Source organism: Streptomyces albiflavescens (assembly GCF_014645835.1).
Classification (GTDB): domain Bacteria; phylum Actinomycetota; class Actinomycetes; order Streptomycetales; family Streptomycetaceae; genus Streptomyces; species Streptomyces albiflavescens.
Window position 1 is genome coordinate 1 of the sequence record NZ_BMMM01000010.1, and the last position, 56,180, is coordinate 56,180.

Genomic DNA, 56,180 nt, shown 5'->3' on the forward strand with positions numbered 1-56,180 from the left:
CTTTTTCCGATCCGATTTCCTCGGTGCTTTCCAGGTTTCCGCTTTTCGCGTTTCCCTTTCCGGCGGGTCCGACTCTATCAGATCCTTTCGGGCCTGACTCCCAGTCAGCGGGTTTGTCTTCGCGGCTGTTGGGCCGTTCCGACGAGTGAGACTTTAGCGGATTCCTGGCTCCCGAGCTAATCGGGGTGGCGTCCTTTCGAACGCGGATTCCTCATTTCGCAAACACGCATGAAAACGAGCCCACGACGGATCGTCGTTCGTTGAGTGCTTGTTGCGGAATGGCTGTCCGGGGACCGACCGGAGTCGACGCTCACGTCGGACAACTCGGAGAACAGTACGTAGCGGGCAGGGGTGTGTCAACTTCGCTCCGGGAACCGTCCCGGAGGCGTACTCTCCTCCCCATGACTACGCATACGTGCACCCAGCAGTGGTGGGCCGCCTGACGGCGGCCGTGCTCACGTATGTACTCAACGGCCGCCGCCTCGGCGGCCGTTTTTGTGTCTCCCTCCTGGAGAGCCGGCCGGTGGGCGCGGCGGCCTCGACCAGGAGGTGGAGAGATGACGCGGGTCTTCAGTGGGGTCAAGCCGACCGGGCATCTGACGCTGGGGAACTACCTGGGGGCCGTGCGGCGGTGGGCCGACGTCGATCAGCACCGGGCCGACGCCCTGTTCTGCATCGTCGATCTGCACGCGTTGACGGTGGACCACGATCCCGGGCGGGTGCGCAGGCTCAGTAGGCAGGCGGCGACGCTGTTGCTTGCGTCGGGGCTCGATCCGGAGCTGTGCACCGTGTTCGTACAGAGTCATGTGGACGAGCACGCGCGGCTGTCGTACCTGCTGGAGTGCGTCGCGACCGACGGGGAGATGCGGCGGATGATCCAGTACAAGGAGAAGGCCGCCCGCGAGCGGGATCGGGGCGGGAGTGTGCGGCTGTCGCTGCTGACCTATCCGGTGCTGATGGCGGCGGACATCCTGGCGTACGGGACAGATGAGGTGCCCGTCGGTGACGATCAGGCGCAGCATGTCGAGCTGACCCGGGATCTGGCGGTGCGGTTCAACCAGCGTTATGGGCACACGTTCGTGGTGCCTCGGGTCACGCGTCCGGAGGTGGCTGCGCGGGTCATGAATCTGCAGGAGCCGACGTCGAAGATGGGGAAGAGCGACGACGTCGGACCAGGGGTCGTCTATCTGCTCGACGAGCCGGATGTCGTGCGGAAGAAGATCATGCGGGCCGTGACGGACAGCGGGCGCGATGTCGAGTACGACCGGGTGGGGCGACCGGGGGTCTCGAATCTGCTGGAGATTCTCGCTGCCTGCGAGGGTGGGAACCCCGAAGCCTTGAGCGGTGTATATGAGTCGTACGGCGCTTTGAAGAAGGACACCGCAGAGGCCGTGGTCGAGCTCCTCAGGCCCGTACAGGAAAGGCACAAGCAGTTGTGCGCGGATCCTGCGTACGTGGAGGGGGTGTTGCGAGACGGTGCGGAGAAAGCCAAAGAGATGGCCAGGCCAAGGGTGGATGCGGCGTACAGGGCAATCGGTTTGCTCCCCGCGGCGGAATAGCTGACCGCCGTCCCGCAGCTCCGGCTGGACCGCCGTCCCGCTGCTCCGGCTGCTCCGGCTGCTGGGCTTTCGCCGCAGTCGCCGCTGTGGGCAATCGTCCCGCAGGCCGATGGGGGGCCGGTGGGCACGGCCTGGAGCGCCGGGGGCCCTATCAGCGAGGCTCAGTCCCGGCGCCGGGGGCAGCGCACCCCCAGTGCCGGGCACGGGTCAGCTGTTGTTGCCGGAGGCGAGCTGGCGGCTGCGGTCACGGGCGGCTTCCAGCGCGGCGATGAGCGCGGCACGCACCCCGTGGTTCTCCAGTTCGCGGATCGCGTTGATCGTGGTGCCCGCGGGGGACGTGACGTTCTCGCGGAGCTTCACGGGGTGCTCCCCGCTGTCGCGGAGCATCACGGCGGCGCCGATGGCGGACTGGACGATCAGGTCGTGCGCCTTGTCGCGGGGCAGGCCGAGCAGGATGCCCGCGTCCGTCATGGCCTCGACCAAGTAGAAGAAGTACGCCGGTCCCGAGCCGGAGAGGGCGGTGCAGGCGTCCTGCTGGGACTCGGGGACGCGGAGCGTCTTGCCGACGGCGCCGAAGATCTCCTCTGCGTGCGCGAGGTGCTCGGCGGTGGCGTGGCTGCCGGCGGAGATGACGGACATGGCCTCGTCGACGAGGGCGGGGGTGTTCGTCATGACACGGACGACTGGGGTGCCTGTGGCCAGGCGCTCCTCGAAGAAGGAGGTGGGGATGCCTGCCGCGCCGCTGATGACCAGGCGGTCGGTGGGGATGTGCGGGGCGAGTTCGTCGAGGAGGGTGCCCATGTCCTGCGGCTTGACGGTGAGGATCAGGGTGTCGGCGGCTTTCGCTGCCTCCGGGTTGGTGACCGGGGTGACTCCGTAGCGATCGTGGAGTTCCTTGGCTCGCTCGGGGCGGCGGGCGGTGACCAGGAGGTCGGTGGGGGCCCAGCCGGCTCGGATCATTCCGCTGAGCAGCGCTTCGCCGATCTTGCCGGTGCCTAGGACTGCGACTTTCTGGGTCATGGTGCGGGTGCCCTCCGAGGGGTGCGTCGTCCGGGGGCCATCCTCGCACCGGGGGTGCCGGTCGGGTGGGGCTGTCCGTTGGGCGGGACGCCTGACGGGTGCCGTCCGGGCGACGCGACTGCCCGCAGCTGCAGCTACGGGCGTCGGCTGCGTCATGCCGTTCGGCGCCTCAGTGTGGCTGCGCCCAAGGTCAGTACGAGGAGAGCGCAGCCCGCCACGATCAGTGCGTCGCGGACGAAGTCGGCTGTCATGTCGGTGTGTTTGAGGACTTCGTTCATGCCGTCGACGGCGTAGGACATGGGGAGGACGTCGGAGACGGCTTCGAGGGCGGGGTGCATGTTGGGGCGGGGGGTGAAGAGGCCGCAGAGGAGGAGTTGGGGGAAGATCACGGCCGGCATGAACTGGACCGCCTGGTATTCGGAGGCCGCGAAGGCCGAGACGAAGAGGCCGAGGGCGGTGCCGAGGAGCGCGTCGAGCAGGGCGACGAGCAGGAGCAGCCAGGGGGAGCCGACCACGTCCAGGCCAAGGAACCAGACCGCCAGGCCGGTGGCCAGGGCCGACTGGACGATGGCCAGGGCGCCGAAGGCCAGGGCGTAGCCGGCGATCAGGTCGCCCTTGCCGAGGGGCATGGCGAGGAGGCGTTCGAGGGTGCCCGAGGTGCGCTCGCGGAGGGTGGCGATCGAGGTCACCAGGAACATCGTGATCAGCGGGAAGATCCCGAGGAGGGAGGCGCCGATGGAGTCGAAGGTGAGCGGGCTGCCGTCGAACACGTAGCGGAGCAGTACGAGCATCACGCACGGGATGAGGATCATCAGCGCGATGGTGCGCGGGTCATGGCGGAGTTGGCGCAGCACGCGCGTCGCGGTGGCGGTGGTGCGGGAGAGGTTGAGGGCGCTCGGGCGTGACATCGGGGTCGCGGGCTTGCCTGTGCTGACGCTCGTGGGTGCGGTGGTGCTCATCGGACGGTCTCCTTGCGGGGGTGCTCACCAGACGTTGAGCCGGTGCCGGCCGCGTCGCCCGTTGCGGTCCGGTTGCCCGCCGCGATCGCCTCGTCGACCAGGTGGAGGAAGGCGGCTTCGACGGTGTCGGAGCCGGTGCGGTCACGCAGGGCGTCGGGGGTGTCGTCGGCGAGGATCTCGCCCTCGCGCATCAGGAGCAGGCGATGGCAGCGCTCGGCCTCGTCCATGACGTGGGAGGAGATCAGGAGAGTCGCCTGGCGCTCCGCGGCGATGGCGTGGAAGAGGTTCCACAGGTCGCGGCGCAGGACCGGGTCGAGGCCGACGGTGGGTTCGTCGAGGACCAGGAGCTCCGGGGTGCCGAGCAGGGCGACCGCGAGGGAGACGCGGCTGCGCTGGCCGCCGGAGAGGTTGCCGGCGAGGGAGTCGGCGTGGGAGGTGAGGTCGACATCGGCGACGGCCTGGGTGACGTTGGCGCGGCGGCGTTCGGCGGCGGCGCGGCCCGGGTCGAGGATCGCGGCGAAGTAGTCGAGGTTCTGGCGGACGGTCAGGTCGTCGTAGACGGAGGGGGCTTGGGTGACGTAGCCGATGCGGGAGCGGAGGGCCGCGTGACCGGCGGGGTGACCGAGGACTTCGAGTGTGCCGGCGACCTTGGCCTGGGTACCGACCGTGGAGCGCATCAGGGTCGATTTGCCGCAGCCGGAGGGGCCGAGCAGACCGGTGATCTGGCCGCGCGGTACGGCGAAGTCGAGGCCGCGCAGGACGGTGCGTGTGCCCCGTACGACGGTGAGGCCTTCGGCGCGGACGGCGGGCGACTGCGCGGGGTCGGGTGAACCCGCGGGGTCGGGTGGGCGCGCGTTTATAATCATCACTCGATGAATATTCCTCCCGCGGGGCGGGATGGTCAAGCCCCGTCGCGCCAGACGGCGCAGGCGCGCGTCGGCGTGATCGGAACGGGACGCTCCGGCGCGTAGCGGGGTGGCGCACTCCCGTCTTCACGCGGCGGTTACACGGAAGGGCTGCGCGATCAACTTCCGTTACCGACAATGGATTTCAGTGCGCGGTCCAGCACCCAAGTGGGTGTGCGCGTCGCGTCGTACGTCCGCCGTGCCCTCCCCCGGCCCGGCACCCACGCATCTCCCGCTCCCCATCGGAGGTGCCGTTGTCATGCGTAAAGCGGATCTGTTCGCGTCCCTCGTCGTGTTTCTCGTCGCGCTGCCCCTGTGCGTGGGGGTCGCCATGGCCTCCGGTGTGCCCGCCGAGTTGGGCCTGGTGACCGGGATCGTCGGCGGGCTGGTCGCCGGAATACTGCCCGGCAGCAGCCTGCAGGTCAGCGGGCCCGCGGCCGGGCTGACCGTGCTCGTGTACGAGGCGGTGCAGTCGTACGGCGTGCGGGCGCTGGGTGTGCTGGTGCTCGCGGCCGGACTGGTGCAGCTCGGGCTCGGGGTACTGCGGCTCGGGCGGTGGTTCCGGGCCGTGTCCGTGTCCGTGGTGCAAGGAATGCTCGCCGGCATCGGGCTCGTGCTGATCGCGGGTCAGGTGTACGCGATGGGCGACGCGACCGCGCCCGCGAGCGGGCTCGGGAAGATCGCCGGGCTGGTGTCGCTGCCCGGCGCCGCCGACCCGGTGGCGCTGGCGATCGGCGGCGCCACCGTGGTCGTACTCCTGCTGTGGCCGCGATGGCGGCGGGGGGCGCTTGTGGTGCCCGCGCCGCTGCTGGCGGTGGGGCTCGCGTCGGCCGTGACCGGGGTGTTCGAGCTGTCCGTGCGGCGGGTCGAGGTGCGCGGGCTGCTCGATGCCGTACGGCTCCCGTCCCCGAGTGATGTGGGGCGGCTCACGGAAGTGGGCGTGATCGGGACGGTGCTGGCGTTCGCGCTGATCGCGTCGGCCGAGTCCTTGTTCAGTGCGGCGGCCGTGGACCGGCTGCACCGGGGGCCGCGGACCGACTACGACCGGGAGTTGATCGCGCAGGGCGCGGGGAATGCCGTGTGCGGGGTGCTCGGGGCGCTGCCGATGACCGCGGTGATCGTGCGGAGTGCGGCGAATGTGCAGGCCGGGGCGCGGACGAAGGTGTCGCGTGTGCTGCACGGGGTGTGGTTACTGCTCTTCACGGCCGTGGTGCCCGGCGTCCTCGGACTGATTCCCGTGGCGGCGCTGGCGGGGCTGCTCGTGCACGCGGGCTGCAAGCTGGTGCCGGTACGGGAGTTGAGGCCGCTGTGGCGGGCGCATCGAGGGGAACTGGTGGTGCTCACCGTGACGGCGGTGGCGATCGTGGCCGGAAACCTGTTCGAGGGCGTGCTGGTCGGGCTGGCGCTGGCCGTGGCCAAGACCGCGTGGGAGATCAGTCACGTGCACATCGAGACCGAGGACCGGGGGGCCTCCGGAATGGTCGTACGGGTGGTCGGCAATGCGACCTTCCTACGGCTGCCCAAACTGCTGGACGCCTTGGAGGCGTTGCCGCACGACCGGGACGTACGACTGGAGTTGGGCGGGTTGCGGCATGTGGACCACGCCTGTGCGGCGGCCCTGGAGGGATGGGCCGCCGGGCGGGATCACGAACAGGTCGCCACCAGCAGGTCCACGACGTAGGTCTCCTCCACGATTCCGTCCGGGAAGGTCTGGAGGAGGTGACCCCTCTCCTCGGCGAAGAATTCCGCGGTGCGTTCCTCGCCGAGGACCAGGAACGCCGAGTGGCTGCCGATGTTGGCGAGGTGCGTGTCCACGGGGACGCGGCGGCTCCAGCGGACCTGGCGGCGGTCGAAGGCGAGTCGGCCGCTCGGGTCGGCGGCGAGGGTCGACGCGGCCCTTGCCCCGCTGCCGCTCTTTTCGACCACCTGGTCGATGCCGAGATAGCGCTCGGCGCGGTCGGCGGCCTCGACGATCCACGGGACGTCCAGGGCCTCGGTGTTCCACCAGAGCGCGAGGGCGCCGCCCGGGCGCAGAACGCGCAAGGCCTCCGGCACGGAGCGGGCCGTGTCGGTCCAGTGCCAGGACTGGGCATAGGTGAGGAAGTCGGCGGAGGCGGTGGCGACGGGGAGGGCGTTGCCGTCGCCCCGGACGATCGGGATGTGGGGGTGAGCGCGACGGAATTCGGCGGTCATGCCGTCGCCGGGTTCGACGGCGAGGACATCCGCGCCCCTTTCGCGGAGGAGGGCGGTCGCGATGCCGGTGCCCGCACCTACGTCGATGACCTTCGCTCCGGTGAGGGGGCGGGCCGCGAGGGCTTCGATCGCGTCGAGGAGGGCGGGTGGGTACGAGGGGCGGTTTGCGGCGTATTGGGCTGCTGCGGAGTTGAAGGAGTGAGCTCGGGTGGGGGTGGCGGGCTGGGGTGGGGGTGTCGTCATGCCGTCATGGTGACGGGTGGGCCGGGGGCGGAGGTAGGGGGTTTTCGCCCCCTCCGCCCCTACCCGGCGCGTACCTGAGGGCCGCGCCCCGAGCCCCCGTTGTCGCGCCGACGCGCCCGTCCTCGAACGCCGGACGGGCCCTAGGTCCTGTCGTCAAATTCCCGTCGTCCGCCCGGAGGGCGGGCCCTGCGGCGTCAGGTGCGTGCTCTCGGCGTGCCGGGCACAGGCCCTCGTACTGGATGTACTTGGGTCTGTGCCCGGTGCGGCGAGAGTGCGTGCATGGCGTCGCGGGGCAGACGGGAATTTGACGACAGGGCCTAGGAGCGGCGGCCTCGCTTGCGGGACGGGTTGCCGGTGCGGCGCTTGGTGCGGCGCTCGTACTGCTCTCGTGCCGTCTGGTACTCCGCGCGGTGGAGTTTCTCGCCCGGGGCCTCGGTGAGGGAGCGGAAGAAGTAGGCGAGGAGTGAGCCGATGAACCCGATGGCCAGAAGTCCGCGCAGGGAGGCCTGGCGGTCGGGGTCGGGGCGCTTGCCGAACGCGTCCCAGGTGTGGCGGAACGCGAGGGCGCTGCAGACCGCGAACATCACCACGACCAGGACGGTCACGGGCTTGCCCACGTCCGCGATCGCCAGGCCCTGGTAGGCGAAGCGGAGGACGAAGCAGGCGGCCACCGCGGCCGCCAGGGCGCCCACGGCGACGCCGATACGGCGACCCGTGTAGCCGCCGTCGTGCTCCACCCAGGTCGTCCCGAAGAAACGCAGGGGTTCGGGCTGGGGCCCCGCGGGGGTACCGGTTGCGGTCTCGGTCTCGTCGCTCACTCGACGATTATCGCTCCGGTGGGTGTCGTGGGGCCTTCGCCGGGGCCTCGGTCAAGCGGAACACTTCGGGGCTACGTAGCCGTCGCTCCCCGTGTTCACGTACGCGTCCGCCACGAACTGCCCGTTGGAGATGTTGTCCCAGATGTTCGACGTACCGTACGGACCGGTGACCGTCTCCCCCGGGGCCTGGCAGTAGATGGGGACCCTTGAACCCGCCGGCAGGATGCGGACGATGCTGAAGTGCGCACCCGGGCCGCTCCGCACATTCAGGTTGACACCCGGTGCGATCGGGTACGTGCGCAGCGCGGCCGATGCCTGGGATCCGGCCCCCGCCACCATAAGGAGCGCAGCTGCGAGCCCTCCGACCAGCATGCCCCGTCTGCCCGACATCTTCTTCACGGCGCTTCCCCTCCCCTTGTCCTCACGAGCAGCGCGGCGCGACGTAGCCGTCGCTGCCCGTCTTCACGTACACGTCCGCCACGAACTGCGCGTTGGCGATGTTGTCCCAGATGTTCGACGTACCGTACGGACCGCTGACGGACTCCCCCGGGCACTGGCAGCGGATCGGGATGCTCGAGCCCGCCGGCAGAGTGCGGACGACCCGGTAGTGCGTGCCCGGGCCGCTGCGGACGTTGACGCTGTAACCCGGTGCGATCGGGTACGTGCGCGTCACTTCCGCGCTCAGCGGCTCCGCGCCGGCCGTCTCCCCCGCACCCGTGATCTCTACGTCTTCCATGGCCATCCTGGCCTCCCCCGTTGAATGGTTCACGCCAAATTCATGCTGAGCGCCGAGGCTAGCAAGCCATCGAGGTTTCGCACGAAGCATCGACTAGGCTCTGCGCGTCGCGCACGCGGACGAACCACACGGGGGTGAGTGATGCCGCCACAGCGCAGCACCGATACGGACCCGGAAGCGGAACATCCGCGCTACGCCGGGCAGTACCTGCTGGAGGCGGAACTCGGCTCCGGTGGCATGGGCATCGTGCATCTGGCACGGTCCGCCTCCGGGTTGCGGCTCGCCGTCAAAGTCGTGCACACCGAGTTTTCCCAAGACCCCGAGTTCCGGGGGCGGTTCAAGCAGGAAGTCGCGGCCGCCCGGCGCGTCAGCGGTGCCTTCACCGCGCCCGTCGTGGACGCCGATCCCGAGGCCGACCACCCATGGATGGCAACGCTGTTCATCCCCGGCCCGACCCTCGCCGAGCACGTGAAGCGGAATGGTGCGCTGGCGCCCGCTCGGCTGCGCCATCTCATGGCGGGTCTCGCCGAGGCCCTGCGGGACATTCATCGGGCCGGGGTCGTACATCGAGATCTCAAACCCAGCAACGTCCTGCTGGCCGGCGACGGGCCGAAAGTCATCGACTTCGGTATCTCGCGGCCTTCCGACAGTGAATTGCGGACGGAGACAGGGAAGTTGATCGGCACTCCGCCGTTCATGGCTCCCGAACAATTCCGCAGGCCACGGCAGGTCGGTCCGGCCGCCGATGTCTTCGCGCTGGGCTCGGTGATCGTGCACGCGGCCACCGGGAGCGGGCCCTTCGACTCCGACAGCCCCTATCTCGTCGCATATCAAGTCGTCCATGACGAGCCGGACTTGACAGGCGTACCGGAGGATTTGGTCGACCTGGTCTCCCGCTGTCTCGCCAAGGAGCCCGAGGACCGGCCCACGCCGGACGAGCTGATGACGGCGCTGCGGTCGGTTTCGGCCTCGTACGACACCCAGGCGTTCATACCCGAACAGCGCACCCCGAGTGGGGAGTCGGCACGGTCCGGGAAAGGGAATGCTCCGGAGCCGAAGCGCGAGCGCCCGGATCAGAAGGACGACCGCACTCATTCGGGTGCCAGGAAGCTTCCCGGTCGGCGGCGGTGGCTTCCCGCTGCCATCGCCACCGCCGTGCTCGCCGTCGCAGCCGGCGCCTTCGTCTTCCTCGGCGAGTCGGAGACACCGGCCCCGGAGAAACCGGCCGGACAGCGGACGCAAAGCAGCTTCCGGCCCTGGGAGGCCGAGCTGACTGCCGACGGTGTCAAGGCCGATGGCCAGCCGCAGTGCACATACGCGCCCCACGAGTTGTACTGCATCCGACCTGGCGTGCTGGCCGCCGCGGTCGATGCCACGCACGGCAAGGTGCTGTGGTCACGGGGCGACCCTGGGTGGCAGCCCACCGACGTGACCCAGCCGCCGGTGCTCTCCGGCGGGCTCCTGCACGTCCTCAGCCGGGGTGGAGAGCGGCTGACGGCGCTGGATCCCGCCACGGGCACGACCCGTTGGAGCCACAACGTCACTCGCTACCAGGGCCGCATCGCCTACGCCGGCGGCATCATCCTGCTCACCGGCCCCGACTCCAAGGTCACCGCACTGGACGCGGCAACCGGCGAAGAGAAATGGCAACACACCATCCCGGGGCAGTCGTTGCCGAACTTCTCCTCGTACGAGGACGGAGTCGCCTACGCGGTGACATCGGCCGGGCACGAGACCCGAGTGGCCGAGGTGGACCCGGTGACCGGTGCGATGCGCTGGCAGCGGGTCTTGGACGGGGCACTGACCCCCGTCGGGGCTCATGACGGCGTGGTCTGGTTCATGTCGACGGCCACCGACACCTACACGAGCGCCGTCGTGCGATACGACGTCGCCGACCGCAAGGTCAGCCGCATCGCGCTGCGCTATCCGCTGCCCGGGGCGCAGGCCGTCGTACAGGGGAACACGGCGTATCTGCTGGCCGACGGCGGCGCGCTGGTGGCCGTGAACACCAAGACGTCGGCCCAGCTCTGGCGGGTGGAGACATCCGTCAGCTGGGCCTCGGCCCCCGTCGTGGTCGGACACCGCCTCTACCTCACTGCCGTGGACGGACGGCTCCTCGCCATCGACACCGCCCACGGCACCCTGCTCGGCCAGACGAAGGCCCGCCTGGGTGACCAGCGGGGCTCGCTGGTCAACGTCCTCCCCGCTCCACTCCCCGCCAACGGCAAGATCTACTCAACCGCCCCCGACGGCTCCCTCTTCGCAGTGGACGCCCGCGACCCCTCGGCCTGGTGAGACGGAAGAACGGAAAGGGGGCCGCTCCCGAAGGAGCGGCCCCCGGCCCAAGGCGTCAGCCCAGCTTCGAGACGTCCCGCACCGCGCCCTTGTCCGCGCTCGTGGCCATCGCGGCGTAGGCACGCAGCGCGGCCGTGACCTTGCGCTCGCGGTTGGCCGGGGCGTAGACGCCGTTGAGGGCGTCCCGGCGTGCGGTCAGCTCCTCGTCCGACACGAGCAGTTCGATCGACCGGTTGGGGATGTCGATGCGGATGCGATCGCCGTCCTGGACCAGGGCGATGGTGCCGCCGGAGGCCGCCTCGGGGGAGGCGTGGCCGATGGACAGGCCGGAGGTGCCGCCGGAGAAGCGGCCGTCGGTGATCAGGGCGCAGGTCTTGCCGAGGCCGCGGCCCTTGAGGAAGGAGGTCGGGTAGAGCATCTCCTGCATACCCGGGCCGCCCTTGGGGCCCTCGTAGCGGATGACCACGACGTCGCCGTCCGTGACCTGCTTGTTGAGGATCTTCTCGACGGCTTCTTCCTGCGACTCGCAGACGACCGCCGGGCCCTCGAAGGTCCAGATCGACTCGTCGACGCCGGCCGTCTTCACGACGCAGCCGTCGACCGCCAGGTTGCCCTTCAGGACCGCCAGGCCGCCGTCCTTGGAGTACGCGTGCTCGGCGGAGCGGATGCAGCCGTTCTCGGCGTCCTCGTCGAGGGCCTCCCAGCGCTCGGACTGGGAGAAGGCCTCGGCGGAGCGGACGCAGCCGGGGGCGGCGTGCCACAGCTCGATCGCCTCGGGGGACGGGGAGCCGGCGCGCACGTCCCACGTCTTCAGCCAGTCGGAGAGGGACGGGCTGTGGACCGAGTGGACGTCCTCGTTGAGCAGGCCGGCGCGGTGCAGTTCGCCGAGCAGGGCCGGGATGCCGCCCGCGCGGTGCACGTCTTCCATGTAGTACGTGCGGTCCTTCGCGACGTTCGGGGCGACCTTGGCGAGGCACGGCACGCGGCGCGAGACCTCGTTGATCTCGTCCAGGCCGAAGGGGACGCCCGCCTCCTGGGCGGCGGCCAGCAGGTGAAGGATCGTGTTGGTGGAGCCGCCCATCGCGATGTCGAGGGCCATGGCGTTCTCGAACGCGGCGTGCGTGGCGATGTTGCGGGGCAGGACCGACTCGTCGTCCTGGTCGTAGTAGCGGCGCGTGATGTCGACGACCGTGCGGGCCGCGTCCTCGTACAGGCCCTTGCGGGCCGTGTGCGTGGCGAGGACCGAGCCGTTGCCGGGGAGGGACAGGCCGATCGCCTCGGTCAGGCAGTTCATCGAGTTGGCGGTGAACATGCCGGAGCAGGAGCCGCAGGTCGGACAGGCGTTCTCCTCGATACGGAGGATGTCCTCGTCCGAGATCTTGTCGTTCACGGCGTCGGAGATCGCGTCGACCAGGTCGAGGGTGCGGACCGTGCCGTCGACCAGGGTCGCGCGGCCGGACTCCATGGGGCCGCCGGAGACGAAGACCGTCGGGATGTTCAGGCGCAGGGCCGCCATCAGCATGCCGGGGGTGATCTTGTCGCAGTTCGAGATGCAGATCAGGGCGTCGGCGCAGTGGGCCTCGACCATGTACTCGACCGAGTCCGCGATCAGGTCACGGGAGGGCAGGGAGTACAGCATGCCGCCGTGGCCCATCGCGATGCCGTCGTCGACCGCGATCGTGTTGAACTCGCGCGCGATGCCCCCGGCCGCCGTGATCGCCTCGCTGACGATGCGGCCGACCGGCTGCAGGTGGGTGTGGCCCGGCACGAACTCCGTGAAGGAGTTGGCGACCGCGATGATCGGCTTCCGTCCGATGTCCGCGCCCGGTACACCGGAGGCGCGCATAAGGGCGCGTGCGCCCGCCATGTTGCGGCCGTGGGTGACTGTGCGGGACCTCAGCTCGGGCATCGTCGCTCGCTCCTTCGGGGAGGCATGAGGAGAGTTATGGCTGATGTCGAGCGTACGCCCGTGCTCCACGATCCGGACAGGCCGTCCGGAATACGGGACGGACGTCTCGGTCAGCGGCCACCGTCACACGGCATACGCCCTTGTCAGCGGCTTTCCGGTGAAACCGCTGTCCGCTGCAGGTGTGCCCGGTCGCTCACGGGTTCGTCAGGTGTCCCTGTACGACCGGGGCGACCCGCCCGATGATCCGCTCCGGCTCCGCCGAAGCCAGCGGTTCCACCTTGATCACATACCGCAGCATCGCGACCCCGACGAGCTGGGCGGCGGCCAGCTCCGCGCGCAGTTCGGCGTCCGGAAGGTCGAGCCGGCCGGCGATGCGGCGCAGCAGCTGGGTGGCGATGAGACGGCGGAAGACGGCGGCAGCGGTCTCGTTGTTCACGGCGGAGCGGACGATCGCCAGGAGCGGCGTACGGGTCGCCGGGTTCTCCCAGATGCCGAAGATGAAGCGGGTCAGGCGCTCGCCGACACCGTCGAGGGGACCCTCCTCGACCGCGGCCGGGGCGGCCAGGGCGGGGGCGAAGGCCACCTCGATGGCCGCCTCGAAGACCTGCTCCTTGGTGCCGAAGTAGTGGTGCACGAGCGCGGAGTCCACTCCGGCGGCCTTGGCGATGCCGCGGACCGACGTCTTCTCGTAGCCGCGCTCGGAGAACTCCTCGCGGGCCGCCTCCAGGATGCGGTCACGGGTGGCGGGGGCCGCCTCCGTCTCCGTACGGGAAGGGCGTCCCCGGCCTCGGCGAGGGGCGGCGTCCGTCACCGGCGCGGCACCTTCACCGCGGAGGCGAGGTGGAGCCGGGTGAAGGCCAGCGCCTCCGCCAGGTCGGCCTCGCGCTCGGCGCTCGACATCGCGCGGCGGGTGTTGACCTCGATGACGACGTGGCCGTCGAAGCCGGAGAGCGCGAGGCGCTCCAGGAGCTCGGCGCAGGGCTGGGTGCCGCGGCCCGGGACCAGGTGCTCGTCCTTGTTGGAGCCGTTGCCGTCGGCGAGGTGGACGTGGCCGAGGCGGTCGCCCATGCGGTCGATCATGTGCAGGGCGTCGGTGCGGGCGGTCGAGGTGTGGCTGAGGTCGACGGTGAAGTGACGGTAGTCGTCCTTCGTCACGTCCCAGTCGGGGGCGTACGCGAGCATCTCGCGGTCGCGGTAGCGCCAGGGGTACATGTTCTCGACGGCGAACCGTACGTCCGTCTCGTTCGCCATCCGCCAGATCCCGCTGACGAAGTCGCGGGCGTACTGGCGCTGCCAGCGGAACGGGGGGTGGACGACCACGGTCGACGCGCCGAGCTTCTCCGCCGCCGCCCGGGCGCGCTGGAGCTTGACCCACGGGTCGGTGGACCAGACGCGCTGGGTGATCAGCAGACAGGGGGCGTGGACGGCGAGGATCGGGACCTCGTGATAGTCGCTGAGTCTGCGCAGTGCCTCGATGTCCTGGCTGACCGGGTCGGTCCACACCATGACCTCGACACCGTCGTAGCCGAGGCGCGCGGCGATCTCGAAGGCCGTCGCCGTCGACTCCGGGTACACGGAGGCCGTGGACAGCGCGACCTTCGCATCCGGGATGCGCACCACTGGTTCTGCCACGAGGGACAGAGTACGGGTTGCGTCCGGCGGTTGGCCGTGGGTGGCGGGCGTTGGCCGGGGGTTGTCGGTGGCCCCCGGCCTGGGAGGGACGGGTCGGCTTTCCGCAGGCCTGGAGCGGGCCGGCCCACGGCCGGGCGCCTCTTCGCCGTTGCGAGGTTTCCCTGTGCGCGAGTGCGGGTGGTGTGGGGATGGTCACGCCCGCCCGCGCGGTGGAGCCGCGTGATGTGGCAGCCCCGCCCCCCGGCGGAGCCGCGTTGATCTCACAGACCCGCGCCCTCGGCGGGGCGCGGGTCTGACCCCCTGCCTTAGGGGGTTTCTGATGGGTCTCCGTGGAAGAAGGAGCGGCGTTCGGTGCGTGCTCGCGGCGTGCCGGGTGTCGCGACGCCGCGGAGATCCATCAGAAGCCCCCTAGTCCGATGCCATGTGGTCCAGGCGCCGCAGGATGACGCCCTCCCGCAGCGCCCACGGGCAGATCTCCACGCTCTCCACGCCGAAGAGGTCCATCGCGCCCTCGGCCACGAGGGCACCGGCCAGGAGCTGGCCCGAGCGGCTCGGGGAGACACCGGGGAGTGCGGCGCGCTCCTCGGCGGTCATCGAAGTGAGGCGGGGGACCCAGTCCTCGAGGGAGCGGCGCTTGAGCTCGCGCTGGACGTACAGGCCATCCGTGGAGCGCGCGGCGCCGGCGATGCGGGCGAGCGCCTTGAAGGTCTTGGAGGTGGCGACCACGTGGTCGGGGGCGCCGAAGCGGCTGAACTCGCCGACCGTCCGTGCGATCTGCGCCCGCACATGGCGGCGCAGCGCCTTGACGTCGGCGGGGTCGGACGGATCGCTGGGGAGCCAGCCCGCGGTCAGCCGTCCGGCGCCGAGCGGCAGCGACACGGCCGCGTCCGGCTCCTCGTCTATGCCGTACGCGATCTCCAGGGAGCCGCCGCCGATGTCGAGGACGAGTAGCTTGCCCGCGGACCAGCCGAACCAGCGGCGGGCGGCCAGGAAGGTGAGCCGGGCCTCCTCCTCACCGGTGAGGACCTGGAGCTCGACACCGGTCTCGGCGTGCACCCGGGCCAGTACGTCATCGGCGTTGCTGGCCTCGCGCACGGCGGAGGTCGCGAACGGCAGCAGGGCCTCGACGCCCTTGTCCTCGGCGGCCTCCAGCGCGTCCTGGACCGTTTCGGCCAGTTTCTCGACGCCTTCGGGGCCGATCGCCCCCGTACCGTCGAGGAGTTGGGCAAGCCGCAATTCGGCCTTGTGCGAATGCGCGGGAAGCGGGCGTGCGCCGGGGTGAGCGTCCACCACCAGCAGATGCACCGTGTTCGAACCCACGTCGAGGACACCGAGTCTCATATACGGAACGCTACTGCGCTTACGGCGATCGACCGTCCCCGGAGCGGGCTGAAGCGACTTACCCTGGACGGGTGCCAAAGACGAAAAAGGCGAAGCCCGACAAATCGGCCAAGGGTTCCGCGCAGGCGACGGCCACCAAGTCCAAGAAGTCCCCGAAGAAGACGTCCGTGTCCGACGAGAAGGGGCTCGACTTCGCTCGCGCATGGGTGGAATTTCCGGATCCGGCCGATGACGAGCAGGTCTTCCGGTGCGATCTGACATGGCTGACCTCTCGCTGGAACTGCATCTTCGGAAGCGGCTGCCAGGGCATCCAGGCGGGCCGCGCCGACGACGGCTGCTGCACGCTGGGCGCCCATTTCTCGGACGAGGACGACGAGAAGCGGGTGGCCGAGCACGTGGCGAGGCTCACGCCGGAGATCTGGCAGCACCATGACGTGGGCGTGGCGACCGGCTGGGTCTCCGAAGACGAGGACGGCGACCGCCAGACCCGCCCCTACCAGGGCTCGTGCATCTTTCAGAACCGTCCCGGCTTCGCGGGCGGCGCGGGCTGCTCCCTGCACATCCTGGCGTTGCGTGAAGGCCGCGAGCCCCTTGAGACCAAGCCGGACGTCTGCTGGCAGCTGCCCGTGCGCCGGACGTACGAGTGGATCGACCGGCCCGACGACACCCGGGTGCTCCAGGTCTCCATCGGCGAGTACGACCGCCGCGGCTGGGGTCCCGGGGGCCACGACCTGCACTGGTGGTGCACGTCGGCGACCTCCGCGCACGGCGCGGGCGACCCGGTGTACGTCTCGTACCGCCCGGAGCTGATCGAGTTGATGGGCAAGAAGGGGTACGACCGCCTGGTCGAGCTCTGCGAGGAACGGCTGGCCTCGCAGCTGCCGCTGCTGGCACCGCATCCGGCGGATCCGGTGGCCTGACCTCTCCTGGTCCCACATCTTCCGGCCGACACGGTCCACCCTTTTCCGGCCGACACGGTCCACCGGCCGACACGGTCCCTGCCGGCGCTGCCCGGTCCACCGCTCTGCGACGCTTTGTCGGCGCTACGAGGACGGGCTCGGGTCGCCGCTGCCGCTGGGCGGTGGCGTCGAACCGCCCGGCTCGGAGGGGGCCGAGTCCGTGGGGGTGGGCTGGGGGTCGGACGGGGTCGGATCGCTGGGCGTCGGTGTCGGGTCGCTGGGCGTCGGTGTCGGGTCGCTCGGGGTGGGGTCGGGGTCGGAGGGGGTCGGGTCGGGGCCGTGGCCGCCGGGGTCGTGGCTGCCCGGGTCGGACGGGCCCGCGTTCCCGTACCCGTCGATCGTGACGACGGCGCCCGCCGGTGCGATCGAGAGTCGTGCGCTCCAGGGGCCCACCGGCTCGCGAAGATGATCGACGTACACCTTGATCGTCAACGACTCGCCGGGTTCGAGGGTTCCCGAGGACTGGCTCAGGTAGAGCCAGGAGGCTCCGGTGTGCGCGTCCCAGTGCACGGGTGAACTGCCGGACGCGGTCAGCCTGACGAGGGTCGTGTCGCCGCTGTTGCCCGCCGCCACGGAGAGGTGTCCGGCGCCCGGTTCCGAGGTGCTTCCGGGGGTGCTGACGACCTCCACGGAGACGTCGGGCGAGCGGCTGCCCTTGGTGAAGCGGGCATCGGGTTTCGTGCTGGCGTTGCCGGCGTTCTCGTAGCCGCCCGCCTGCTCGCTGTTGATGCCGTCGGGGCTGTGCGCCTCGCTCGCGGTGACCGGGCGGTCGTCGGTGCCCTCGCCGGTGAGGGGTGCGCCGCGGTAGGCCGCCCAGAGGGCGAGCACGGGTGCGGCGATGACGGTGGCGACGACGGTTGTCGTGACGGCACGTGCGCGGAACCGGTCCCTGCGCGCGGCGTGGTCCTTGGGGTCCATCGGGAAACCGCGCCGGTCGAAGCGCGGAGCACTGCCCCGCGCGCGGGGGGCATGCGTCATCGCGACGTGCAGGGCGGTGCGCGGGGCCTCCAGGACGGGGAGCGCGGCGGGCGTGACGCTGGTGCCGGGCCAGGCTCCGGGGACCGCGCGCTCGGCGGTGCGGCGGCAGCGCGGGCAGTCGTCGACGTGCCGGACCAGCTCACGGCGCAGGGCGGAGCTCAGGACGAGCTGGTTGTCGCCGGTGAGGCGGGCGACGCTCGGGCAGCTGCCGGTCTCTACGACGGCGAGCGCGGCGCGGGTGCGTTCGACCTCGCAGGCGGCGGAGGCGAGCAGCTCGCGCGCGAGGACCAGGTCCATGCCGAGGACGGCGGCGACCTCGTGACCGGCGAGCTGGTGGCGCACGGCGAGTTCGAGCGCCTCGCGCTGCTCGGGGGTGGTGCCGGCGGCCTCCGGCCAGGCCAGCAGGGCGAGTTCGCGTCGGCGTTGCGCCTGGGTTTCTTCGGAGACGGAGGCGCTCAGCGCCTCCGCCGCACGCCGGTCGGCGGCGCCGTTGTGAGCGTGTTTGGAGGCACCTTTGGAGGCGCCTTTGGAGGCACCTTTGGAGGCGCCTTTGGAGGCACCTTTGGGGTCGCTCTTGCGGGTCGCACGCCTGCCGGAGGCGTGCGCCGCCTGGTGCCTGCGCCGGGCCTCGGTGAGTTTGCGCAGACAGGACCAGCGGGCCAGCGCGTACAGCCAGGCCCTGCGGTCGTCCGCGGACTCGGGGCCGCGCGGGCTCCGTCGCTCGGCCAGCGCGAGGGCGTCCCCGAGGGCGGCGGTGGCCGCGTCGTGGTCGCACAGCACGGACAGGCAGTAGGTGAACAAGCCGTCCAGATAGGGCTCGTAGCGCGCGGGAGGGCGCTGAGCCATGGTGCGGGTGTGCGCGCCACGGGGCGCGGTGGCCCGCTTGCGCGCGTCTCCGTGCGCCCGGTGTGCGCCGGTGGTGTGCGTGGAGGTCTCCGTACTGCTGCTCATCACCTGTGCGACCGTAGGCGCCCAGGGGTGGCCCCTTCTTCCCCCTTGAGCACATTTAATCCGTACGGGTGAAACGATCCCTCATAAGGGGACACGAACCTCCGATTCCGTGGCCCAGACCATTACGGGCGGCGATGGCAGGCCATGGCAGATGGCCTGCCGGACACGATCGCGCGGGGCTTGCCGAGGGCCCGGCCGCCGCGATGAGTTCCGCCCCCACCGGAGCCTCCAGGGCATGGCCCCGCGACCCGACGTCGTCCGCCTCGTCGCCGACGGGATCGAGTCGCCCGGGGTCGCACCACTGTGGCCGCCGTGTCCATGCGTGCCGCTCCTGGCTGCACGCATGGACACAGCCGCTGGACACAGCCGCGACAGCCCCGGGCCCTGCACTTCCGGAGCGGCTCCCCCGGAGCGGCTCCCCCGGAGCGACCCTCGAAGAGCGGCCTCACAGGCGTGGCTCCGCACTGTCAGTGCCCTCGGCTACGGTTCCGTGCATGGCTGCCCGTACGAAAACCGCGAAGGACCGACCGTCCTACCGCTGCACGGAGTGCGGCTGGCAGACGGCCAAGTGGCTCGGCCGCTGCCCCGAGTGCCAGGCATGGGGCACGGTCGAGGAGTACGGCGCCCCCGCGGTGCGGACCACGACGCCCGGCCGCGTCACCACGTCCGCGGTGCCCATCGGCCAGGTCGACGGCCGCCAGGCCACGGCGCGCACGACCGGCGTGCCCGAGCTGGACCGCGTCCTGGGCGGCGGGCTGGTCCCCGGCGCGGTCGTCCTGCTCGCGGGCGAGCCCGGCGTCGGCAAGTCCACGCTCCTCCTCGACGTGGCGGCGAAAGCGGCGAGCGACGAGCACCGCACGTTGTACGTGACGGGTGAGGAGTCGGCGAGCCAGGTCCGGCTCCGAGCCGACCGCATCAAGGCGATCGACGACCACCTCTATCTTGCCGCGGAGACCGATCTGGCCGCCGTCCTCGGCCACCTGGACGCGGTGAAGCCGTCTCTGCTGATCCTGGACTCGGTCCAGACGGTGGCCTCCCCGGAGATCGACGGCGCACCCGGTGGCATGGCGCAGGTCCGCGAAGTGGCGGGCGCACTGATCCGCGCGTCCAAGGAGCGCGGCATGTCCACGCTCCTCGTGGGCCATGTCACAAAGGACGGCGCGATCGCGGGCCCACGGCTCCTCGAACACCTGGTGGACGTCGTTCTGCACTTCGAGGGCGACCGGCACGCACGCCTCAGGCTCGTACGAGGGGTCAAGAACCGGTACGGGACGACGGACGAGGTCGGCTGCTTCGAGCTGCACGACGAGGGCATCACAGGCCTGGCCGACCCGAGCGGCCTGTTCCTGACCCGCCGTGCCGAGCCGGTCCCCGGCACCTGCCTGACCGTGACGCTGGAAGGCCGCCGCCCACTGGTCGCCGAAGTCCAGGCCCTCACCGTCGACTCGCAGATCCCCTCCCCCCGCCGCACCACATCCGGCCTGGAGACCTCCCGCGTCTCGATGATGCTCGCCGTCCTGGAGCAGCGGGGCCGGATCAGCGCCCTCGGAAAGCGGGACATCTATTCCGCGACGGTCGGCGGCGTGAAGCTCTCCGAGCCCGCGGCGGACCTCGCGATCGCGCTCGCCCTCGCGTCCGCGGCGAGTGACACCCCACTCCCCAAGAACCTCGTCGCGATCGGCGAAGTGGGGCTCGCGGGCGAGGTCAGACGGGTCACGGGCGTCCAGCGCAGGCTGGCCGAGGCGCACCGTCTGGGCTTCACGCACGCCCTCGTACCGACCGACCCGGGCAAGATCCCGCCCGGTATGAAGGTCCTGGAAGTCGCCGACATGGGCGACGCGCTGCGAGTCCTTCCGCGCTCCCGTCGGAGAGAGGCCCCACGGGAGGACGAGGACCGCCGGTAGACTTTGCCCTGGTCTCGCCCGTCCGTACGAACCGAGGGCGACCGGAAACCTGCGACCGGAGGAGTGCAGTGGCAGCCAACGACCGGGCAGCAGCTCCCGGAAAGTCCGGTGGGAGCCCCGGTGCCGATGGCCTGATGCGCGCCTCACTGAGCGCCGTGGCACCCGGCACGGCGCTGCGCGACGGGCTTGAGCGGATTCTCCGCGGCAACACGGGCGGACTCATCGTGCTCGGCTCCGACAAGACCGTCGAAGCGATGTGTACGGGCGGATTCGTCCTGGACGTCGAGTTCACCGCGACCCGCCTGCGTGAGCTGTGCAAGCTCGACGGCGGCATCGTGCTCGACAAGGACATCACCAAGATCCTGCGGGCGGGCGTGCAGCTGGTGCCCGACCCGACGATCCCGACGGAGGAGACGGGCACGCGGCACCGCACCGCGGACCGGGTGAGCAAGCAGGTCGGCTTCCCGGTGGTGTCCGTGTCCCAGTCGATGCGCCTGATCGCCCTGTACGTGGACGGTCAGCGCCGCGTCCTGGAGGACTCCGCCGCGATCCTCTCCCGTGCCAACCAGGCCCTCGCGACCCTGGAGCGCTACAAGCTCCGCCTCGACGAGGTCGCGGGGACGCTGTCGGCGCTGGAGATCGAGGACCTGGTCACCGTCCGGGACGTCTCGGCGGTCGCCCAGCGCCTGGAGATGGTGCGGCGCATCGCCACCGAGATCGCCGAGTATGTGGTCGAACTGGGCACCGACGGGCGCCTTCTCGCCCTCCAGCTGGACGAGTTGATCGCAGGCGTCGAGCCCGAGCGGGAACTCGTGGTCCGTGACTATGTGCCCGAGCCGACCGCCAAGCGCTCCCGCACGGTCGACGAGGCACTGTCCGAGCTGGACGCGCTCAGCCACGCGGAGCTCCTCGAACTCCCCACCGTGGCAAGGGCGTTGGGTTACACGGGCTCCCCCGAGGCCCTCGACTCGGCCGTCTCCCCGCGCGGGTTCCGCCTGCTCGCCAAGGTGCCCCGACTGCCCGGGGCGATCATCGACCGGCTCGTGGAGCACTTCGGCGGGCTGCAGAAGCTGCTCGCCGCGAGCGTGGACGACCTGCAGACGGTCGACGGGGTGGGCGAGGCGCGGGCGCGCAGTGTCCGCGAGGGGCTGTCGCGGCTGGCGGAGTCGTCGATTCTGGAGCGGTACGTCTGAGCCGGTGACGGGGCGGCCGGGGGCGCGAGCCCTCGCCGCCCTTCAGCGCCCCCCTCAGCGCCCGCGGCCCTGCGGCACCCAACCCTTTGCCCGGCGCCCTCGGCCCTACGGCACTCAACCCTTTGCCCGGCGCCCTCGGCCCTACGGCGCTCAACCCCTTGCTCAGCGCCCGCGGTCCTACGGCGCTCAGCCCCTTAACTCGGCGCTCTCGGCCCCGCAGCCCTCAGCCCCTTAACTCGGCGCCCCCAGCCCCGCAGCCCTCAGTCCTTGGACAGTACGAACGACGTCTGGGCCTTCGTCAGCCCCGGCGCCTTCGCCTCCACCAAGTACGTACCGGCGGACGCCGAACCGGCCGGAGGCGTGGCGCACTCGGGGGCACTGCCCTTGCGGTCCCACTCCACCGTGTAGGTCACCTGCCCCTCGGCCGGTACGCGGAAGAGGAGGCTGCCGACGCTCTTCGGGCAGTCGTCCGAGGACCAGATGTCGCTGTCGCTGCCCGCCTGAGTGATCGTCAGCACGGTGTTCTTCGGGCCGAGATCGACCTTGCAGGCGCTGCCGGAGGAGTTCTTGGCGATGAGCTCGAACGTGGGCTTCGCGTCGGGGGCGTACGTGTTGTGCACGCTGCGCAGGGTCAACTTGACCGCGTCGGCAGCGCAGTTGGGGAGACTGGACCCGGCGGGAACCTGCTCCCCCGCCGCTCCACCGCCGTTGGCCCCGTCGTCGGACCCACCACTGGACGCGCCGCCGCTGCCGCTGGAACCCCCGGAATCGGATCCCGACCCGTCCCCGGTTCCGCTTCCGCCGCTTCCGCCGCTGCTGTCGCTGCCGCTCGACTCGTCGCGGCCGCCCGGGTGTTGGCTGATCGCGGGGCCGGAGCCGGAAGGGCCCGGAGTGATCGAGGGCGCGGGATTCTTGCCCTTGGAGTCATCGGCGTTGTTCTTGCCGCCCCCTCCGCCGGAGCCGACCACCCACACGACGAGCAGCGCCAACAGGGCGACCACAGACAGCAGAACGGCCCTCCGACGCCAGTAGATGGTGGAGGGAAGCGGCCCGACCGGATTGCGCAGAGATCCCACGGCGCAAACTGTACGAGAGATCCGCCCCGGCGCTTGCCCCACCCGCCGCCCCGACTTCAACTTTTCCGGATCATCATCCCGACGCCAGGGGGTTGTTCGCCCCCTCCGCCCCTACCCGTGCCTTCACCGGGGCCGCGCCGCAGGGCCCCCTCGGTTGTTCTTCGGGCGCGGGTGGGTGGGGGCTTGTCACGCAGTTCCCCGCGCCCCTGACGGGGCGCTCCTGGAACCCCAGGGCCTTGGTCACGGGACGGATGCGGAGGAAGAGGGCGAAAAACCACCCCGCCCGTACCCGGCGTCGAGCGCGCACCCCCAACCCCCGCATGGCAGGATCGACTACGCCATGACTGCACCCACCAAGCCCACCCAAAACGCCCCCGGCGAGCCCCTGCACACCCCCGTCATCGCCTGGTTCGAGGAGCATGCCCGCGACCTTCCGTGGCGGCGCCCGGACGCCGGCCCCTGGGGAGTGATGGTCAGCGAGTTCATGCTGCAGCAGACCCCGGTGAACCGCGTCCTGCCCGTGTACGAGCAGTGGCTGGCCCGCTGGCCCCGCCCCGCCGACCTGGCGAAGGAAGCGCCGGGCGAGGCCGTCCGCGCCTGGGGCCGGCTCGGCTACCCCCGGCGCGCGCTGCGCCTGCACGGCGCGGCGGTGGCCATAACGGAGCGGCACGGCGGCGACGTACCCACGGCGCACGCCCAGCTGCTCGCGCTGCCCGGGATCGGGGAGTACACGGCCGCGGCGGTGGCGTCGTTCGCGTACGGACAGCGGCACGCCGTGCTCGACACGAATGTCAGAAGGGTCTTCGCGCGCGCCGTCACCGGCGTGCAGTACCCGCCGAACGCCACCACCGCCGCCGAACGCAAGCTCGCCCGCGCGCTGCTCCCCGAGAGCGAGCGCACGGCCTCCCGCTGGGCCGCCGCGTCCATGGAACTCGGCGCGCTCGTCTGCACGGCGAAGAACGAGACCTGCGACCGCTGCCCGATCGCCGCGCAGTGCGCGTGGCGGCTGGCGGGCAAGCCGGAGCACAAGGGTCCGCCGAGGCGCGGACAGACGTACGCGGGCACGGACCGACAGGTTCGCGGGAAGCTCCTCGCCGTCCTCAGGGAGGCGGTCACGCCCGTTCCGCAGACCGCCCTGGATCGCGTATGGCACGAACCGGTACAACGGGCCCGCGCGCTCGACGGTCTCGTCGCCGACGGACTCGTGGAACCGCTCCAGGGCGGTCTGTATCGGCTGCCGTTGACATAGCAGTGGAGACGATCCGCGGAGCAAAAGCGGATCAAACAGGACGTACAACCGCCTCGCCTTACCCCGCACCTACATCCGTTACACAACCGACGGACAGCCGATTGCTTGCCGCAGGCTGGCTCGGACAACCCCGTGACAACGCCTCCGTAGCTTCATCTCCGTACCGCACACAGTGCGGCACAGAGGCAACGGACAACCGGCAGCAGGCGGGTCGGAAACGGGGATGGAGGCGGTTGATCATGGCGCACGGCGAGGTGCTCGAATTCGAAGAGTACGTCCGCACTCGGCAGGACGCGCTGCTGCGCAGTGCCCGCCGCCTGGTCCCCGACCCGGTCGACGCCCAGGACCTGCTGCAGACCGCGCTCGTACGGACGTACGGCCGCTGGGACGGCATCGCGGACAAGCGGCTGGCCGACGCGTACCTGCGCCGCGTGATGATCAATACGCGCACCGAGTGGTGGCGGGCCCGGAAGCTGGAGGAGGTCCCGACGGAGCAGCTTCCGGACGCGTCCGTCGACGACTCCACCGAGCAGCACGCGGACCGCGCGCTGCTGATGGACATCATGAAGGTGCTGGCTCCGAAACAGCGCAGTGTCGTGGTGCTGCGACACTGGGAGCAGATGTCCACGGAGGAGACGGCCGCCGCGCTTGGCATGTCGGCCGGAACGGTCAAGAGCACGCTGCACCGGGCGCTGGCCCGGCTCCGCGAGGAGCTGGAGAGCCGGGACTACCAGGAGCGCGGCGTCCGCGCGCTCGAACCGAGTGAGGAGCGGGAGCGTTGCGCGGCCTAGGAACTCGGGCCAGGGAGGTCCTGACGGCGGGGAGTACGGCAGCGGCCGGGCTCACCGCCCTCGGCCTTTTCTTGACCGCCTGCGCCACGGGCGGTACGGGCGCCCGCGACGAGGGTCCGGCGGGCAGTGAGGCGGTGGCCAAGGGCGCCGCCACGCCCACCGCCTCCGCCTCCGCCTCCGCCTCGACCGGCAGGGTGGCCAAGCGGGTGGACGCGGTCCAGCTCGTCAAGGACGACCCGCAGGTCAGCGCGTCGGTCAAGCGCGATCTGAAGCCGTGCGTCGGCGATGAGTATCCGGTCGACGTGTCCTACGGGAATCTGACCGGCGGCACTTTGGACGATGTCGTGGTCAACGTGATGACCTGCGGCGATGCGGTCGGCGTCGGCTCCTATGTGTATCGCGAGGAAGGCAACAAATACGAGAATGTCTTCGCGGCCGAGGAGCCTCCGGTCTACGCCGAGATCGACCGGGGCGATCTGGTGGTCACCCAGCAGCTGTACAAGAAGGGCGACCCGGTGTCGTATCCCTCCAGCGAAGAAGTGATCACCTACGGCTGGTCCGCGACCCGCTTCGTCGAACATTCCCGGATCCACAACGACTACAGCAACGCGGTGGGCGGCACCGACACCCCCGCCCCCGCGAACTGAGAGCACACGGAGCAGCCGGATGGCAGAGCAGACCCATGTCCTGTTCGTCGAGGACGACGACGTCATCCGCGAGGCCACGCAGCTCGCCCTGGAGCGCGACGGCTTCGCGGTCACCGCGATGCCCGACGGACTGTCCGGCCTGGAGGCGTTCCGCGCCGACCGCCCCGACATCGCCCTGCTGGATGTCATGGTGCCCGGACTCGACGGTGTCTCGCTGTGCCGCCGTATCCGCGACGAGTCGACCGTCCCCGTGATCATGCTGTCCGCGCGCGCCGACTCGATCGATGTCGTGCTCGGCCTGGAGGCGGGCGCCGACGACTACGTGACCAAGCCCTTCGACGGCGCCGTCCTGGTCGCCCGCATCCGTGCCGTGCTGCGCCGCTTCGGACACGCCAACGGCGGCGCCCAGGCCACCGAGGGCTCCGCGTCCGTCGACGGCGGGGTGCTCGCCTTCGGCGACCTGGAGATCGACACCGAGGGCATGGAGGTGCTCAAGGGCGGTGTGCCGGTGGCACTCACGCCCACCGAGATGCGGCTGCTCCTGGAGTTCTCGTCCGCGCCGGGCACGGTGCTCAGCCGTGACAAGCTGCTCGAACGTGTGTGGGACTACGGCTGGGGCGGAGACACCCGGGTCGTCGACGTCCATGTGCAGCGGCTGCGCACGAAGATCGGCCAGGACCGGATCGAGACGGTCCGCGGCTTCGGCTACAAGTTGAAGGCCTGAGCGGGAGTATGCGGGGGATTTTTCAGCGTCCGGGTGGCGGCGGTGCGGGCATCGGCCTGAACAGGGACACCAGTGACGGCGTGAGCATCCGCACCGGCATCCGGTGGAAGCTCAGCACGGCCATCGCCCTGGTCGGCGCCCTGGTCGCGATCGCACTGAGCCTGGTCGTGCACAACGCGGCGCGCGTGTCGATGCTCGACAACTCGCGCGACCTGGCGGACGAGCGCATCCAGCTCGCCCAGCGCATGTACGGGCCCGGCCGGCCGCCGCCCTTCGGGGCCAAGATCGACGACCCCGCCATACCGGCGGACCTGCTGGCGAAGGTCACGGAGGGGCGGCGGGCCACCTATGTGTCCGACGGCCCGCACGGGGTGCCCGACATCTGGGCCGCCGTACCGCTCAGGGACGGCAGGGTGCTGTCCTGGCACGAGCGGTTCACGGACCGCAACGCGGACGTCATGAAGGACCTCGACCAGGCGCTCATCATCGGCTCCATCGCGGTCGTCTTCGGCGGGAGCGCGCTGGGCGTGCTCATCGGCGGCCAGCTGTCGCGCCGGCTGCGCAAGGCCGCGTCCGCCGCGAACCAGGTCGCCAAGGGCGAGACCGACGTACGGGTACGGGAGGCGATCGGCGGTGTCGTGCGTGACGAGACCGACGACCTCGCGCGCGCCGTGGACGCCATGGCGGACGCACTCCAGCAGCGCATCGAGGCGGAGCGCCGGGTGACCGCGGACATCGCGCACGAGCTGCGTACGCCGGTGACCGGGTTGCTGACGGCGGCCGAGCTCCTGCCGCCCGGCCGTCCCACCGAGCTCGTCCGGGACCGGGCGCAGGCCATGCGCACCCTCGTCGAGGACGTCCTGGAGGTCGCCCGGCTCGACGGTGCGTCCGAGCGGGCCGAACTGCAGGACATCATGCTCGGCGAGTTCGTGTCGCGCCGCGTGGCCGTCAAGGACGCGGACGTCGATGTGCGCGTGGTGCACGAGTCGGAGGTCACGACGGACCCGAGGCGTCTGGAGCGCGTTCTGTTCAACCTCCTCGCGAACGCCTCCCGGCACGGCAAGCCGCCGATCGAGGTCACCGTCGAGGGCCGCGTCATCCGCGTCCGCGACCACGGTCCCGGCTTCCCCGAGGCGCTCCTCGCCGAGGGCCCGAGCCGCTTCCGCACGGGCAGCAGCGACCGCGCGGGCCACGGCCACGGCCTGGGCCTGACCATCGCCGCGGGCCAGGCCCGGGTGCTGGGTGCCCGGCTGACCTTCCGCAACGTACGCCCGGCGGGCGCACCGGACGACGTACCCGCCGAGGGCGCGGTCGCGGTGCTGTGGCTGCCGGAGCACGCGCCGACGAACACGGGTAGCTATCCGATGCTGCCGGCGTCCGGGAAGTAGCGCGCTGACGCGTAACGCGCTGACGCGTAAGGGGCGTGGCCGGAGAATTCCGGCCACGCCCCTTACGCATGCGAGCCCGATCAGGAGGCCCGGTCAGGAGGACTCGGGAGCCCGAGGGGCCCGGAGGCCCGGAGGCCCGGAGGCCCGACGCTGCGCCACGTGCCGGTACTGGGAGCGGTGGATCGCCCTCCGTCCCCGGTACCCGTCCCAGTACTACTGGGAGCGGTGGATCGCCGTCCGTCCCAGTACTACGGGGAGCGGTGGATCGCCGTCGTCCTCGTACCACTTGGTGCAGCGAACCGCCGCCGTCCTAGTACCACTTGGTGCAGTGGATCGTCGTGTTGTAGCCCGAGTCGCCGCAGGCCCGCATCAGCTGGCCGTTGCGGTCGCGCCAGGCCTCGGTCCAGACGCTGCCGCCGCTCTCGATCTCCCGCCAGCCCAGCTGCGGCTCCCAGGTGCGCCCGCCGTCGCTGCTGCGGTCGACCCAGACGTGCATCCCGACGGCGCCGACGACGATCCGGCCCCAGGCGCAGGTGCCGTCCCCGGCCCCGTTCACCCGCAGCTCGATGCCCTGGCCGCGCGCCCCGATCACTTCCTGGACGGTCCTGCCGTTGTTGTTGTTGCAGCCGTCCGCGGCGCTGGCGGTGCTGGAGCCGGCCATGGCCAGCAGTCCGGTGGTCATCATCAATGCCGAAGCCGTGGCCGCGACCTTCTTGTTCACGCGCATGTGCTGTTCCCCCTGGAAGCCCTGAGGCACTTTCTTGTGGTCGATGCCTGAATTCTGGGCGGCCAGAGGGGGGCGGACCATCCTGGACAACAGAGGTTGACGGGCGCGCGACCTGCGTGTTAGCACCCGCCCGCAGATCGGAAGGGGGTCAGCAGCCCCAGTCCTTCTCCAGATCGAGCCCACCCTCTCGCGGCTGGTTGAACGAGAACCAGTTCCCGGAATCGTCGCGGAACACCGCTTCCGTCCCGTACGGGCGCTCCTGCGGCTCCTGCAGGAACTCCACACCACGGTCCTTGAGCTTCTTGTAGTCCCCCTGGATGTCGTCGGTGGTCAGCGCGCCCGCGCCGAGCACACCCTTGGCCACGAGCTTCTTCATCATCTCGGCGGACTCGGGGTCCATCGCGGGCGGTCCGGGCACCATGAGCGTCAGCTCGACGTCGGGCTGGTTCGCGGCACCGACGGTGATCCAGCGCATGCCGCCGTCGCCCATCGTCATGTCCGTACGGACTTCGAGGCCGAGCTTCTCGGTGTAGAACTCCTTGGCCCGGTCCTGGTCGAGGACCCAGACGGTCGAAATGGCGAGTCCCTTGATCATGGTGTGCTCCCAGCGGTGCGGGTGGTCGTCCTTGACTTGCCCTGCCACGGTAGGCAGCGACGGGCTCAGGGTGCTTCTTCGGAATTGCGCTCTCGCGCACCGGGCCCCGGCCGGAAGCCGCCGGCCCAGAGCATCGCGTAGCACCCCGGTATGAGTGCGGTCCCCCGCCCCACGTGCTGTGCCCGGTACTCGCTCGGAGTCAGCCCGGTCCATGCCTTGAAGCGCGCCGAGAACGTACCGAGGCTGCTGAAGCCGACCAGGTTGCAGATCTCGGTCACCGAGAGGTTCGCGGTGCGCAGCAGGTCTTCGGCCCGGTCGATACGACGGTGGGTCAGATACTGGCCCGGCGTCTCGCCGTACGCCGCCTTGAAGGCCCGTATGAAGTGATAGCGCGAGTAACCGGCATGCGCGGCCACCGCGTCGAGATCGAGCCCGGGCTCCGCCCAGTCGCGGTCCATCGCGTCCTTGGCGAGCCGCAGCTGCCGCATTTTGTCCACGGTTCAGATGGTGGCACGAGGGACTGACAGTCGGCCTCGACCGGAGATCTCTGAGCTCGTCCGGCCTTCGAGGACGAGCGCGAAGGGAGATTCGGGAGGTCCGGAGGCAGAGCCCCCGGATACGGGCCGGGCAGCGGGCGGAGGGAGCGAAGCCTGTCCGCCCCCAGCCCCATACACCCGCCCATGAATCCGCCCCCAGCCCCGTACACCCGCCCATGAAGAAGGCCCCCGGGGCGGACAACGCCGGGGGCCTTCGGAGCAAGAGCGGTCAGACCGCCTCAGCCACGGTTTCCATGGACGCCACATCGCCCGCAGGCTTCGGCGCGGCCGGCCCCGCCCCCTTCAGCGGAACCTCCTTCACGAACACCGCCGCGACCAGCGCGACCACAGCCACCACGGACCCGAGCAGGAACGCGGAGTGCGTACCGGAGGACACCGCGTGCTGGTAGGCCTCCCGGGCCGCGGCCGGCAGCTTCGCCAGGCTGGCCGCGTCGAGCTGCGCGGACTGCTCGGTCACCTTGGACCCGAGCGCCCCGGCCCGCTCGGCCATGACGTCCTGCACCCGGTGGTTGAACAGCGCGCCCATGATGGCGACACCGAAGGAGGACCCCAGCGTCCGGAACAGGGTGGTCGACGAGGACGCGACGCCCATGTCCTTCATCTCGACGCTGTTCTGCGCGACCAGCATGGTGATCTGCATCAGGCAGCCCATGCCCGCACCGAGCACCGCCATGTACAGCCCGGACATCAGCCGCGTCGTCTCGGTGTCCATCTGCGCGAGCAGGAACAGCCCCACGATCATCAGCACACTGCCGACGAGCGGAAAGACCTTGTAGCGGCCGCTGTTGGTGGTGACCCGCCCCGCGACCATCGAGACGGCGAGCATCGCGCCGAGCATCGGCAGGAGCAGCAGCCCGGAGTTGGTGGCGGACGCGCCCTGCACGGACTGCTGGTACAGCGGCAGGAAGAGCACCGCGCCGAACATCACGAAGCCGGTGATGAAGCCGATGATCGACATCAGGGTGAAGTTGCGGCTCTTGAAGATGTGCAGCGGCACGACCGGCGCGGCGGCCTTGGTCTGCCAGAAGACGAATCCCACGAGCGCGGCGACGCCGATCCCGATCAGCTCCATGATGCGGGCGGAGCCCCAGGCGTACTCGGAACCGCCCCAGGTGGTGACCAGCACGATGGCCGAGATACCGAGAGCCAGCAGTCCCGCGCCGAGGTAGTCGATCTTCGCCTCGACCCGCTTCTTCGGCAGGTGCAGTACGGCGCTGACCGCGAGGAGCGCTACGACGCCGAGGGGCAGGTTGATGTAGAAGGACCAGCGCCAGCCCCAGTGGTCGGTGATCGTGCCGCCGACCAGCGGGCCGAGGATCATGGCGAACGCCATCACGCCGGCCATCATGCCCTGGTACTTGCCTCGCTCCCGCGGCGGAATCAGGTCGCCGATGATCGCCATGACGCCGACCATCAGACCACCGGCGCCCAGGCCCTGAATGGCGCGGAACCCGATGAGCTGGCCCATGTCCTGGGCCATGCCGCTCAGCGCTGAGCCGATCAGGAAGAGCACGATCGAGGTCATGAAGGCGCCCTTGCGCCCGTACATGTCGCCGAGCTTGCCCCAGATCGGGGTGGAGGCGGCGGTGGCGAGCGTATACGCCGTGACCACCCAGGACAGGTGTTCGAGGCCGCCCAGTTCGCCGACGATCGTCGGCATCGCCGTGCCTACGATCATGTTGTCGAGCATCGCCAGGAGCATCGCGATCATGAGCGCGAGCAGCACGACGCGTACGCTGCGTGGCTGTTGGTCGGTCTGCTCCGTTGGCTGTTTGTCGGTCTGTGCGACCGTTTCGGTGTTGTCCGCCATCGTTCCCACTCCCCTAGGTACTGCCGCCGGGCCGACTACTTACTTGCCGACCGGCAAGTTGACTACACTCAGGGAAACTAGCCTCGCAACTAGCCGGGCGTCAAGTAAGTTTAAGTAGTTTTACTAGCCGGGCGACAGGTAAGTTTTCAGGGAGCGCAAGGAGTACGAGGATGGGCGGCACCATGGACGGCACCAAGCGACAGCGCCGCGGGGACACCCGCCAGCGCATCCAGGACGTGGCCCTCGAACTCTTCTCCGAGCAGGGCTACGAGAAGACCTCGCTGCGCGAGATCGCCGAGCACCTCGACGTGACCAAGGCGGCGCTCTACTACCACTTCAAGACCAAGGAAGAGATCCTCATCAGCCTCTTCGAGGATCTGACGAGGCCCCTCGACGAGCTGATCGAGTGGGGCAAGCAGCAGCCGCACACCCTGGAGACCAAACATGAGGTGCTGCGCCGCTACAGCGACGCCCTCACCGGCGCGGCCCCGCTCTTCCGCTTCATGCAGGAGAACCAGGCGACGGTACGAGAGCTGAGCATCGGCGAGACCTTCAAGGACCGCATGCTCAGCATGCTCGACATCATCAAGGAGCCGGGTGCGCCGCTGACCGACCAGGTCCGCTGCATCAGCGCGCTCTTCACGATGCACGCCGGGATGTTCGTCCTCAAAGACGTCGAAGGCGACCCCGAGGACAAGCGCAAGGCGGTCCTGGAGGTCGCGATCGATCTGGTGACGCAGGCGCAGGGAGGCGCGACGCCGTCTTAGACGGTCACACCCTTGGCGCGCAGGAAGGCGACGGGGTCGATGGCGGACCCGTAGTTGGGCGTCGTACGGATCTCGAAGTGCAGGTGCGGCCCGCTGGAGTTTCCGGTGTTGCCGGACAGCGCTATGTGCTGGCCGGTGGCGACGACCTGGCCGATCCGTACATCGATACGCGACAGGTGGGCGTACTGCGAGTAGGTCCCGTTGCCGTGCTTGATGACGATGGCGTTGCCGTAGGCGGGACCGTCGCCGGCACCATTGCCGCCGGCCTTCACCACGGTGCCGCCGTGCGCGGCGAGGACCTCGGTGCCCTGCGGCACCGCGTAGTCCTGGCCGGAGTGCTTGTGGGCCCACATGCCGCCGGCCTGGTTGAAGGTGGCGGACAGGGTGTACTTCTGCACCGGGTCGACCCAGGCGGCGGCATTCTTGGCGGCGGCGGCCTTGGTCTGAGCGGCGACCTGCGTCTGCACGGCGTTCGCCGCGGTGACGGTTCCGCCGGCGGCGAGGGTGTCGGCGGTCGCGACTCCGGCACCCAGCACGACCGAGGCGCCGAGACCGACGGCCAGGACGGCCGCCCGTGAGCGGATGGACGTACGGGAGAGACGGAACGTGACGCGCTTCGACATGGAGACCTCGCGGGGAAGGAGACGGGGGTCAAACACCACCCGGCGCACAGCCGGCGACCGAGTGGGCCATCCCTTGGTAACCCGGGGCCCCACAAACCCCCAAAACGCCCATCTACGACTTCAGGTCGTACTTCGCCCCAAAATTTAACGAACCTTGACAGCTCCGACATCCCTATAAGGGATCTTCCGGATTTATCACGCGAACCAAGGTTTAGCCCCTCTTCAAGGCTTCACTCCCCTTGGGAAACACCCCGTGGACCTTCGCGCCCCTGCGATACAGAAACCACGTTCGGGACACCGGGGCAAAGGTCCCTTTTGTCCGTTCTGGTCTGTCCACTATTCGACCTAGTAAGGGACAAAACGCCTGTGCGTCATGTCACCGACGGGACGGATCCGGGCGCCCGGGAATGTGACGTGGGCTACGGGAAACCAGGGCCTCTCCCCACCCAGAACGGCACGGCCTCTCCCTACTCGAACGGGGCTGCCCCAGACCCAAAAGGGGCTGCCCCAGGACCGAAGTCCTGGGGCAGCCCCTGTTCGGGCGCCGTGGCGCCTACGCGTCCTTGCTCAGGTTGGGACCGGCCCCACCCGCGGCCTGCTCGATCGGCGGGACGTCGGGGAGTGCCGACTTCTCCTCACCTCGGAAGGTGAAGGTCTTGGCCTCGCCCTCGCCCTCCGTGTCGACGACCACGATGTGGCCGGGACGCAGCTCGCTGAAGAGGATCTTCTCCGAGAGCGCGTCCTCGATCTCGCGCTGGATGGTCCGGCGCAGCGGCCGGGCGCCCAGGACGGGGTCGTACCCCTTCTTCGCGAGCAGCGACTTGGCGCTCGGGCTGAGCTCCAGGCCCATGTCGCGGTCCTTCAGGCGCTCATCCACCTTGGCGATCATGAGGTCGACGATCTGGATGATGTCTTCCTCGGTGAGCTGGTGGAAGACCACCGTGTCGTCGACACGGTTCAGGAACTCCGGGCGGAAGTGCTGCTTCAGCTCGTCGTTGACCTTGTTCTTCATCCGCTCGTAGCTGGACTTCGTGTCACCCGCGGCGGCGAAGCCGAGGTTGAAGCCCTTGGAGATGTCCCGGGTGCCGAGGTTGGTCGTCATGATGATGACCGTGTTCTTGAAGTCCACGACCCGGCCCTGGGAGTCGGTCAGGCGACCGTCCTCCAGGATCTGCAGCAGCGAGTTGAAGATGTCCGGGTGGGCCTTCTCCACCTCGTCGAAGAGGACGACGGAGAACGGCTTGCGGCGGACCTTCTCGGTCAGCTGGCCGCCCTCTTCGTAGCCCACGTATCCGGGGGGCGAACCGAAGAGACGCGACACCGTGTGCTTCTCGCTGAACTCCGACATGTCGAGGGCGATCAGCGCGTCCTCGTCACCGAAGAGGAACTCGGCGAGGGTCTTCGACAGCTCGGTCTTACCGACACCCGACGGGCCCGCGAAGATGAACGAACCACCGGGGCGCTTCGGGTCCTTCAGACCCGCTCGCGTGCGACGGATCGCCTGCGAGAGCGCCTTGATGGCGTCCTTCTGGCCGATGACCCGCTTGTGGAGCTCGTCCTCCATGCGGAGCAGACGCGAGGACTCCTCCTCGGTCAGCTTGAAGACCGGGATGCCCGTGGCCGTGGCCAGGACCTCGGCGATCAGCTCGCCGTCGACCTCGGCGACGACGTCCATGTCGCCGGCCTTCCACTCCTTCTCCCGCTTGGCCTTCGCGGCCAGGAGCTGCTTCTCCTTGTCGCGGAGGGAGGCGGCCTTCTCGAAGTCCTGCGAGTCGATCGCGGACTCCTTGTCGCGGCGCACACCCGCGATCTTCTCGTCGAACTCGCGGAGGTCCGGCGGAGCGGTCATCCGACGGATGCGCATCCGGGAGCCCGCCTCGTCGATCAGGTCGATCGCCTTGTCGGGGAGGAACCGGTCCGAGATGTACCGGTCCGCGAGCGTCGCGGCCTGGACCAGAGCCTCGTCCGTGATGGAGACACGGTGGTGCGCCTCGTAACGGTCGCGCAGGCCCTTGAGGATCTCGATCGTGTGCGGAAGGGAAGGCTCCGCCACCTGGATCGGCTGGAAGCGGCGCTCGAGGGCCGCGTCCTTCTCGAGGTGCTTGCGGTACTCGTCGAGCGTCGTCGCACCGATGGTCTGCAGCTCGCCACGGGCCAGCATCGGCTTCAGGATCGAAGCCGCGTCGATGGCGCCCTCGGCGGCACCCGCACCGACCAGCGTGTGAAGCTCGTCGATGAACAGGATGATGTCGCCGCGGGTGCGGATCTCCTTGAGCACCTTCTTCAGGCGCTCCTCGAAGTCACCGCGGTAGCGGGAGCCGGCGACCAGTGCGCCGAGGTCCAGGGTGTAGAGGTGCTTGTCCTTCAGGGTCTCGGGCACCTCGCCCTTGACGATGGCCTGGGCGAGGCCCTCGACGACGGCGGTCTTGCCGACGCCGGGCTCACCGATCAGGACCGGGTTGTTCTTCGTACGGCGGGACAGCACCTGCATGACCCGCTCGATCTCCTTCTCGCGCCCGATGACCGGGTCGAGCTTGGACTCACGAGCGGCCTGGGTGAGGTTCCGGCCGAACTGATCGAGGACCAGGGACGTGGAGGGGGTGCCCTCCGCAGGACCGCCGGCGGCGGCGGTCTCCTTGCCCTGGTAGCCGGAGAGCAGCTGGATGACCTGCTGCCGCACCCGGTTGAGGTCTGCGCCCAGCTTGACCAGGACCTGGGCGGCGACGCCCTCGCCCTCACGGATCAGGCCGAGCAGGATGTGCTCCGTGCCGATGTAGTTGTGGCCCAGCTGAAGAGCCTCACGGAGCGACAGCTCCAGGACCTTCTTGGCACGGGGGGTGAAGGGAATGTGGCCCGAGGGCGCCTGCTGGCCCTGGCCGATGATCTCCTCCACCTGCTGGCGGACCGCCTCGAGCGAAATCCCGAGGCTCTCCAGGGCCTTAGCGGCGACACCCTCACCCTCGTGGATCAGGCCCAGGAGAATGTGCTCGGTGCCGATGTAGTTGTGGTTGAGCATCCGGGCTTCTTCCTGAGCCAGGACGACAACCCGCCGCGCGCGGTCGGTGAACCTCTCGAACATCGTTAATCGCTCCTCAGAGCGGTCAGGCAGTGAGGGGACGCTCCCCTCGCTGTCCTTCCGCAGCTTAGTCCCGCAAGCGGGGACCGCTCATTCCAACTGCCGACACCGTCCTTGGCCTCCTGACCCCGAACGCCGACATATGCTCCAACCTGATGGTGCGAGACGATGTTCCCGCAGGCCAGGCAGATACCCTCACCATCTGTACGCCGATGGCGAACGTGAGATGCCCGATCCATGCGTGTCGCCCCTCCCACTAGGGATGTCTTACCCGTACGCACTGACACTCCATGCGGCGCACACCGGTTCCCTCCGCTATGGGCGAACATCCTTGCGCCGCCGAACACCTCCGCACGCCCCCTTTTCCGGCACTCTGTGCATTCACCGGAATACTCAGCGTAACTCTGGAGCTCTTCCGGCTGTTGCTCCTGGCATGGTTCCCACAGTTCCCATCGTCCCTCTCCCTCGGCGACCGCTCGACTCGAGCGATCCAGTACTGCGGTGGTACGAGAACGAACTGGGCTGGGCGGCAGTGCCCGGGCCGCCGGTACGGCTTGTCACGGGGCTGCGCTTCGACGTGCTGGAGGTGCCGGCGGAGGCGGGGCGCGCGGCGCTGCGGCATCTGGGCCCGGCGTCTCCGGTGACCTTGCAGGGGAACCGGATGCGGGTCCTGGTGGCCGCGGGCAGCGCGGACGAACTGCCGGGGCTGCTCGACTGGCTGGAGTGGGGCGCCCTCGCACTGGATCTCACGGCGATCGGCGCGGGCGGGAGCATCGAGGCTCCGCCGCCACCGGGAACGGCCGGGGCTCCCCACCCTTCGGGAATGCCCGCACTGCCGGCGGCTCCGGAAAACTCACAGGGGGCCGCCGTGTGGCTGCGGCCCCCCGAATTCGGGCGCGAGGTCGAACCCTCGCTGCCGACACTGTCGGCTGTGGGGGGCGGTGGGGGCGCCCCCGATCTCGTACGACTCGTGGACACGATGGCAACGCATTGCCATCGCGTAAGGCTGCGGCGTACGTGTGCTCAGCCGTTGGCCTTCTCGTAGGCCTCACGAATGGACGCGGGAACTCGACCACGGTCGTTGACCTCGTAGCCGTTCTCCTTCGCCCACGCGCGGATCTGCGCGGTGTCCTGGCTGCCACCGGAAGCGACACGTGCCTTTCCGCGTCCGCCCGAAGCGCGGCCTCCGGTACGACGACCACCCTTCACGTAGGGCTCGAGAAGGCCACGGAGCTTGTCCGCATTGGCGGTCGTGAGATCGATTTCGTACGTCTTGCCGTCCAGCGCGAACGTCACGGTCTCGTCCGCCTCGCCACCGTCGAGGTCGTCGACAAGAAGGACCTGAACCTTCTGTGCCACCGGATTTCCTTTCATCGATAACTTCAGGGCCGGGGGTCTGCGGCGTCCGCCGTTTCGCCGTCCCCTGTTATATGCAGTACTGCAGTACGTCGGAAAGCAAACCGCTTTTGCTGGAAAAACACAAACCCCTGGGGGAGACTCACAGGGCACTGGCAGACCGGAAACGTACGCGTTTCGGACATAGGGAACCTGGGCAAGCCGGTCCGCCGGAATAGTCGTCGGCGATCACAGATGCAGAAGCATCCGGCTGTTGCCCAAGGTGTTCGGTTTCACTCGTTCGAGACCGAGGAACTCCGCCACGCCCTCGTCATAGGAACGCAGGAGCTCAGCGTAGACATCGGTGTCGACGGGTGTCTCGCCGATCTCCACGAAGCCGTGCTTCGCGAAGAACTCGACTTCGAAGGTCAGACAGAAAACGCGTCGAACACCGAGCCAACGGGCGGTCTGCAGCAACTTCTCCAGCAACTGATGACCGACGCCGAAGCCCTTGACCGCCGGGTTCACGGCGAGAGTGCGGACTTCCGCGAGGTCTTCCCACATCACGTGCAGCGCACCGCAGCCGACCACCTCAGTACTTGAGCCGGCGCCGCGTTCCGCGACCCAGAACTCCTGGATGTCCTCGTAAAGCGTCACCGTCGCTTTGTCGAGCAGGATGCGGCGCCGGACGTTCGCATCAAGCAGGCGGCGTACGGCCGGGACATCGCTGGTCCTGGCCCGGCGGACGGTGATGGCTTTTGCGGCGACTTCGGGATGCTCTGCGGGATGCTCAGCTGGCATGGGCGGACGCTATCGCCCGGCGTCGCCCTCGGCCGCGGCGGGGTTCTCGTCCACCGGGTTCCCGGTGGGGTTCTCCGACGTTGGCGTTTCGGTGGTGGGGGTTTCCGGTCCCTGGACCATACGCACGGCATCGCGCAGGGCTTCGCGCTGTTCCGGGGACATCATGCCGAAGAAGGCGACGAGAGCGGCGGCGGGGTTGTCACTCTGCGACCAGGCATCGTTCATCAGTGCGGCCGCGTAGGCGGCACGTGTGGAGACCGCCTCATATCGATAGGCCCGGCCTTCGGCCTCACGGCGCACCCAGCCCTTCTGATGGAGATTGTCCAAAACGGTCATCACCGTGGTGTACGCGATGGACCGTTCCCGCTGAAGGTCTTCCAGGACTTCTCGAACGGTCACCGGGCGGTTCCACTTCCACACCCGCGTCATGACCGCGTCTTCGAGTTCTCCCAATGGGCGAGGCACAGCTCAGAACAATAGTGGGAGATCACCAACAAAAAGGGCGTACGACTCGAAAAACGTATGAGTCGTACGCCGTCTTACGTGGATGTGGGCGCGGAGGGTGCGATACAGCTCAGCGCGGCCGTCCTCCGCAGTCCCGGTCGGCTTGCCCGCGGCTCGCCCGCCCGCGGCCGGTCTGTCGGCCCGCGGGTCTGCCGGCCGGGCTCAGACCTCGGTGTCGCGGGAGGCCTGGCGGGCGCTCTCCGCGCGCGCCAGGGTGGCGTCGACGACCGCGTCCTCCTTGGCCTTGTTGGCCCCGCCCTGGGTCTTCACGATCGTCACGATCAGCCCGATGAAGAACACGGCCATCACTACGGGGGGCACGAGCGCGGAGACATAGTCCATGCCCTCCAGAGTAGCTAGCCCGCCGCGAGCTGCTGAGGGGGGTTCGCCGGCGGCGGCGCGGCCTTGCGCTTCGGCGGGAACACCTCGCCGGGCGTGGGGATGGGCCGGTCCGGGCGCGGGGTCTTGACCGGAGGCTGTGGCTTCGGTTCGACGGCGGGCTTGTCCGCCGGTTTCTTGGCGGGTTCCTCGGAGGCCAGGCCCCCGGGGAGGGCCAGCAGCCGGGCGCGGGACGGAGGGACCAGCTGGGTCGTGCGGCCCGCCAGGCGGGCGCGTACGTCCGCTTCGGCGAGGGCCCTGCAGCGGTCCAGGAGGGTGGTCGCGGTGGGGTTGTCACGCAGGGCCCGGAGCGCGGCGAGGTCGTCGGGGTCCGGCCGGTAACCGGCGCCGAGCGCCTCCTCCAGAAGCGCGAGGTAACCGCCGGTGGCACCCGGCAGGGCGGCGCGGTAGCGGGCGAGGTCGGCCAGCAGGAAGGCCCGGAGCCTGGCTCCCTCGCGGGTCGCCTCGTCGACGGACTGGGCGAGACGGAGGCATTCCTGGACGTCCTCGGCCGAGGCGTGGCTGGGGTGCAGGGCGAGGGCGAGAGCGCGACGGAGCACACGCAGCTCCTCCGCACCGAACGCCATGCCGCCGCGGGATCCGTATGGCGTGGGCATGCGCCGACGATACGCGCTAATCAGACAAAATCCGCATAGCAGGAGAGCGCGGCGCGTCTCCCTCCGGGTGCCGCGGGAGGGGTTCTCGCCCCGCCGCCGCTGCCCGTCCCGTCACTGGGGCGGCCGCCCCCAGCCCCCGCTTCGACCCTGGCGGCCTCGTACGCGAACGCCGGAGGGGCTGAACATCAGCCCCTCCGGCGTTCGAGGAGTGGGAGTGTGCGGGCGGAGGGGGCGAAAGCCCTACGTACGCGACACGTTCCGCTCATAGACCAGCCGCAGTCCGATCAGTGTCAGCCATGGCTCGTGTTCGTCGATGACCGAGGCCTCGCCGAGGACCATCGGGGCCAGGCCGCCCGTGGCGATGACGGTGACGTCGTCGGGATCGTCGGCGAGTTCACGGGCCATCCGGTTGACGACCCCGTCGACCTGCCCGGCGAACCCGTACACGATGCCTGCCTGCATCGCCTCGACGGTGTTCTTCCCGATCACCGCCCGCGGCCGGGCCAGCTCGATCTTGCGAAGCTGAGCGCCCCGTACACCGAGCGCCTCCACGGAGATCTCGATACCGGGCGCGATGACACCACCCGCGTACTCCCCGCGCGCGGACACCGCGTCGAACGTCGTCGCCGTACCGAAGTCGACGACGATGGCGGGCCCCCCGTAGAGCTCGACGGCGGCCACCGCGTTGATGATGCGGTCGGCGCCGACCTCCTTGGGGTTGTCCATCAGGATCGGTACGCCCGTCTTGATGCCGGGTTCGACCAGAACGGCGGGGACGTCGCCGTAGTAGCGCCGCGTGACCTCTCGCAGCTCGTGCAGGACGGACGGGACCGTGGAGCAGATGGCGATGCCGTCGATGCCGTCGCCGAGCTCCTCGCCGAGCAGCGGGTGCATGCCCATGAGGCCCTGGAGGAGCACGGCGAGCTCGTCGGCCGTGCGGCGGGCGTCCGTGGAGATGCGCCAGTGCTCGACGATCTCCTCCCCGTCGAAGAGGCCGAGGACGGTGTGGGTGTTGCCGACGTCGATCGTGAGGAGCATCTGCCCTACTCCGCCTCGCTCGTCGAGGCCGCGTCCGCCGATCCGTCGTGCGCCGACGCGTCATGCGCCGCTACCTCGTCCGGCGCGGCCTCGCGCAGGTCGAGGCCGATGTCCAGGATCGGCGAGGAGTGCGTGAGGGCACCCACGGCCAGGTAGTCGACACCCGTCGCGGCGTAGGCCGCCGCGTTGCCCAGGGTGAGCCGGCCCGAGGCCTCCAGGAGGGCGCGGCCGTCGACGAGGGCGACGGCCTCCTCGCACTCGACGGGTGTGAAGTTGTCCAGAAGGATCAGGTCGGCGCCCGCGTCCACGACCTCGCGCAGCTGGTGCAGGGTGTCGACCTCGACCTCGATCGGAACCTCCGGGAAGGACTCCCGTACGGCCTTGAAGGCCTGCGCCACGCCGCCCGCAGCGACCACGTGGTTGTCCTTCACCAGCGCGGCGTCCGAGAGGGACATGCGGTGGTTGACGCCACCGCCGCAGCGCACCGCGAACTTCTCCAGCGAGCGCAGGCCCGGCGTCGTCTTGCGGGTGTCACGCACGCGGGCCTTGGTGCCCTCCAGAGCGTCCGCCCACGCGCGCGTGGCCGTCGCGATGCCGGACAGGCGGCAGAGCAGGTTCAGCGCGCTGCGCTCGGCCGTCAGCAGGTCACGGGTGCGGGTGGTGACGCTGAGGAGCTTCTGGCCCTCCTCGACGCGATCGCCGTCGTCGACGTGCCGCTCGACCGCGAACTCGTCGGTGCAGACCACGGAGATGACCGCCTCGGCCACCCGCAGCCCCGCGACGACGCCCGCGTCGCGAGCGGTGAAGTCGGCGGTGGAGATGGCGTCCTCGGGGATGGTCGCGACGGTCGTCACGTCCACGCCGTGGTCGAGGTCCTCCTGGATGGCCACGTTGGCGATGTCCTCGACCTCGAGGGGGTCGAGACCGGCGTCGGCGAGGAGCTGGGCGAGCGCGGGGTCGAGGCCGCACTCCATGTACTCCTCGTCCATGTCGGCGCCGCAGCCGCAGCCGTCGCCGCAGCCGCCGCTCTGGGCGAGGGGAAGGTCGGGGGTGCTCACTGCTCTCACTGCTCCTGGGGACGGGACGCCGGCTGGGGCATGGGGGTCCCCCCTGCTCGGGCGAAGCCGAGGGCTTGGGGGACGGTCGGGGGGAAGTCTGCTGTGTCGGTGGTGTGTACGGCGAGCGTCCGGTCGGGATTCAGCCGTACGACGATGTGGCGGCGCCAGTCGGTGTCGTCGCGGTCGGCGTGGTCCTCGCGCCAGTGGCAGCCGCGGGTCTCCTTACGCCGGAGGGCGGCGGCGACCAGGACCCGGGCCACGCACAGGAGGTTGGTGGCCTCCCAGGTGTCGACGCCGGGCTCGGAGGTCTTTCCGTTCTCGTCGAGGGCGTCGCGCGCGTCGGTGTGCAGCCGCTGGAGGCGGTCGGCCGCCTGAGCGAGGGAGTCGGCCGACCTCAGCACACCCGCGCCGTCGGTCATGATCCGCTGGATCGCGAAACGGGACTCGGGGGCGAGCAACGGGTGCGCGGGTTTCTCGGGGTGCGGGACCGGTACCGGCACGCGCGCGTGGAGGCCGTTCTCCGCCTGGCTCCGCGCGATGTCGACGACGATGCGCTCGGCGTAGACGAGGCCTTCCAGGAGCGAGTTCGAAGCGAGCCGGTTCGCGCCGTGCACGCCGGTGCAGGCGACCTCGCCGCACGCGTACAGGCCCGGGACGGTCGTACGGCCCCGGGCGTCGGTGCGCACGCCGCCGGAGGCGTAGTGGGCGGCCGGGGCGATCGGGATCGGCTCGGTGACCGGGTCGATGCCGTGGGTGCGGCAGGCGGCCAGGATCGTCGGAAAGCGGTGCTCCCACATGTCGGCGCCGAAGTGCCGGGCGTCGAGGAACATGTGCTCGGCGTCCTGCTCCTGCATACGGCGCGTGATGCCCTTGGCGACGATGTCCCGGGGCGCCAGCTCGGCCAGCTCGTGCTGCCCGACCATGAAGCGCACGCCGTCCGCGTCGACCAGGTGGGCGCCCTCGCCGCGTACCGCCTCGGAGACCAGCGGCTGCTGGCCCTCGGCGTCCGGGCCCAGGAACAGGACCGTCGGATGGAACTGCACGAATTCGAGGTCGGACACCTCGGCGCCCGCGCGCAGGGCGAGCGCCACTCCGTCGCCCGTGGAGACCGACGGGTTGGTGGTCGCCGAGAAGACCTGGCCCATGCCGCCGGTCGCGAGGACCACGGCGGGGGCGTGTACGGCTCCCACGCCGTCGTGCTGACCCTCTCCCATGACGTGCAGGGTCACGCCTGCGGTGCGGCCGTCGGCGTCCGTGAGGAGGTCCAGGACCAGCGCGTTCTCCACCGTGCGCAAGCCACGCGCGCGTACCGCTTCGACCAGGGCGCGGGAGATCTCGGCGCCGGTCGCGTCGCCGCCCGCGTGCGCGATGCGGCGGCGGTGGTGGCCGCCCTCGCGGGTGAGTGCCAGCTCGCCTTCGGTGGACTCGTCGAAGTGGGCGCCGGTCGCGATCAGGCGGCGCACGGCGTCGGGGCCCTCGGTGACGAGGATGCGTACGGCCTCCTCGTCGCACAGGCCCGCGCCCGCCACCAGCGTGTCGTCGAGGTGCTGCTCGGGGGTGTCGCCGTCGCCGAGGGCCGCGGCGACGCCGCCCTGCGCCCAGCGCGTGGAGCCGTCGTCGAGGCGCGCCTTGGTGACCACCACGGTCTTCAGGCCCGCGGCCTGGCAGCGCAGCGCCGCGGTGAGTCCCGCGACCCCGGAGCCGACGACCACGACGTCCGCGGTGAGGGCCCAGCCGGGGGCGGGCGCGTGCAGTCGTATGCCAGTACCTGTACCTGTGCCATTGCCGGTCACGAGGCGGCTCCGAAGGTGAGGGGGATGTTGTCGATCAGCCGGGTCGTGCCGACCCGGGCGGCCACGGCGAGAACCGTCTCGCCGGTGAAGTCGTCCTCGACCTCCGTGAAGTCGGACGGGTCGACCAGAGCCAGGTAGTCCAGGACCAGCGGCGGCTGCATACGGGCCGCCTCGTCGAGGATCATCCGGGCAGCCGCGCGTACGCCCGAGGGGCCGCCGGGGACTGCCTTGGCGACGGCGTGCGCGTCGGCCGCCGCGCGGGACTCGCCTATGGCGCTGAGGGCCTCGGCACGCGCGCGGGTGGCGGGCACTTCGCGGGCACGCGCGCGCAGGGCCTCCTGCGCGGCATGCCGGTCACGGCCGGCGAACAGGGCCTGCGAGAGGGCCAGCGCGGTGCGCCGCTCCGTCGTCGAGAGGTAGCGGTTGCGGCTGGAGAGGGCGAGCCCGTCCTCCTCGCGCACGGTGGGCACGCCGAGGATCTCCACGCCGAAGTTCAGGTCGCGCACCATGCGGCGGATCAGCGCCAGCTGCTGGGCGTCCTTCTGCCCGAACAGCGCGATGTCGGGCCGGGTGAGATGCAGGAACTTGGCGACGACCGTGAGCATGCCGTCGAAGTGGCCGGGGCGCACGGCCCCCTCCAGGCGCTCGCCCATGGGGCCCGCGCTGATGCGGACCTGGGGCTCGCCGCCGGGATAGACCTCGTCCACGGCGGGGGCGAACACGACGTCCGCGCCTGCCTGTTCGGCGATCTTGACGTCGGCGTCGAGGGTGCGCGGATAGCGGTCGAGGTCCTCGCCCTGGCCGAACTGGAGCGGGTTCACAAAGACCGTGACGACCACTTCGCCCTGGTCCCCGGCGATTTCGCGGGCTGTGCGGATCAGCGTGGCGTGGCCCTCGTGGAGGGCGCCCATGGTCATCACGACGGCTCGGCGGCCCGCACGCGTGCGTGCGTGCAGTTCGTCGGCGGTGCGCAGCAGGGCGGTGGTCATCCGGCATCTCCCTCGGTGCCGTTGGCGAGTACCCCGAGAAGGTCCTCGGCGAGTTCCGGCTTGAGCAGTCCGTGGGCGAGCGCGCGATCGGCGGTCGCCCGGGCCATCGCGAGATAGCCGGCGACGGTCCCCGGGGCGTGCCTGCGCAACTCGGCGACGTGCGCGGCGACCGTGCCCGCGTCTCCGCGCGCGACGGGCCCGGTGAGCGCCGCGTCGCCCGACCTGAGGGCGTTGTCCAGGGCGGCGCCGAGCAGCGGGCCGAGCATCCGGTCGGGGGCCTCCACGCCCGCGGTGCGCAGCAGCTCCATGGACTCGGCGACCAGCGTCACCAGGTGGTTGGCGCCGAGCGCGAGGGCCGCGTGGTAGAGCGGCCGGCTCTCCTCGGCGATCCACTCGGGCTCGCCGCCCATCTCGATCACCAGAGCCTCGGCGGCCAGCCGCAGCTCCTCGGGCGCGGTGACCCCGAAGGAGCATCCGGCGAGCCGCTGTACGTCCACAGGGGTGCCGGTGAAGGTCATCGCGGGGTGCAGCGCGAGGGGCAGCGCGCCCGCCCTGAGCGCCGGGTCGAGCACGCGCGCGCCGTACCGCCCGGAGGTGTGCACCAGCAGCTGGCCGGGCCGCACGGCCCCCGTCTCGGCGAGTCCCTCGACCAGCCCGGGCAGGGCGTCGTCCGGGACGGTCAGCAGCACGAGCTCCGCGCGCTCCAGGACCTGCGCCGGGGACACCAGCGGCACGTCGGGCAGCAGCTGCGCGGCCCGCCGCTTGGAGGCGTCGGAGACCCCCGAGACGGCCACCGGGCGGTGCCCGGCCAGCTGGAGTGCCGCGGCGAGCGCGGGGCCGACACGGCCGGCGCCGACAACGCCGACGGTGAGCCGCGCGGGGCGGTCCTTGGGGTCTGGCTGTGGGAATGTACTCACTCGACGGCGGCCTTCCGTTCCAGTCCGCTCGGGGTACCGGACGATTTCTCGTCATGTTAACGCGATTGGTTCGACGCCCGTTTGGCCGTCCACAGGCTGTGGGTTTCCGCAGGTCCTGGGGGTGCGGAAATCGGGGTGACCGCTCGGGTGGGCTCGCGACATCATCCAGGGATGAGCGACACGGCGGCAGAGACCGAGAAGGAGCCCGCGGAGCAGCCCTCGGGCGGGACGGCCGAGCAGGTCACGGAGGAGACGGCGGAGCTGTCCCCGGAGCAACGGTTCGAACGGCGTGCTGTCGCCTGGAGAGCAGCGGAGCGGGTGCTGTGGAGGCCCAGCTACCAGCAGACGATCCGCGAGCGCCTGGCCTGGCTGGACGAGGGCGCCGAGGGCAGGTACGACCTCGACCGGCGGGCGGACATGTACGGCGACGGGATCGTCGAGACGCTGGAGGAGCGGGTCGCGGGTCTGCTCGGCAAGGAGGCCGCTGCCTTCTTCCCCACCGGCACCATGGCCCAGCAGGTCGCCCTGCGCTGCTGGGCGGGCCGCACCGGGAACGCGACCGTCGCGGTGCATGCGCTCGGCCATCCCGAGGTCCATGAGCGTCATGCGTTCAGCCAGGTCAGCGGCCTGCGTCCGGTGCGTGTGACCGACCAGCCCCGGCTCCCGACCGCCGAGGAGGTACGGGACTTCGACGAACCCTTCGGGGCCCTGCTGCTGGAACTGCCGCTCAGGGACGCCGGTTTCGTGCTGCCGTCCTGGGAGGAGCTCTCCGAGGCCGTGGAGGCCGCCCGGGAACGCGACGCGGTGGTCCACTTCGACGGGGCCCGGCTGTGGGAGTGCACCACGCACTTCGACCGCCCCCTGGACGAGATCGCGGGTCTCGCCGACAGCGTCTACGTGTCGTTCTACAAGTCGCTCGGCGGCTTCGGCGGGGCGGCGATCGCGGGCCCGAAGACCCTCGTCGACGAGGCGAAGACCTGGCGGCACAGGTACGGCGGCATGATCCTCCAGCAGTTCCCGACGGCCCTGGCCGCGCTCATCGGCCTGGAGCAGGAGCTGCCCCGGCTGCCGGAATACGTGGCCCACGCGCGCGTGGTCGCCGCCGCGCTGCGCGAGGGGCTCGCGGAGGCCGGAGTCCCGTGGGCACGCGTCCATCCCGAGGAGCCGCACACCCACCAGTTCCAGGTCTGGCTGCCGTACGACCCCGACACGCTCACCAACGCGGGGCTGCGGCAGACCGAGGAGACGAAGACCGGCCTCTTCGCGCAGAGTTGGGTCCGTGGTGGTCCAGGACTGTCCTTCACCGAGGTCACGGTGGCGACGCCCGGCCTGGAGTGGACGGCCGACGACGTCAAGGCGGCCGTACACGACTTCGTGGGGCGGCTGCGCGACGTCAGCAGCTGACACGGCGCCCGTGCAGCCACCGGGTCAGGGTCTCCCGTATCCGACCGTGGGCCGGGTGCCCCGCCACGACCGCCCGGAACTGCCGGTGGTCACGCAGCTCACGCGCGACCTGCCAGTCATGGCTGCCGGGTGCGGGCGGGGCCGGCTCGCCGTGCTGCGCGGCCCGGTAGGCGTCCAGGAAGTACTGCTGGGTGATGCTCATGGCACTTCGCCTCTCGGGGCGAGGGGTGGGATCCGGTAGGCCCGCGGCCCCATGCGTCGGCGACTCCGCCGCGGACCGGTGATCCCAGGTTGCGCCTGCTCACGGCGTCTGTCGCCCCGGTTGACGGCCGACGTCAATCGGGGCGGCGTTGTCAGTGGCGGAGTGCACCATGGGGGACATGAGCGTGCACATCGACATCACCGGACTGCGACGGGAGCGGATCGCCGTCGTGCCGTCGCCGCTGGCCGAGCTCGGGATGGCATTGCACGCCCTGGCCGAACCGGCGCACCACCCCGGGCTGCAGGGCTGGGCGACCGGTGTGACCGCGCGGCTCGACCCGCACCTCGCGGACCGGATGTGCGAGGCGGACTTCCTGTGGCGTACGACGTTCTCGGACCTGTTCCTGCCCTGCGCGGGCATCCCGGGCGGGACCACGCTGCCGGGCGCGACGCTCGCCGAGGACCTGGACCTGCTCGACAAGCTCACGGACGAGCAGTTCGTGGACGCGGCCCTGGAGTTCACGTGCGCGCTGGCGTACAGCTCGTACGGGCCCCACGCGCTCTCCGACCCGGAGGTGCGCCGGCGTGCCGTGGATCTGGCCGCCTCGCGCGGGCCGCAGCAGACGCGGTTCACCGAGCGGCTGCTGGAGGATCCGCCGCGCGTGCGGACCTGGCTGAGGCAGTTCCTGGAGGACTGCGACGAGGCCTTCTTCGCCGAGTCCTGGTCCCGGCTGCGCCACCAGCTCGCCGCGGAGGCCCGACACAAGACGGACCTGCTCCGGCACAAGAGCCTGACCGAGGCGCTGACCTCGGTGTCCCCCGCGGTGTCGCTGGACGAGACGGCCGGGCGGCTCACCGTCGACAAGCTGACCGAGGGCCACACGGTCACGACGGACGGCGGCCTCCTGCTCGTACCCACCAGCCTCGGCCGGCCCCACCTGCTGGTGCTGCACCGGTACGGGTGGCAGCCGGTGCTGCACTATCCCGTCGGCTCCCCCGAACTCGCCGCCCCGCCCTCGGTCGAGCAGCTGAGCCTGCGGATGACCGCGCTGTCCCACCCGGTCCGGATGCGGATCTGCCGTCACCTGGCCCGCAGCGCCTACACCACGGGCGAGCTGGCGCAGGTGCACGGGATGACGGCTCCCGAGATATCCCGGCATCTGAGTGTGCTGAAGAAGGCGGGGCTGATCACCACGAGACGCCGGGGCCGGTATGTACTGCACCAACTGGACGTCACCGTGGTGGCTCGACTGGGGAGTGACTTCTTGGAAGGCGTTCTGCGCTGAGGCCTGTGGACACCTTGCGGACCGTGGACGGTCGCGCCGACCACCGCGGCCCGCGGCTCAGTCGAAGCGGATGTGCTTCGCACCCGTCCACGCCCGCCGCAGGCGCCCCCGCAGCACGCCGTCCTTGTTCGGCGTGAGCGTCAGACCCGCCAACACGGCAATGCGGTCGGCTGTCTTGGCGACCGTCGTGTGGTCCGTCCACAGATGCTCGGCGAACTCCGGCTCGCGCAGCCGCTCCAGGCAGTGGTCGAGCTGCTGCACGGCCCAACTCTCGCGCCGCAGCGGGGCGTCCTTGCCGGCGACGTACTGAAGGAGATGCCCGAAGCCACGCTCACGCAGCCGCTTCAGCACGGTCTCGCGCTCGGCCAGGAGCGCGAAGTGCCGTACGTCGTGGCCCAGTTCACCCAGCCGCCCGACGGTCTCCTCGAAGTAGCGAGGGTTCGTGACCGTCATGGGCGCGATGACGACGCCGTCGTGCTTGCCGAGGGCGAGGTCGAGCACCTCGACCACACCCCGCCGCCAGGACTCCAAGTCCTGGAAATCTCCGCGCAGTTCGGGCGGCAGCATGCGGCGCAGGCCGAAGCCGGCGTGTTCCGGGTCGCAGACGACGCTGCCGGGCAGCCGCCGCTGGATCTCGTGTGCGGTCTGTGTCTTGCCGCCCCCGAAGGGGCCGTTGATCCACAGGAGCATGCGCAGACCCTAGTGCGTGGCGGTTACGCCGCGGTCACGCTCCCGGCATCCCGGCGCCCGCAGCCGGGCCGGGCGGGGCCGGGCGGGGCCGGGCCGGCCCGGGCCACCGAGTCAGCCGTGGCCGCCCGCGCGCACCAGCCCCGTCTCGTACGCGAGCACGACCACCTGCACCCGGTCCCGCAGCCCCAGCTTGGTCAGGATGCGCCCGACATGCGTCTTCACCGTCGCCTCGGACAGGACGAGGCGCGCGGCGATCTCCCCGTTCGACAGGCCCTGCGCGACCAGCACCATGACCTCGCGCTCACGGTCGGTGAGCCGCTCCAGCTCCTTGTGCTGGGGCTCCTTGCCGACGTGCGGCAGCATCGGCGCGAAACGGTCCAGCAGGCGCCGGGTGGTGGAGGGCGCGACCACGGCGTCACCGCTGTGCACGGAGCGGATGGCGGTGAGCAGCTCGCCGGGCGGCACGTCCTTGAGCATGAAGCCGGAGGCGCCCGCCTTCAGCCCGGAGAAGGCGTACTCGTCGAGGTCGAAGGTGGTGAGGATCAGCACCTTGGGCGGGTTGGGCTCGGAGCAGATGCGGCGGGTGGTCTCGACGCCGTCCAGCTTCGGCATGCGGACATCCATCAGCACCACGTCGACCGCGGTGGCGCGCAGCACCTGGAGGGCCTCGACGCCGTCGCCCGCCTCGGCCACGACCTCCATGTCCGGCTGGGCGGCGAGCACCATCCGGAAACCGGTGCGCAGCAGCACCTGGTCGTCGACGAGCATGACTCGGATCGCCATCGGGGTCCTCTTCCCTCTCTGTCACAAGCTCGGTGAAAAGCTCTGCCAGAATTCAAAAGCTATAGAGCGGTCAAATAGCGGTCAAAAAGCTATGTAGCGGCCAAAAGGGGGCGTTACAGGTGTCAGTGGGCGGGCTTCAGCGGCAACAGGGCGCTGATGCGGAAGCCTCCACCGGGCCGGGGCCCCGCGTCCAGGGTGCCGCCGACCATCCCGACGCGCTCGCGCATGCCGATCAGGCCGTGACCCCGTCCGTCGGCGCCCCCCTCCTCGTACAGCTCGTGGGGTGCGCCCTTGCCGTCGTCCTCGACGAGGAGTCCGAGGCCGTCGTCGAAGTAGACCAGGCGCACACTCGCACCCGCGTTCGGCCCCCCGTGCTTGCGCGTGTTGGTCAGCGCCTCCTGCACGATGCGGTACGCCGTGAGTTCCACGCCGCTGGGGAGGGGGCGCGGGGTGCCCTCCACCTTGAAGTCGACCGGGAGGCCCGAGGTGCGGCACTGCTCGATGAGGTCGTCGAGCTGCTCGACGTCGGGCTGCGGCACGTACTCGCCGGTCTCCTGGTGCTCGCCGGTGCGCAGTACGCCGAGCAGGCGGCGCATCTCGGCGAGGGCCTGACGGCCGGTTCCGGAGATGGTCTCCAGGGCCTTCTTGGCCTGGTCGGGGGCAGTGTCCATGACGTACGCGGCGCCGTCGGCCTGGACCACCATCACCGAGACGTTGTGCGCGACGACGTCGTGCAGTTCGCGCGCGATCCGGGCGCGCTCGGCGGCGACCGCGACCTTGGCCTGCGCCTCGCGCTCCTTCTCCAGACGGGCGGCGCGCTCCTCAAGCTGGGCGAAGTAGGCGCGGCGGGTGCGCAGAGAGTCGCCGAGCACCCAGGCGAGAGCGAACGGCACCGTCTGGAAGACCGCTATCGCGACATGGCCCAGGGCACTCGTGCCCCCCTGCGGCCAGCGCACCTCCGCGAGGGTCGCCGCGCCCAGGCCGACGGACAGCGCGAGCCGGGAGGCCCAGCGCGCCCCGTTCGCGGCGACCGTGTAGACGATCACCAGCATGGCGAAGTCGGCGACCATCGTCTCGACGTCCAGGGCCAGCTGAACCGCACCGATCGCGCAGGCCAGCAGGAGCATCTTCTCCGGCATACGACGGCGCAGCGCGACGACGACGGACAGGAAGGCGGAGATCGCGAGCACCGCGGCGAACGATCCGTGGTGGTCCGGGGCCTCGTTGACACTCGCGGCACTCGCGCCGGTCAGCCCGAGCAGGACGACGGCCCAGGCGGTGTCGACCCACGTCGGGTGTCTGCGGAGAAAGTCATAGAGGCGCTGCACGTAACCCAGAGTAGGGAAGCGTGCAGTGTGCAGGGGTCAACCGGAGGGTCGATCCGTAACCGGAACTCGTACTCCCCAAGGTGGAGGCCCCGCACTCCGTGACGCTTAGCCTGGCCCGGTGAGACGTGAGGCGACGGCTGAGTGGCGGGGTTGGCGCGAGGCGACGGAGGAGGCGCTGTACGGGCCCTCCGGCTTCTATCGCAGGCCCGAGGGGCCCGCGGGCCACTTCCGCACCTCGGTGCACGCGTCGCCCCTCTTCGCGCAGGCCGTGGCCCGGCTGCTGTGCCTCCTCGACGAGGCACTCGACCGCCCCGCCTCCCTCGCCTTCGTCGACATGGCGGCCGGCCGCGGCGAGTTGGTGACCGGCGTCCTCGCCGCGCTCCCCGCGGAGGTGGCCTCCCGCGCGCGCGGGTACGCGGTCGAGCGCGCCGACCGCCCCGCCGGCCTTGATCACCGGATCGAGTGGCACGCCGAGCCGCCGAGGGGGATCACCGGCCTGCTGTTCGCCAATGAGTGGCTGGACAACGTGCCGGTGGATGTCGCCGAAGTGGACTCCGACGGCGTACGACGTCTGGTTCTCGTACGAGGGGACGGGACCGAACGCCTCGGAGAGCCCGTGGAGGGGACGGACGCGGAGTGGCTGCGGAGGTGGTGGCCGCGGCCGTCCGAGACGCCGGGACCGGTGGCTGTGCCGCCTGAGGCGCCGTCCACGTCCGTGACTGTGCCGCCCGAGGCGCCGTCCACGTCCGACGCTCTGCCGTCCGAGCCGTCGGCATCCGACGCAGATGTTCTGCCGTCCGAACCGTCGGCATCCGAAGCAGACGTTCTGCCGTCCGGAAAGGCAGCCGCCGAAATGCCGCCCTCCGAGCCGACGGAATCCGAAACGCCGCGCGCCGAAGGAGTCGACGCGCTCTCCGAAGGGACCCGCGCCGAAATCGGGCTCCCCCGGGACACCGCTTGGGCCTCCGCCGTGTCGACGCTCGACCGGGGGCTCGCCGTCGCCGTCGACTACGCGCACTTCGCCGCCGCCCGGCCGCCCTTCGGGACGCTCACGGGCTTCCGGGAGGGCCGGGAGACGGTGCCGGTGCCGGACGGGTCGTGCGACATCACCGCGCACGTGGCGCTCGACGCGTGCGCGGGGCCCGGGGCGCGCGTGATGACCCAGCGCGCCGCACTGCGCGCGCTGGGGGTGAGCGGCGCACGCCCTCCGCTCGCGCTCGCGTCCACGGACCCCAGCGCCTACGTGCGCGCCCTCGCGAGCGCGGGCGCGGCAGCGGAACTCACCGCGCCCGGCGGCCTCGGTGACTTCGGCTGGCTGCTCCAGCCGGTTGGAATTCCGGACGCACCCCTTGGGGGACTACTTGTCGATGTCCCCCACCACGAAGAACAGTGACCCCAGGATCGCCACCATGTCCGCGACCAGCGTGCCCGGCAGCAGCTCGGTGAGCGCCTGGATGTTGTTGTACGAGGCCGAGCGCAGCTTCAGCCGGTACGGGGTCTTCTCGCCCTTGCTGACCAGGTAGTAGCCGTTGATGCCGAGGGGGTTCTCGGTCCACGCGTAGGTGTGCCCCTCGGGTGCCTTGAGGACCTTGGGGAGGCGCTGGTTGATCGGCCCCGGCGGCAGCTCCGCGAGCCGGTCGAGGCAGGCGTCCGCGAGGTCGAGCGAGTTGTGCGTCTGCCCCAGGAGGCACTCGAAGCGGGCCAGGCAGTCGCCCTCCTGGCGGGTGACCACCTTCAGGGTGTCCTGGAGCTCCCCGTACGCGAGGTACGGCTCGTCGCGGCGCAGGTCGAAGTCGACGCCGGAGGCGCGCGCGATGGGCCCGCTCACGCCGTACGCGTGCACGGTCGCCGGCGCGAGGGCGCCCACACCCCGCGTACGCCCCCGGAAGATCTCGTTGCCGAGCACCAGGTCGTCGTACACGTCCAGCCGTGAACGCAGGGCCGCGACGGAGGCACGCGCGCGCGTGGCCCATCCGGCGGGCAGGTCCTCCTTGAGGCCACCGACCCGGTTGAACATGTAGTGCATGCGCCCGCCGGAGATCTCCTCCATGACGTGCTGGAGCTCCTCGCGCTCCGTGAAGGCGTAGAAGATCGGGGTGATCCCACCCAGTTCCAGGGGGTACGACCCCAGGAACATCAGGTGATTCAGGACCCGGTTGAGCTCCGCGAGCAGCGTGCGCATCCACACCGCGCGCTCGGGGACCTCCATGCCGAGCATCCGCTCCACGGCGAGGACCACACCCAGCTCGTTCGAGAACGCGGACAGCCAGTCGTGGCGGTTGGCGAGCATGATGATCTGCCGGTAGTCGCGCGCTTCGAAGAGCTTCTCCGCGCCGCGGTGCATATAGCCGATGACCGGCTCCGCGTGCTGGATCCGCTCGCCGTCGAGCACGAGCCGCAGCCGCAGCACGCCGTGCGTGGACGGGTGCTGGGGGCCGATGTTGAGCACCATGTCGGTGCTCTCCGCGGCGCCGCCGATACCGACCATGGTCTCCGTCGTAGGAGTCATGGAGACAGTCTCTCGTACGTACGCTTGCCCCATGGAGACGGGGACCATGAAAAACGCCGACGCGGAGCCGGTCTGGACCGGACTGCCCCCCGGGCTGCTACGAATGCGACGGCTGTTGCTGGTGGTGTGGCTGGGGCTGCTGACGATCGCCGTCGGGCTGCTGCTCGGGCTGCTCGCCGGGCCGGTCTGGGCGGCCTTCGCCCTGCTGCCGCTCGCCCTGACGGTCTGGGGCTGGCGCATGCTGGGGCGCAACTGGCGCTCCTGGCGGTATGCCGAGCGCGCGGACGACCTGCTGATCAGCCGGGGTGTGCTGTGGCGCGAGGAGACCGTGGTGCCGTACGGGCGGATGCAGCTGGTCGAGGTGACCTCGGGGCCCGTCGAGCGGCACTTCGGGCTCGCGAGCGTGCAACTGCACACGGCGGCCGCGGCGACCGACGCGTGCATCCCTGGTCTCGATCCGGCCGAGGCCGAGCGGCTGCGGGACCGGCTGACCGAGCTGGGCGAGGCTCGATCGGCGGGGCTGTGACGACGCCGACGCCGGGCACCGAGGACGCCGTACAGGAGGAGAAGCCGCTGGTCGAGCGGCGGCTCCACCCGGTGACGCCGTTCCGGCGCGCCTGGGCGCCCGTCGCCGTGATCGCCGGGTGGGCGGTCCACGACCCCAACCAGGCGCAGGAGCAGCTCACCAGGCTGACAACGACCGCGCTGCTCGTCGGGCTCGCCGTGTTCGTCCCGGGTGCCGCCCTCTACGGCTTCCTGAGCTGGTGGTTCACGCACTTCGCCGTGACCGACACCGAACTTCGCATCCGTACGGGCCTGTTGTTCCGCCGTACCGCGCACATCCGGCTCGACCGGCTCCAGGCCGTCGACGTCACCCAGCCGCTGCTGGCCCGCGTCGCGGGCGTCGCCAAGCTCAAACTGGACGTCATAGGCACGGACAAGAAGGACGAACTGGCGTACTTGGGCGAGAGTGAGGCCCGCGCGCTGCGCGCCGAACTCCTCGCCCGCGCGGCCGGTTTCGCGCCGGAGACCGCGCACGAGGTCGGCGAGGCGCCGGTACGGCAACTGCTGCACGTCCCCGCGCGCGTGCTGGCCGTTTCCCTGGTGCTCACCGGCGCCACCTGGGGCTCGCTGGCCGCCGCACTCGTCGTGCCCCCGGTGCTGTGGCTCGCCACCCACAGTGTGTGGACGGTCCTCGCGACCGGTGTCCCGCTGCTCGGCGCGGCGGGCGCGAGCAGCGTGGGGCGGTTCGTCGGCGAGTACGACTGGACGGTGGGCGAATCCCCGGACGGGCTCCGCATCGATCACGGGCTCCTCGACCGTACGCACGAGACGGTGCCGCCCGGACGCGTGCAGACCGTACGGATCGTGGAGCCGCTGCTGTGGCGGCGATGGGGGTCCCCTCGCTCATGGGGGTCACCCATGAGCGAAGCCGAGAGTGGGGGAGAAGCCGAGAGTGGGAGAGGGTGGGTGCGCGTCGAGCTGGACGTGGCCGGGTCGTCGAACTCCGTGCTCGTGCCCGTCGCTCCGCGCGAGGTCGCCGAGTCGGTGATCGCGCGGGTGCTGCCGGGGGTGGCGGTGCCGGCGTCCTTGTCCCGGCCGCCGCGGCGGGCCGGCTGGTGCGTGCCGTTCTGGTGGCGGGGGTACGGGCTCGCCGTCACCGACACCGTCTTCGCGGCGCGGCACGGGTTGCTGCGCCGCAGCCTCTCGCTCGTGCCGCACGCGAAGGTGCAGAGCGTGCGGCTGACGCAGGGGCCGTGGCAACGGTTCAGGGGCGTCGCCGACGTGCATGTCGACACGGGCGCGAACAAGACGGTGACGGCACGGCTGCGGGACGCCTCCGAGGCGGCGGAGCTTCTTCGGGCGCAGGCCGACCGTTCCCGTACGGGACGGCGGGAGGCTCGGCCCGATCGGTGGATGGCCTGACGCGTGTTCCGGGTGCCCGGAGTGGGGGCGCGGATCGGGGGCCCTTGCCGACGCCTTCAGGGCGCGGATCGGGGCCCTTGCCGGCGCCTGCTGGGCGCCGCTCTCTGGTGCCACTCTCCGCCGCGCCCTGGTGCCGCTCCTCCAGGGACGGGTGCGCCCGCTTCACCGGTGCCCGGGATGGGTCCCGGCTTGGGGCGAGTGCGCTGCTCGGCGGTGGCGAGGTGGCGCGCTCCTTGGGACGAGGGTCGCCCCTGGCGGCACACATGCCCCCAGCTACGACCGTCCTCGGACACCCTTTGCCCCGCGCCCACCCGCGCCTGCGGCGGACGGGCTGCCGTCCCTCGCCGCAGGTGGAGCCGCAGTCAGGACGGCGCCCAGGTCAGGAAGCCGCGCTCCGCAGACCCGCCACGTCGATCTGTTCCGTCTCGTCGTGCGCGGTCAGGTCGATGACCTGGCCCACGCCGCGGGAGCCCTCGTCCGCGGGCTTGAACCCGGCCTCGGCCTCGGCCTTGTGGAGGGCGAGCGCCTCCTGGCCGACCACGTCCGCGAGGTCCTCGTTCTGCATGGCCTCGAGCGCGGCCGCGGACGACGCCTTCTGCGTACCGAAGAAGTCGAACCCGCCCTCGACCGAGGGCCGCCGCACGGGCGCGGCGGGTACGACGGCCACCGCGGTCGGCACCGTGAAGTGCCCGGACGGCTGCGCGGACGCCGCGGGCTTCGAACCCTGCGGCGCCATGGAGGACTGAGACGGCTGCGACGGCAGGGAGGGCTGAGAGGGCTTCGCCTCGGCGGCCGCGCGCTCATGCCCGCCGACCGCCCCGGGCTTCCCCTGCGCCTCGCCCTCCTCCGCGGCGGCGTCCGAGGAGGAGCCCGCCTCGGCGGAACCGCCCTTCGGGGACTCCACCTCCGCGGACCCACCACTCGTGGGCTCGTCCGTCACCGACTGGGACTTCGCCGGGTCGGCCTCGACCGACTCGACCAGTGCCGGGGCCTGGGAC

At 70.6% G+C, this 56,180-nt stretch carries 52 protein-coding genes and 1 pseudogene (1 of these 53 running past the window's edge); 18 read left to right on the plus strand and 35 right to left on the minus strand.

The features are described 5' to 3' along the window. Positions 1-557: 557 nt before the first annotated feature. Entirely contained in the window at positions 558-1,559 is a 1,002-nt protein-coding gene (trpS, locus tag IEY95_RS25640; protein WP_189188495.1) for a tryptophan--tRNA ligase, read from the plus strand. 207 nt (positions 1,560-1,766) lie between these two features. Here the strand turns inward: trpS and proC are convergent, their stop codons facing one another. The 3 genes from proC to IEY95_RS25655 form a co-directional block, all read right to left on the minus strand. Beyond that, the gene (proC, locus tag IEY95_RS25645; protein ID WP_189188496.1) at positions 1,767-2,579 is read right to left on the minus strand and encodes a pyrroline-5-carboxylate reductase; all 813 of its coding nucleotides are present in this window, start codon (positions 2,577-2,579) and stop codon (positions 1,767-1,769) included. A 152-nt stretch (positions 2,580-2,731) separates the two neighbouring features. Then, positions 2,732-3,538 (minus strand): ABC transporter permease, encoded by an 807-nt coding sequence (locus IEY95_RS25650; RefSeq protein ID WP_373294544.1) that lies wholly within the window; start codon positions 3,536-3,538, stop codon positions 2,732-2,734. After that, positions 3,535-4,404, minus strand: coding sequence for an ABC transporter ATP-binding protein (locus IEY95_RS25655; protein ID WP_189188497.1), 870 nt, complete (start codon positions 4,402-4,404; stop codon positions 3,535-3,537). Before IEY95_RS25655 ends, IEY95_RS25650 begins: the two co-directional genes overlap by 4 nt. Positions 4,405-4,702: 298 nt before the next feature. Between IEY95_RS25655 and IEY95_RS25660 the strand changes: the two genes are divergently transcribed. Then, positions 4,703-6,124 (plus strand): SulP family inorganic anion transporter, encoded by a 1,422-nt coding sequence (locus tag IEY95_RS25660; RefSeq protein WP_189188498.1) that lies wholly within the window; start codon positions 4,703-4,705, stop codon positions 6,122-6,124. Here IEY95_RS25660 and IEY95_RS25665 read toward each other — a convergent pair. The 4 genes from IEY95_RS25665 to IEY95_RS25680 all read right to left on the minus strand — a co-directional run bounded on the left by IEY95_RS25665 (position 6,088) and on the right by IEY95_RS25680 (position 8,433). Beyond that, positions 6,088-6,879: a class I SAM-dependent methyltransferase gene (locus tag IEY95_RS25665; protein WP_189188499.1), complete on the minus strand. Its 792-nt coding sequence runs from the start codon at positions 6,877-6,879 to the stop codon at positions 6,088-6,090. The two genes, IEY95_RS25660 and IEY95_RS25665, sit on opposite strands and share 37 nt — an antisense overlap. Before the next feature lie 317 nt (positions 6,880-7,196). Continuing rightward, the gene (locus tag IEY95_RS25670; RefSeq protein WP_189188500.1) at positions 7,197-7,697 is read right to left on the minus strand and encodes an EamA/RhaT family transporter; all 501 of its coding nucleotides are present in this window, start codon (positions 7,695-7,697) and stop codon (positions 7,197-7,199) included. A gap of 51 nt (positions 7,698-7,748) precedes the next feature. Next, positions 7,749-8,036: a peptidase gene (locus IEY95_RS25675; protein WP_229703412.1), complete on the minus strand. Its 288-nt coding sequence runs from the start codon at positions 8,034-8,036 to the stop codon at positions 7,749-7,751. An 82-nt stretch (positions 8,037-8,118) separates the two neighbouring features. Next, on the minus strand, positions 8,119-8,433 hold the full coding sequence (locus IEY95_RS25680; protein WP_373294555.1) for a peptidase: 315 nt from the start codon (positions 8,431-8,433) through the stop codon (positions 8,119-8,121). Between the two features lie 141 nt (positions 8,434-8,574). Between IEY95_RS25680 and IEY95_RS25685 the strand changes: the two genes are divergently transcribed. Then, positions 8,575-10,728, plus strand: a complete 2,154-nt coding sequence (locus tag IEY95_RS25685; protein ID WP_189188502.1) for a serine/threonine-protein kinase — start codon at positions 8,575-8,577, stop codon at positions 10,726-10,728. A 55-nt stretch (positions 10,729-10,783) separates the two neighbouring features. Here IEY95_RS25685 and ilvD read toward each other — a convergent pair whose 3' ends face one another. The 4 genes from ilvD to IEY95_RS25705 form a co-directional block, all read right to left on the minus strand. After that, entirely contained in the window at positions 10,784-12,637 is a 1,854-nt protein-coding gene (ilvD, locus tag IEY95_RS25690) for a dihydroxy-acid dehydratase (protein WP_189188503.1), read from the minus strand. A 193-nt stretch (positions 12,638-12,830) separates the two neighbouring features. Next, positions 12,831-13,448, minus strand: a complete 618-nt coding sequence (locus IEY95_RS25695; RefSeq protein WP_189188504.1) for a TetR/AcrR family transcriptional regulator — start codon at positions 13,446-13,448, stop codon at positions 12,831-12,833. After that, positions 13,445-14,269, minus strand: coding sequence for a sugar phosphate isomerase/epimerase family protein (locus IEY95_RS25700; RefSeq protein ID WP_189188505.1), 825 nt, complete (start codon positions 14,267-14,269; stop codon positions 13,445-13,447). Before IEY95_RS25700 ends, IEY95_RS25695 begins: the two co-directional genes overlap by 4 nt. Before the next feature lie 408 nt (positions 14,270-14,677). Then, entirely contained in the window at positions 14,678-15,610 is a 933-nt protein-coding gene (locus IEY95_RS25705; protein ID WP_189188506.1) for a Ppx/GppA family phosphatase, read from the minus strand. 71 nt (positions 15,611-15,681) lie between these two features. Here IEY95_RS25705 and IEY95_RS25710 point away from each other — a divergent pair, with 71 nt between their 5' ends. Continuing rightward, positions 15,682-16,530: a DUF3109 family protein gene (locus tag IEY95_RS25710; RefSeq protein ID WP_189188507.1), complete on the plus strand. Its 849-nt coding sequence runs from the start codon at positions 15,682-15,684 to the stop codon at positions 16,528-16,530. A gap of 123 nt (positions 16,531-16,653) precedes the next feature. Here the strand turns inward: IEY95_RS25710 and IEY95_RS25715 are convergent, their stop codons facing one another. Then, the gene (locus IEY95_RS25715) at positions 16,654-18,501 is read right to left on the minus strand and encodes a BACON domain-containing protein (RefSeq protein WP_189188508.1); all 1,848 of its coding nucleotides are present in this window, start codon (positions 18,499-18,501) and stop codon (positions 16,654-16,656) included. A gap of 491 nt (positions 18,502-18,992) precedes the next feature. On the opposite strand from IEY95_RS25715, the gene radA reads away from it, so the two are divergent. Further along, positions 18,993-20,402: a DNA repair protein RadA gene (gene radA, locus IEY95_RS25720; RefSeq protein WP_189188509.1), complete on the plus strand. Its 1,410-nt coding sequence runs from the start codon at positions 18,993-18,995 to the stop codon at positions 20,400-20,402. Between the two features lie 68 nt (positions 20,403-20,470). Next, entirely contained in the window at positions 20,471-21,595 is a 1,125-nt protein-coding gene (disA, locus tag IEY95_RS25725; protein ID WP_189188510.1) for a DNA integrity scanning diadenylate cyclase DisA, read from the plus strand. A gap of 260 nt (positions 21,596-21,855) precedes the next feature. Here disA and IEY95_RS25730 read toward each other — a convergent pair whose 3' ends face one another. Then, positions 21,856-22,671 carry a hypothetical protein gene (locus IEY95_RS25730; RefSeq protein WP_189188511.1) on the minus strand — a complete coding sequence of 272 codons (816 nt, stop codon included), beginning with the start codon at positions 22,669-22,671 and terminating at the stop codon, positions 21,856-21,858. Positions 22,672-23,011: 340 nt separating this feature from the next. Here IEY95_RS25730 and IEY95_RS25735 point away from each other — a divergent pair, with 340 nt between their 5' ends. The 5 genes from IEY95_RS25735 (at position 23,012) to cseC (ending at position 27,470) form a co-directional block, all read left to right on the plus strand. Beyond that, on the plus strand, positions 23,012-23,920 hold the full coding sequence (locus IEY95_RS25735; RefSeq protein WP_189188512.1) for an HhH-GPD family protein: 909 nt from the start codon (positions 23,012-23,014) through the stop codon (positions 23,918-23,920). Between the two features lie 239 nt (positions 23,921-24,159). Beyond that, on the plus strand, positions 24,160-24,711 hold the full coding sequence (locus IEY95_RS25740) for a SigE family RNA polymerase sigma factor (protein WP_189188513.1): 552 nt from the start codon (positions 24,160-24,162) through the stop codon (positions 24,709-24,711). Then, positions 24,699-25,358 (plus strand): hypothetical protein, encoded by a 660-nt coding sequence (locus tag IEY95_RS25745; RefSeq protein ID WP_189188514.1) that lies wholly within the window; start codon positions 24,699-24,701, stop codon positions 25,356-25,358. The genes IEY95_RS25740 and IEY95_RS25745 overlap by 13 nt, the downstream gene beginning before the upstream one ends. A gap of 19 nt (positions 25,359-25,377) precedes the next feature. Then, a complete protein-coding gene (gene cseB, locus IEY95_RS25750) occupies positions 25,378-26,082 on the plus strand; it encodes a two-component system response regulator CseB (protein WP_189188515.1) in 705 nt (234 codons plus the stop codon). Positions 26,083-26,090: 8 nt separating this feature from the next. Further along, positions 26,091-27,470, plus strand: coding sequence for a two-component system sensor histidine kinase CseC (cseC, locus tag IEY95_RS25755; RefSeq protein ID WP_373294545.1), 1,380 nt, complete (start codon positions 26,091-26,093; stop codon positions 27,468-27,470). 310 nt (positions 27,471-27,780) lie between these two features. On the opposite strand, the gene IEY95_RS25760 is transcribed toward cseC, so the two are convergent. The 4 genes from IEY95_RS25760 to IEY95_RS25775 all read right to left on the minus strand — a co-directional run bounded on the left by IEY95_RS25760 (position 27,781) and on the right by IEY95_RS25775 (position 31,159). After that, complete coding sequence (locus IEY95_RS25760) at positions 27,781-28,197, minus strand: glycosyl hydrolase (RefSeq protein WP_189188516.1); 417 nt, start codon at positions 28,195-28,197, stop codon at positions 27,781-27,783. Positions 28,198-28,345: 148 nt separating this feature from the next. Beyond that, positions 28,346-28,792: a VOC family protein gene (locus IEY95_RS25765; RefSeq protein ID WP_189188777.1), complete on the minus strand. Its 447-nt coding sequence runs from the start codon at positions 28,790-28,792 to the stop codon at positions 28,346-28,348. A gap of 65 nt (positions 28,793-28,857) precedes the next feature. Next, complete coding sequence (locus tag IEY95_RS25770; RefSeq protein ID WP_189188778.1) at positions 28,858-29,280, minus strand: helix-turn-helix transcriptional regulator; 423 nt, start codon at positions 29,278-29,280, stop codon at positions 28,858-28,860. 277 nt (positions 29,281-29,557) lie between these two features. Continuing rightward, positions 29,558-31,159: an MDR family MFS transporter gene (locus IEY95_RS25775; RefSeq protein WP_189188517.1), complete on the minus strand. Its 1,602-nt coding sequence runs from the start codon at positions 31,157-31,159 to the stop codon at positions 29,558-29,560. 170 nt (positions 31,160-31,329) lie between these two features. Here IEY95_RS25775 and IEY95_RS25780 point away from each other — a divergent pair, with 170 nt between their 5' ends. Then, positions 31,330-31,926, plus strand: a complete 597-nt coding sequence (locus tag IEY95_RS25780; protein WP_189188518.1) for a TetR/AcrR family transcriptional regulator — start codon at positions 31,330-31,332, stop codon at positions 31,924-31,926. Here IEY95_RS25780 and IEY95_RS25785 read toward each other — a convergent pair. Together IEY95_RS25785 and IEY95_RS25790 are read right to left on the minus strand one after the other, a co-directional pair. Beyond that, complete coding sequence (locus tag IEY95_RS25785; protein ID WP_189188519.1) at positions 31,923-32,549, minus strand: M23 family metallopeptidase; 627 nt, start codon at positions 32,547-32,549, stop codon at positions 31,923-31,925. The genes IEY95_RS25780 and IEY95_RS25785 overlap by 4 nt on opposite strands. 553 nt (positions 32,550-33,102) lie before the next feature. Further along, positions 33,103-35,628 (minus strand): ATP-dependent Clp protease ATP-binding subunit, encoded by a 2,526-nt coding sequence (locus tag IEY95_RS25790; protein ID WP_189188520.1) that lies wholly within the window; start codon positions 35,626-35,628, stop codon positions 33,103-33,105. A gap of 430 nt (positions 35,629-36,058) precedes the next feature. Between IEY95_RS25790 and IEY95_RS25795 the strand changes: the two genes are divergently transcribed. After that, on the plus strand, positions 36,059-36,670 hold the full coding sequence (locus IEY95_RS25795; RefSeq protein WP_189188521.1) for an SCO3374 family protein: 612 nt from the start codon (positions 36,059-36,061) through the stop codon (positions 36,668-36,670). Here the strand turns inward: IEY95_RS25795 and IEY95_RS25800 are convergent. The 10 genes and pseudogenes from IEY95_RS25800 to IEY95_RS25845 all read right to left on the minus strand — a co-directional run bounded on the left by IEY95_RS25800 (position 36,649) and on the right by IEY95_RS25845 (position 45,055). Then, a complete protein-coding gene (locus IEY95_RS25800; RefSeq protein WP_010986119.1) occupies positions 36,649-36,984 on the minus strand; it encodes a histone-like nucleoid-structuring protein Lsr2 in 336 nt (111 codons plus the stop codon). The genes IEY95_RS25795 and IEY95_RS25800 overlap by 22 nt on opposite strands. A gap of 225 nt (positions 36,985-37,209) precedes the next feature. Then, positions 37,210-37,761: an amino-acid N-acetyltransferase gene (locus tag IEY95_RS25805; protein WP_189188522.1), complete on the minus strand. Its 552-nt coding sequence runs from the start codon at positions 37,759-37,761 to the stop codon at positions 37,210-37,212. Between the two features lie 9 nt (positions 37,762-37,770). Continuing rightward, complete coding sequence (locus IEY95_RS25810; RefSeq protein WP_189188523.1) at positions 37,771-38,226, minus strand: BlaI/MecI/CopY family transcriptional regulator; 456 nt, start codon at positions 38,224-38,226, stop codon at positions 37,771-37,773. Positions 38,227-38,427: 201 nt separating this feature from the next. After that, entirely contained in the window at positions 38,428-38,607 is a 180-nt protein-coding gene (locus IEY95_RS25815) for a hypothetical protein (protein ID WP_189188524.1), read from the minus strand. A 14-nt stretch (positions 38,608-38,621) separates the two neighbouring features. Then, entirely contained in the window at positions 38,622-39,230 is a 609-nt protein-coding gene (locus IEY95_RS25820) for a hypothetical protein (RefSeq protein ID WP_189188779.1), read from the minus strand. Positions 39,231-39,500: 270 nt separating this feature from the next. Further along, positions 39,501-40,298: a type III pantothenate kinase gene (locus tag IEY95_RS25825; protein WP_189188525.1), complete on the minus strand. Its 798-nt coding sequence runs from the start codon at positions 40,296-40,298 to the stop codon at positions 39,501-39,503. A gap of 86 nt (positions 40,299-40,384) precedes the next feature. Continuing rightward, a pseudogene (gene nadC, locus IEY95_RS25830) lies at positions 40,385-41,356 on the minus strand (carboxylating nicotinate-nucleotide diphosphorylase); the annotation flags it as partial. Positions 41,357-41,361: 5 nt separating this feature from the next. Next, positions 41,362-43,149, minus strand: a complete 1,788-nt coding sequence (locus tag IEY95_RS25835; protein WP_189188526.1) for an L-aspartate oxidase — start codon at positions 43,147-43,149, stop codon at positions 41,362-41,364. Next, entirely contained in the window at positions 43,146-44,138 is a 993-nt protein-coding gene (panC, locus tag IEY95_RS25840) for a pantoate--beta-alanine ligase (protein ID WP_189188527.1), read from the minus strand. The genes IEY95_RS25835 and panC overlap by 4 nt, the downstream gene beginning before the upstream one ends. Next, positions 44,135-45,055 carry a Rossmann-like and DUF2520 domain-containing protein gene (locus IEY95_RS25845; protein WP_189188528.1) on the minus strand — a complete coding sequence of 307 codons (921 nt, stop codon included), beginning with the start codon at positions 45,053-45,055 and terminating at the stop codon, positions 44,135-44,137. The genes panC and IEY95_RS25845 overlap by 4 nt, the downstream gene beginning before the upstream one ends. Positions 45,056-45,226: 171 nt before the next feature. On the opposite strand from IEY95_RS25845, the gene IEY95_RS25850 reads away from it, so the two are divergent. Beyond that, on the plus strand, positions 45,227-46,459 hold the full coding sequence (locus IEY95_RS25850) for a threonine aldolase family protein (RefSeq protein WP_189188529.1): 1,233 nt from the start codon (positions 45,227-45,229) through the stop codon (positions 46,457-46,459). Here IEY95_RS25850 and IEY95_RS25855 read toward each other — a convergent pair. Next, the gene (locus tag IEY95_RS25855) at positions 46,449-46,661 is read right to left on the minus strand and encodes a hypothetical protein (protein ID WP_189188530.1); all 213 of its coding nucleotides are present in this window, start codon (positions 46,659-46,661) and stop codon (positions 46,449-46,451) included. The two genes, IEY95_RS25850 and IEY95_RS25855, sit on opposite strands and share 11 nt — an antisense overlap. A 178-nt stretch (positions 46,662-46,839) precedes the next feature. Between IEY95_RS25855 and IEY95_RS25860 the strand changes: the two genes are divergently transcribed. Then, positions 46,840-47,946, plus strand: a complete 1,107-nt coding sequence (locus tag IEY95_RS25860) for a DUF5937 family protein (protein WP_189188531.1) — start codon at positions 46,840-46,842, stop codon at positions 47,944-47,946. Positions 47,947-48,003: 57 nt separating this feature from the next. Here IEY95_RS25860 and IEY95_RS25865 read toward each other — a convergent pair whose 3' ends face one another. From IEY95_RS25865 to IEY95_RS25875, 3 genes are all read right to left on the minus strand, one after another. Continuing rightward, positions 48,004-48,636 (minus strand): AAA family ATPase, encoded by a 633-nt coding sequence (locus tag IEY95_RS25865; RefSeq protein WP_189188532.1) that lies wholly within the window; start codon positions 48,634-48,636, stop codon positions 48,004-48,006. A gap of 111 nt (positions 48,637-48,747) precedes the next feature. Further along, positions 48,748-49,419, minus strand: a complete 672-nt coding sequence (locus IEY95_RS25870) for a response regulator transcription factor (protein WP_189188533.1) — start codon at positions 49,417-49,419, stop codon at positions 48,748-48,750. A 122-nt stretch (positions 49,420-49,541) separates the two neighbouring features. Continuing rightward, on the minus strand, positions 49,542-50,747 hold the full coding sequence (locus IEY95_RS25875) for a sensor histidine kinase (RefSeq protein ID WP_189188534.1): 1,206 nt from the start codon (positions 50,745-50,747) through the stop codon (positions 49,542-49,544). A gap of 118 nt (positions 50,748-50,865) precedes the next feature. Between IEY95_RS25875 and IEY95_RS25880 the strand changes: the two genes are divergently transcribed. Then, complete coding sequence (locus IEY95_RS25880) at positions 50,866-52,140, plus strand: SAM-dependent methyltransferase (protein WP_229703370.1); 1,275 nt, start codon at positions 50,866-50,868, stop codon at positions 52,138-52,140. Here IEY95_RS25880 and IEY95_RS25885 read toward each other — a convergent pair. Next, positions 52,105-53,256 (minus strand): NADH-quinone oxidoreductase subunit D, encoded by a 1,152-nt coding sequence (locus IEY95_RS25885; RefSeq protein WP_189188535.1) that lies wholly within the window; start codon positions 53,254-53,256, stop codon positions 52,105-52,107. The two genes, IEY95_RS25880 and IEY95_RS25885, sit on opposite strands and share 36 nt — an antisense overlap. Between IEY95_RS25885 and IEY95_RS25890 the strand changes: the two genes are divergently transcribed. Both IEY95_RS25890 and IEY95_RS25895 read left to right on the plus strand, forming a co-directional pair. Beyond that, entirely contained in the window at positions 53,255-53,782 is a 528-nt protein-coding gene (locus IEY95_RS25890; protein WP_373294546.1) for a PH domain-containing protein, read from the plus strand. The genes IEY95_RS25885 and IEY95_RS25890 overlap by 2 nt on opposite strands. Then, complete coding sequence (locus tag IEY95_RS25895) at positions 53,695-55,182, plus strand: PH domain-containing protein (RefSeq protein WP_505993783.1); 1,488 nt, start codon at positions 53,695-53,697, stop codon at positions 55,180-55,182. The genes IEY95_RS25890 and IEY95_RS25895 overlap by 88 nt, the downstream gene beginning before the upstream one ends. A gap of 379 nt (positions 55,183-55,561) precedes the next feature. Here IEY95_RS25895 and IEY95_RS25900 read toward each other — a convergent pair whose 3' ends face one another. After that, positions 55,562-56,180, minus strand: partial view of a hypothetical protein gene (locus IEY95_RS25900; protein ID WP_189188538.1) — the 3' end only. The gene runs 806 nt beyond the window's last position; the window shows 619 of its 1,425 coding nt (coding positions 807-1,425); its start codon lies off the right edge, out of view — the gene reads right to left on this strand; it ends in the stop codon at positions 55,562-55,564.

Coding starts and splice junctions, on each gene's coding strand:
- trpS (WP_189188495.1), top strand. CDS start 558: ATGACGCGGGTCTTCAGTGGGGTCAAGCCGACCGGGCATCTGACGCTG.
- proC (WP_189188496.1), bottom strand. CDS start 2,579: ATGACCCAGAAAGTCGCAGTCCTAGGCACCGGCAAGATCGGCGAAGCG.
- IEY95_RS25650 (WP_373294544.1), bottom strand. CDS start 3,538: ATGAGCACCACCGCACCCACGAGCGTCAGCACAGGCAAGCCCGCGACC.
- IEY95_RS25655 (WP_189188497.1), bottom strand. CDS start 4,404: ATGATTATAAACGCGCGCCCACCCGACCCCGCGGGTTCACCCGACCCC.
- IEY95_RS25660 (WP_189188498.1), top strand. CDS start 4,703: ATGCGTAAAGCGGATCTGTTCGCGTCCCTCGTCGTGTTTCTCGTCGCG.
- IEY95_RS25665 (WP_189188499.1), bottom strand. CDS start 6,879: ATGACGACACCCCCACCCCAGCCCGCCACCCCCACCCGAGCTCACTCC.
- IEY95_RS25675 (WP_229703412.1), bottom strand. CDS start 8,036: ATGGTGGCGGGGGCCGGATCCCAGGCATCGGCCGCGCTGCGCACGTAC.
- IEY95_RS25680 (WP_373294555.1), bottom strand. CDS start 8,433: ATGGAAGACGTAGAGATCACGGGTGCGGGGGAGACGGCCGGCGCGGAG.
- IEY95_RS25685 (WP_189188502.1), top strand. CDS start 8,575: ATGCCGCCACAGCGCAGCACCGATACGGACCCGGAAGCGGAACATCCG.
- ilvD (WP_189188503.1), bottom strand. CDS start 12,637: ATGCCCGAGCTGAGGTCCCGCACAGTCACCCACGGCCGCAACATGGCG.
- IEY95_RS25705 (WP_189188506.1), bottom strand. CDS start 15,610: ATGAGACTCGGTGTCCTCGACGTGGGTTCGAACACGGTGCATCTGCTG.
- radA (WP_189188509.1), top strand. CDS start 18,993: ATGGCTGCCCGTACGAAAACCGCGAAGGACCGACCGTCCTACCGCTGC.
- IEY95_RS25735 (WP_189188512.1), top strand. CDS start 23,012: ATGACTGCACCCACCAAGCCCACCCAAAACGCCCCCGGCGAGCCCCTG.
- IEY95_RS25740 (WP_189188513.1), top strand. CDS start 24,160: ATGGCGCACGGCGAGGTGCTCGAATTCGAAGAGTACGTCCGCACTCGG.
- cseB (WP_189188515.1), top strand. CDS start 25,378: ATGGCAGAGCAGACCCATGTCCTGTTCGTCGAGGACGACGACGTCATC.
- cseC (WP_373294545.1), top strand. CDS start 26,091: ATGCGGGGGATTTTTCAGCGTCCGGGTGGCGGCGGTGCGGGCATCGGC.
- IEY95_RS25760 (WP_189188516.1), bottom strand. CDS start 28,197: ATGCGCGTGAACAAGAAGGTCGCGGCCACGGCTTCGGCATTGATGATG.
- IEY95_RS25765 (WP_189188777.1), bottom strand. CDS start 28,792: ATGATCAAGGGACTCGCCATTTCGACCGTCTGGGTCCTCGACCAGGAC.
- IEY95_RS25770 (WP_189188778.1), bottom strand. CDS start 29,280: ATGCGGCAGCTGCGGCTCGCCAAGGACGCGATGGACCGCGACTGGGCG.
- IEY95_RS25775 (WP_189188517.1), bottom strand. CDS start 31,159: ATGGCGGACAACACCGAAACGGTCGCACAGACCGACAAACAGCCAACG.
- IEY95_RS25780 (WP_189188518.1), top strand. CDS start 31,330: ATGGGCGGCACCATGGACGGCACCAAGCGACAGCGCCGCGGGGACACC.
- IEY95_RS25785 (WP_189188519.1), bottom strand. CDS start 32,549: ATGTCGAAGCGCGTCACGTTCCGTCTCTCCCGTACGTCCATCCGCTCA.
- IEY95_RS25790 (WP_189188520.1), bottom strand. CDS start 35,628: ATGTTCGAGAGGTTCACCGACCGCGCGCGGCGGGTTGTCGTCCTGGCT.
- IEY95_RS25795 (WP_189188521.1), top strand. CDS start 36,059: ATGGTTCCCACAGTTCCCATCGTCCCTCTCCCTCGGCGACCGCTCGAC.
- IEY95_RS25805 (WP_189188522.1), bottom strand. CDS start 37,761: ATGCCAGCTGAGCATCCCGCAGAGCATCCCGAAGTCGCCGCAAAAGCC.
- IEY95_RS25815 (WP_189188524.1), bottom strand. CDS start 38,607: ATGGACTATGTCTCCGCGCTCGTGCCCCCCGTAGTGATGGCCGTGTTC.
- IEY95_RS25820 (WP_189188779.1), bottom strand. CDS start 39,230: ATGGCGTTCGGTGCGGAGGAGCTGCGTGTGCTCCGTCGCGCTCTCGCC.
- IEY95_RS25825 (WP_189188525.1), bottom strand. CDS start 40,298: ATGCTCCTCACGATCGACGTCGGCAACACCCACACCGTCCTCGGCCTC.
- panC (WP_189188527.1), bottom strand. CDS start 44,138: ATGACCACCGCCCTGCTGCGCACCGCCGACGAACTGCACGCACGCACG.
- IEY95_RS25850 (WP_189188529.1), top strand. CDS start 45,227: ATGAGCGACACGGCGGCAGAGACCGAGAAGGAGCCCGCGGAGCAGCCC.
- IEY95_RS25855 (WP_189188530.1), bottom strand. CDS start 46,661: ATGAGCATCACCCAGCAGTACTTCCTGGACGCCTACCGGGCCGCGCAG.
- IEY95_RS25860 (WP_189188531.1), top strand. CDS start 46,840: ATGAGCGTGCACATCGACATCACCGGACTGCGACGGGAGCGGATCGCC.
- IEY95_RS25865 (WP_189188532.1), bottom strand. CDS start 48,636: ATGCTCCTGTGGATCAACGGCCCCTTCGGGGGCGGCAAGACACAGACC.
- IEY95_RS25870 (WP_189188533.1), bottom strand. CDS start 49,419: ATGGCGATCCGAGTCATGCTCGTCGACGACCAGGTGCTGCTGCGCACC.
- IEY95_RS25890 (WP_373294546.1), top strand. CDS start 53,255: ATGGAGACAGTCTCTCGTACGTACGCTTGCCCCATGGAGACGGGGACC.
- IEY95_RS25885 (WP_189188535.1), bottom strand. CDS start 53,256: ATGACTCCTACGACGGAGACCATGGTCGGTATCGGCGGCGCCGCGGAG.